Origin of the sequence: Kaistia soli DSM 19436, assembly GCF_900129325.1 — a bacterium.
Taxonomy (GTDB): domain Bacteria; phylum Pseudomonadota; class Alphaproteobacteria; order Rhizobiales; family Kaistiaceae; genus Kaistia; species Kaistia soli.
Genome location: NZ_FQUP01000006.1, coordinates 115,344 through 171,006, shown reverse-complemented (window position 1 = coordinate 171,006; position 55,663 = coordinate 115,344). Strand labels below are relative to the sequence as shown.

Below are 55,663 nucleotides of genomic sequence, written 5' to 3'. Positions count from 1 at the left end.
GATGGTCCTGTACGCGAGGCGGGCTTGCCAGCCCGTTCGTCCTTGCCCTAAGCCGCGCTTCGTCGCGATGCGTCGAACCGTAAGCGTTACCGTCAATCAACGCGCTCAAAGACCCACGCCGTGGGTCGTGTCGGCTTGCCGACGGGCGCACGGCGCAACCTTACGGACCTGATCATGACGATCCAATCTCCCCGCGCCCCGGCCGCAGAGTGCCTGCCCGCTACGGTGCTCTCGTTTTTCCCTTGATCCTGTCGATCTTCATGTGCGGAACGGTTTCGGCCGTTTCGACGCTGAAGGGGCTGGGCCTCACGCCGGACTTCCCGCTTCGCTGGGCGGTCGCCTGGGGCCTGTCCTGGCTGATCGCCTTCCCCGTCCTGCTCATCATCCTGCCCTTCGTGCGCCGGATCGTCGGGCTGATCGTGGAGCCGGCGGCGCGCTGACACCCTAAGCAGGGCGCTCGATGCGTCCCGCTCAGCCTTCGGGCTGTTCATGCTGCATTTTCGAGCATTCGTAGATTGGAATTGCTCGAATCCACGCCTTGACGGCCGTTCTGGAATTTGTCCAAATGATCAAGAGTTTTCCGGCCGGCGCGACGTCACAGTAAGAGGGCGCGCAGCTGACCGGGCCAGGGATCGGCCGAGGGGCCGCGAGGGAGAGTGATCATGGCGACCAGAGCGCCGGACATCGCTACGGGCCGTTTGTCGCCCGAGCAATATGCCGCCAACTTCAGCGACATCCATCCTCCGCTGGGCCGCCATGAGGCGTTGGTCGAGGCGGATCGCTGCTATTTCTGCTATGATGCACCCTGCGTGAAGGCGTGTCCGACCACCATCGATATTCCGCTCTTCATCCGCCAGATCCTGACCGACAATCCGATCGGCTCGGCGGAGACGATCCTGTCGCAGAACATCCTCGGCGGCATGTGCGCCCGCGTCTGCCCGACCGAGACGCTGTGCGAAGAGGCCTGTGTCCGCGAAGCAGCAGAAGGTAAGCCGGTCAAGATCGGCCTCCTGCAGCGCTATGCCACCGATACGCTGATGGACGAGGAGGGCGAGCAACCCTTCGAACGCGCGGCGCCGACCGGCAAGCGCGTCGCCGTCGTCGGCGGCGGCCCGGCCGGCCTCGCCGCGGCGCACCGTCTCGCCATGCATGGCCACGATGTCGTCATTTATGATGCGCGCCAGAAGGCCGGCGGCCTCAATGAATATGGCATCGCTGCTTACAAGGTGCCGGATGACTTCGCGCAGGACGAGGTCGAATTCATCCTCTCCATCGGCGGCATAACCGTCGAGCATGGCAAGGCGCTTGGCCGCGACGTCCAACTCGCCGATCTTCGGAGCGCCTATGACGCCGTGTTCCTCGGCATGGGCCTTGCCGGCGTCAACGCGCTGGTGCTCGAAGGTGAAACCCTGCCCGGAGTCGCGGATGCCGTCGATTATATCGCCGATCTCCGCCAGGCCGAGGATCTCGGCACGCTGCCGGTCGGTGGCCGTGTGGTGGTGATCGGCGGCGGCATGACGGCGGTAGATGTCGCCGTGCAGTCGAAACGCCTCGGGGCCAAGGAAGTGACGATGGTCTACCGGCGCGGGTCCGACAAGATGGGCGCCTCGCTCTATGAGCAGGAGCTCGCCGCCACCAGCGGCGTCGTGATCCGCACCAACGCCAAGCCGCTGCGCCTCGTCGTCGAGGACGGCCGCGTTGCCGGCATGGTATTCGAGGAGACGGCCGAACTAGACGGACGTCTCGTTGGCACCGGCGCGACCTTCGAGCTGCCCGCCGACATGGTGTTCAAGGCAATCGGCCAGACGCTGGTGCCGGCTGTGCTGAATGGCTCGGCGGAGACGATCGCGCTCGACGGCGGCAAGATCCGCGTCGATGACGAGCGGCGCACGACGCTCGCGGGCGTCTGGGCCGGCGGTGACTGTGCCGCGACCGGCGAGGACCTCACAGTCGCCGCCGTCGCCGATGGTCGCATCGCCGCGGAATCCATTCATCGCGCTTTGAGCGCGGGCTGAGGGAAGGCATCGCCATGGCCAATCTCGCGTCCAACTTCATCGGCATCAAATCGCCGAACCCGTTCTGGCTCGCTTCGGCCCCGCCGACCGACAAGGCTTACAACGTCGTCCGCGCGTTCAAGGATGGCTGGGGCGGCGTTGTCTGGAAGACGCTCGGTACCGATCCGCCTGTCGTCAATGTGTCTGGCCCGCGCTATGGCGCGATCCATTCCAACGACCGTCGCCTGATCGGCCTCAACAATATCGAGCTGATCACCGACCGGCCGCTCGAGATCAATCTGCGCGAGATCAAGGAAGTGAAGCGCGACTGGCCCGATCGCGCGCTGGTCGTCTCGCTGATGGTGCCGTGCGAGGAGCACTACTGGAAAGACATCCTTGCCAAGGTCGAGGAGACCGGCTGCGACGGCATCGAGCTCAATTTCGGCTGTCCGCATGGCATGTCCGAGCGTGGCATGGGCTCATCCGTCGGACAGGTGCCGGAATATGTCGAGATGGTCACGCGCTGGTGCAAGCAGCACAGCCGCATGCCCGTCATCGTCAAGCTGACGCCGAACATCTCCGACATCCGCCAGCCGGCGCGCGCCGCCAAGCGCGGCGGCGCCGATGCCGTCTCGCTGATCAATACGATCTCGTCGATCATCGGCGTCGATATCGACACCTTCTCGCCGCTGCCCTCGATCGATGGCAAGGGCAGCCATGGTGGCTATTGCGGCCCGGCCGTGAAGCCCATCGCGCTCAACATGACCGCCGAGATCGCCCGCGACGCCGAGACCCGCGGCCTGCCGATCTCCGGCATCGGCGGCGTCACGACCTGGCGCGACGCGGTCGAATTCATGGCGCTCGGTGCGGGCAATGTGCAGGTCTGCACCGCGGCCATGACCTATGGCTTCCGCATCGTGCAGGAGATGATCACCGGCCTCTCGGAATATATGGACAGCCACGGCTTCACGTCGGTCGACGAGATCACCGGCCGGGCCGTCGGAAATGTCACCGACTGGCAGTATCTCAACCTCAACTATGTCGCCAAGGCGAGGATCGACCAGGATCTCTGCATCAAGTGCGGCCGCTGCCACATCGCCTGCGAGGACACCTCGCACCAGGCGATCACCTCGATGGTCGACGGCATCCGCCATTTCGAGGTCATCGACGCCGAGTGTGTCGGCTGCAATCTCTGCGTCAATGTCTGCCCGGTTCAGGATTGCATCACGATGGAAGAGATGGTGGCGGGCACAGATCCGCGCACCGGCTTCCCGGTCACCGGCGAATATGCCAACTGGACGACGCATCCGAACAACCCGATGGCCAAGCCCGCCGTGGTGGTAGAGCCGGCAGAATAGCGGCTGGATGGCCCGGGCTTTCTGCGCCGTCAGTCGGCGCAGGACAAGCGCTCGGGTCAGCCTGCGCATTGTCGCGGCGGGACACCGAAATGTCGGCGGAAGGCATGCCCGAAGGCGCTCTCCGACAGGTAGCCGACATCCGCCGCGACGCTTTTGACGCTCTCATGACGTGATGACAGGGCGATACGGGCGCGAGTCATCCGCCAGTTCCGGACATAGGCAAGCGGTGGCAGGCCGACCTGACAGGTGAAGGCTGCCGAGAACGCCGCGCGCGACATCCCCGCCTCAGCTGCGAGATCGGCAACGGTCCAGGACCGTGCGATGTCGCCGTGAAAGCATCGGAGCGCCCGACCGAGGCGTGGGTCTGCCAGTGCTCCGAACCAGCCGCCGATCAGCTCGGGCGCCGAGGTTAATGCCCGGATGGCCTGAACCATCAGAACCTCGGCGAGCCTTGCCGTGACGACTGCGTGGCCCATCGCGGCCGTTGATGTTTCACTATCCAGGAGTGCCAGGACGGCGGCGATCGCTTTTGACTCCGGGGCGGAGCCGGAGATGTGCATCACCGGGGGGAGCAGGTCGAGCAGGAAGCCGCCTGCGCCGGGCGCAAATGAGATCCCTCCGCCAAGCGCAACCGTCTCGTCGCCGCCGAGATGAACCATGTCGTTCCCGTTCGCATAGAGCGGCGCCCCTTCGATCGGCGGCACGGTGGGATCGCTTGCGATCGTGTAGGCGCTGCGGCCGATCAGGCAGCAATCCCCCGCCACGATCCGCAGCGGAGAGAGGCCGGGCAGGATCAGCCAGCCCGTTCCGCGGAGTTGCGCGACGAACTTCAGCCGCTTGAGGGCCGGAAAGGACAATGCCCATTCGCCGGCCCCCTCGAAACGCGTCGTTCGGGTCGGACGCGCCTCAAGCACAGAGAGGACATCTGAAAGAGGGTCCGCGATTCGAGACGATTGCGAGAGATTCATGGCGTTCTGAGCATAGATCGTCTGATGCCGAGTGACTACCTTTGCTGAAAGGAGATCAATATGGGCATCAGCGGTAAGGTTGTGATCATCACCGGGGCGAGCAGCGGTATCGGCCGTGCGACGGCCCTGCATCTGGCGGAGGCTGGGGCGACGGTGGTTCTCGGGGCCCGACGCGAGGACGCGCTGGCCGAAATCGCCGGCGGCATCATCGCGGCAGGAGGACGCGCATTCTATAAGGCGACGGATGTGCGCGTCCGTGCCGACCTGGAGGCGCTCGTGCAGCATGCGGTCGACCACGCGGGCCGCCTCGATGTCATCGTCAACAATGCTGGCATCAGTCCGATCTCGCGCTTTGACGCCCTGCGGGTCGAGGATTGGGACGCGATGATCGACGTCAATCTCCGAGGCACGCTCCATGGTATCGCCGCAGCGCTGCCGATCTTTGAACGCCAGCGAAGCGGCCATGTCGTCAACGTCGTCTCGACGGCCGGTATCAAGATCGTGCCGACCATGGGCGTCTACGCTGCCACCAAGAATGCCGTACGCACCATCAGCGAGGCCCTGAGGCAGGAGTCAGGCCCGCATCTGCGGGTTACGGAAGTGTCACCGGGCATGATCGCAACCAATCTGGGCGACTCGGTTTCGGACACGGCGGTTAGGGGGGCGCTGGCAGCCCGTCTCGGGGCGATGGCCATATCGCCAACCGCGATCGCCAGGGGGATCGCATTTGCGATTGATCAGCCTGACGATGTCGAGGTTGGCAGTATCGTCATCAGACCCACGGCCCAGGACTGAGACGGCCGAAGTGGAGCAATCTGCGGTCGAGCCGATGGCCGCCGGTGGGTGCTATCGCCGGAAGATTCCGCCGAGTATCACGTCTTCGAGGGCGCGCGTCGCGGCCTCGAAGTGGCGGTCGTCCGTCGCCTTGTCGCCGAGCACAGAGCGAATCTGGACCTCGAAGTCGGCATAATGCTGCGTCGTCGCCCAGACCATGAAGATGAGGTGATAGGGATCGACAGGCGCCATGCGGCCTTCGGCGATCCAGCGCTGCATCAGGGCAGCCTTCTCGTCGACAAGCGATTTGAGGCGCGTGCCGAGGATGAGCCCGAGCACCGGTGCGCCCTGCAGCATCTCCATGGCATAGAGGCGGGAAGCCTTCGGATTGTCGCGCGACATTTCGAGCTTGCGGTCGATATAGACGCGCAACTCTCCGCGCGGATCATCACCCGCACCGAGCGCCTCAAGCGGCTGCAGCCAGGCCTCGAGCGTGCGCTTCAGCACCGACAGGTAAATGTCGTCCTTGCGGCGAAAATAATAGAGGAGGTTCGGCTTGGTCATGCCGGCACCGGCCGCGATCTGGTCGATCGTCGAGCCGCGCAGGCCATAGCTCGAAAAGACCTCGAGCGCCGCATCGAGGATGCGCTGCTCGTTCGCTTCCTGGATGCGCGTGCGCTTCTTGGTATGGTGGGCGCGCGCCGGCTCGGCGGGATTCATCACGGGCGACGGCGCCTTCCCTCTGACCATGGGTCGACAGTTTCGCCGATTTCGCGCCACGATCAAGCGGCCGGCCGTGGGCATTGTTCCTCCGGCCGCGAGGCCGCCGGAGGAACGGAATCAAAGGCGGCTCAGGCGCCGACCATCACCTTGCGCTCGCGCCTGCGGTCATGGACCGGCTGGTAGGCGATGCGCGAGTGATATTCGCAGTAGGGAATGCCGCTGCCCGAACGCTGGCCGCAGAAATGGAAGTCCTCGGTGCTCGGATCGCCGATCGGCCATTTGCAGGTCTGCTCGGTGAGCGTCAGGATCGTCGCATGCAGGCTGATCGGCACCACGACGGAGTCCGAGGCCTCGGCGCGCATCGCGCGGCGCGGTTCGGGCGCGGTCTGCACCAGCGGTTTCAACGCGGTGTTGCCGGCGACCAGCGGCCGGGCCGTCGGCGCTACGCCCCGCGGGGCGATGCCGGTGCGACCAGTCGCTACGGCGGGCTTCCGGGCGCGGGCGGTCGGCGCGGAGGCCGGTTTTGCCCTTCCGGACAGGCTCAGCCGGTGCACCTTGCCGATCACGGCATTGCGCGTTACCCCGCCGAGCTCGGTTGCGATCTGACTGGCACTTAGCCCGTCGATCCAGAGCTTCTTCAGCAACTCAACCCGTTCGTCCGTCCAAGTCATAGCAAATCCTTGTCCGTCGGAGAGACAGCCCGAATCCCTGATGAACGCCGTCCTGGACTGCGGACGACGACAGACTCGACACATTGTTCAGGGAGGACTGTCGCTCGATATTTCGTATCTTAACGAGCGTTAAGCTACTATATGGCGTGACTCTCTGACAAGAGTCGGGGGGAATCGCGGCGACTGTTCTTGCTGTTTTCCCCAGCTAAGGCCTGCCGAGCGGAAGTTTGAGTCGCGTCAATCGCTTAGCCGCCTGCGCGGCTGTGGATGGCTGCCCTCCATTGACAGAAAACGTCACGACCGTGATATAAGGGCAACGCAAAAAGGTGCTGCCCGGCGCGACGGCCTCGGGTGGCACCTTTGGTTTTTTAGCATCCGGCAATCTGCGGCCAGACCCGAGGAGGGCAAATGAGCGCCCCCGCATCCAGCGTACCCACGGCTTCCAACGCCCTGTTCGACACATTCGCGCGCGCCCCGCTCGCATTCGAACGAGGCGAGGGCGCATGGCTCTTCACGCCCGAGGGCGAGGCCTATCTCGATTTCTCCGCCGGCATTGCGGTCAATTCGCTTGGACACGCCAACCCGACGCTCGTCGCTGCCTTGACCGAGCAGGCCGGCAAGCTGTGGCATACCTCGAACCTGTTCCGCATTCCGGGCCAGGAGCGTCTTGCCGAGCGGCTGGTGGATGCGAGCTTCGCCGACCGGGTGTTCTTCGCCAATTCGGGCGCGGAAGCCAATGAGTGCGCGATCAAGACGGCGCGGCGCTACCACTATGTGAGCGGCCGTCCCGAGCGCTACCATATCGTCACGGTCGAAGGCGCCTTCCATGGCCGGACGCTCGCGACCCTCGCGGCAGGCGGTCAGCAGAAATATCTCGACGGCTTCGGTCCGAAGGCCGACGGCTTCGACCAGGTCGCATTTGGCGACATTTCGCTCGTCAAGGCTGCTGTGACGCCTGAGACGGCTGCGATCATGATCGAGCCGATCCAGGGCGAGGGCGGCGTGCGCGCCTTCTCCAACGGCTTCCTGCGCGAATTGCGCACTCTTTGCGACGCCGAGGGCCTGCTGCTGATCATGGACGAGGTTCAGACCGGGGTTGGACGCACCGGCAAGCTGTTCGCTTATGAGTGGACCGGCATCACGCCGGATATCCTCACTCTGGCGAAGGGCATCGGCGGCGGCTTTCCGCTCGGCGCCTGCCTTGCGACCAACGAGGCCGCCAAGGGCATGACGCCGGGCACGCATGGCACGACCTTCGGCGGCAATCCGCTGGCCATGGCCGTCGGCAATGCAGTGCTCGACGTGGTTCTGGCGGATGGTTTCCTGGATCACGTGCGCGAGACCGGCATTTATCTGAAGCAGCGCCTTGCGGCGCTGGTCGACCAGCATCCGGATGTTTTCGATGGCGTCCGCGGCGAGGGACTGCTTGTCGGCCTGCATGGCGTCAAGCCGGCGCCGGAGATCGTCGCTGCGCTGCGCGCGCAGCATATGCTGGTTGCGGGTGCCGGCGACAATGTCGTGCGCCTGCTGCCGCCGCTCACCGTCGGCCGCGAGGAGGTCGATGCCGCGGTCGCGAAGCTCGAAGCGGCGGCAGCGGCCCTGACGCCGGCGCGGCTCGAAGCCTGATCGGACCATCATGACCAGGCATTTTCTCGATCTCGCCGATTTCGATTCAGCGACTCTGAACGGCATTCTCGACCGCGCGCGGACGCTGCGCGCGGCGCGCGATGGCGCGCGTGACGGTGTCGGGCCGCTGGCCGGCAAGGTGCTGGCGCTCGTCTTCGAACAGCCCTCGACCCGCACCCGCGTTTCGTTCGATGTCGGCATGCGCGAACTCGGCGGCCAGACCTTGATGCTGACTGGCGCCGAGATGCAACTTGGCCGCGGCGAGACCATCGCCGACACCGCGCGCGTCATGTCGCGCTATGTCGACGGCATCATGATCCGGATCCTCGACCAGGATGCGCTGGCCGAGCTCGCGGCCAACGCCACGGTTCCGGTGATCAACGGGCTCACCCGCCGGTCCCATCCCTGCCAGGTGATGGCCGACATTCTGACCTTCGAGGACCATCGTGGTCCGATCAAGGGCCGCACGGTGGCCTGGGTCGGCGACAGCAACAATGTGCTTGCCTCCTGGGTCCATGCTGCCGCACGTTTCGACTTCAGCCTGAAGATCGCGACGCCCCCCGAACTTGCGCCCTCGCGCCGCCTGCTCGATTGGGCACGCACGGCCAATGCGGCCGTTGTCGCCGGCGAGGAAGCCGAATGGGCCGCCGCCGATGCGGACTGCATCGTCACGGACACCTGGGTTTCGATGGGCGACAGCGAGGCCGAGCGGCGTCACAACCTGCTGAAGCCCTATCAGGTCAATGCGCGGTTGATGGGGCGCGCCCGCCAGGATGCGATCTTTATGCATTGCCTGCCCGCCCATCGCGGCGAGGAGGTGACGGCTGAGGTCATGGACGGTCCGCAATCGGTCGTGTTTGACGAAGCCGAAAACCGCCTGCACGCGCAGAAGGGCATTCTTGCCTGGGCGATGGGCGGCGAGACGGAGTAGCCTAATGTCGGAAATCGGAAATCTCGGGCCCCGCTCGGTCCAGCCGGCGGGCGATGATGCCGTGCTGCCCTTCGAGGTCGAAGGCCTCGACGTGCGCGGCCGCGTCATTCAGATGGGGCCGGCCCTTTCGTCTATGCTAGCCCGGCATGATTATCCGCCGCCGGTTTCCAAGCTGCTTGGCGAGGCGATCGTGCTTGGCGTTCTGCTCGGCTCGTCGCTGAAATTCGAGGGGCAGTTCCTGCTGCAGACACAGACTGACGGGCCGGTCGACATGCTCGTCGTCGACTTTCGCACGCCTGGTAATCTCAGGGCCTATGCCCGTTTCGATGCCGAGCGGGTGGCGGAGATGGAGGCCGAGGGCACGCTCGAGCCGGCTGCTCTGCTCGGCAACGGCATCCTCGCCATGACGATCGACCAGGGCGTTCACACCAGCCGCTATCAGGGCATCGTCTCTCTCGACGGTTCCAGCCTCGAGGATGTGGCGCACACTTATTTCGCGCAGTCGGAGCAGATTCCGACGGCCGTCCGCCTCGCGGTCGCCGAGATGATGACCCGCGAGGACGGCAAGGTGGCACATAGCTGGCGTGCCGGCGGCCTGCTGGTTCAGTTCTTGCCGCAATCCGAGGATCGCATGCGGCAGCGCGATTTGCCCGGTGGCGATGCGCCCGGCGGTCTCGACGATGAAGACGAAGATGACGACGACGCCTGGGTCGAGGCGAAGTCGCTGGTCAGCACGACGGAAGATCACGAACTGATCGATCCGGAAGTGCCGGCCGAGCGGCTGCTCTATCGTCTCTTCCATGAGCGTGGCGTGCGCGTCTTCGATCCGACGGCTGTGCGCGACCAGTGTTCCTGCTCGCGCGAGCGCATCGTCGGCGTGCTCCGCTCATTCTCCGCCGAGGAGATCACGGAATCGATCGAGGACGGCGCGATCACCGTGACCTGCGAATTCTGCGGCCTCAAATACAACTTCGACCCGGCCGAATTCCTGTCCTAGAGCATCGGACCGAAGAGTGGAATCCGGGTTTCGGGAGAATCCGATGCGAAAGCAAAGAGCTAGATCGCCGCTTGAGCGTCCGCCAGGACGTCTGGCGATCTAGCCCGCCGGGGGTCAGTGGACGATCCGGACCTGGTTGGGGAGGTCGAGAGAAAAGGCCGGGATCTCGACCACGAACATCTCGCCGCCGTCTGTCTGCATCTGATAGGTGCCCACCATGATGCCGGATGGCGTGGTGAGCGGACAACCGCTGGTATATTCGAAGCTCTCGCCGGGCTTCAGCGTCGGTTCCTTGCCGACCACGCCGCGCCCGCGCACTTCCTCGGTACGGCCGGCTGCATCGGTGATGCGCCAGAAGCGCGAGCGGAGTTGCACGCTTTCGAGCCCGAGATTGACGATTTCGATATGGTAGGCCCAGACATAGCGGCCATCGCCGGGTGAGGATTCGTCCTCGATGAAACTAGGCTCGACCGTGACCTGGATCGATCGCGTGACGGCACGGTACATCGGCGGCGCTCCTGCTGGAGAGCGGCTCATAATCGAAATCGGATCGCGCCGTCAACATTGCGCAATCAGGACGCTGTGATGTCGCTTCCTTGTCACCGCTGCACGCTCCGCTAGAGTTACGGATCGAGCGGCGCGAAACCCGGATTCGCCGAAAAAAGAAGGGCAACGGAAATGCTGAAGGAATTTCGAGAATTCGCCTTGCGCGGCAACATGGTCGATCTCGCGATCGGTATCATCATCGGTGCCGCCTTCAGCGGGCTGGTCCAGTCGATCGTCAATGACATCATTATGCCGATCATCGGGCGGATCACCGGTGGCATCGACTTCACCAACAAATACATACAGCTCGCCGGCGATCCGCAGCCGACGCTCGATGCGGCCCGCAAGGCCGGCGCGACCATCGCCTATGGCAACTTCCTGACGCTGGTGATCAACTTCATCATCATCGCCTGGATCCTGTTCATGATCGTCAAGGGCATGAACACGATGAAGCGCCAGCAGAAGGCCGATCCCGCCCCCGCAGCCACCCCAGAAGACGTGGCCCTGCTCCGGGAAATCCGCGACCTCCTCGCTACCCGCAAATAGTCACGTTCGGCTGTTTTCGGCTTTGGATTGATCGGGGCCAGCGGCGGACGCCTGTGATGCTGGTTACAGCGTCAGCCGACCGTTCTTGCTCAACTAGACCGCTTTCGGCTGTGAATGCGGCCGCTGCACTGTCTGTCGGGATCGGAACCGCTGTTGAAGAGAATGACCGCCAAGGACCGGCTTCGGCCGGAGGCTCACGGTGCCCCGGAAAGCGGGATCGTCGAGGTCTTCAATTATGGCCGCGGCCGTGAGGGACTGATCCCGCTCTGGGTCGGTGAGGGTGACCTCGCGACGCCGGACTTCATTGCCGATGCCGCGCGGGCCGGGCTCGATGACGGCGAGACGTTCTACACCCATCAGCGCGGTATCCCCGAACTGCGCGAGGCCATTGCCCGCTATCACGAGCGTCTCTATGAACGCCCGTTCGATTCCGAGCGCTTTTTCGTCACCTCGGGCGGCATGCCGGCGATACAGCTTGCCCTCCGCATGGTGGCTGGACAGGGTGACGAGGTTGTCATTCCGACGCCGGCCTGGCCGAATTTCGGTGCGGCGACCGAAGTCGGCGGCGCGCGCGCCGTGCCGGTGCCGATGCAGTTCGGCAATGCCGGCTGGATGCTCGACCTTGATCGCTATTTCGACGCGGTGACGGACCGGACCACGGCGCTGTTCCTGAATTCGCCCTGCAATCCGACCGGCTGGACCGCGACGCGCGAGGAATTGGTGGCGATCCGCGATTTCGCGCGCGAGAGGGGACTTTGGATCATCGCCGACGAAGTCTACACGCGCTTCGTCTATCAGGGCGACCGGGCGCCGTCCTTCTACGATGTCACCGAGCCGGACGAACCGGTCCTCTATGTGAACACGCTTTCCAAGAACTGGGCGATGACGGGCTGGCGCGTCGGCTGGCTCGCGGCGCCGCCGCGCTACGGACAAACCATCGAGAATCTCATCCAGTATTCGAGCTCGGGCACGCCGAAATTCCTGCAGCGCGGCGCGGTCGCGGCGCTCGATCGCGGCGACCACTTCATAGAATTTCAGCGCGACCGCGCCATGGCGGCGCGCGAAATCGTCTGTCTCGGTCTGGAGGCGACTGGCCGCGTGCGCTTCACTTGGCCGAAGGGCGCCTTCTACCTGTTCTTTTCGGTGGACGGCGAGGCGGATACGCGGAAGCTCGGCCTGCGGCTCGTCGATGAGGCGAATGTCGGCCTCGCACCCGGCGATGCGTTTGGAGCCGCCGGCGCCGGTTTCATGCGCATGTGCTTCCTGCGCAATCCGGATCAGGTCGCGGCGGCGACGGATCTCCTGGCCGACTGGCTGGTCGACCGGGACTAGGCGGACGGGCCTCGCTCGTCCTGCCTTTCGGCGTTGCGACGCGTTTAGCCGCCGGAGGCCGAGACCGCCAGGCGCTCGACGCCTTCCATCGCGCGCTGCGGGATCGCCGGCGTGCGGCCGAGCGGTAGCCACAGGCGACGCCAGACATCGACCAGCGCATCGCGCAGACCGAGGATCAGCGCCTCGTCGTGACAGGGCGTCGGCGTGATGCGCAGCCGCTCCGTGCCGCGCGGCACGGTCGGGTAATTGATCGGCTGGATATAGATGCCATGCTCTTCCAGCAGCATGTCCGAAGCCTTCTTGCAAAGGTCCGGATTGCCGACGAACAGCGGCACGATATGCGTTTCCGACGGCATTACCGGCAGGCCGGCGTGGATCAGCACCGATTTGGTGCGCTGGGCATAATGCTGCTGCAGGGCGCGCTCGGTCTGCGACGCCTTGAGGTGGCGGATCGATGCAGTCGCGGCAGCGGCGATCGCCGGCGGCAGCGCGGTGGTGAAGATGAAGCCGGGCGCGTAGGATCGCACCGCGTCGACGATGGCGCGGCTCGCGGTGATATAACCGCCGAGCGCCCCGAACGCCTTGGCGAGTGTGCCCTCGATCACGTCGATCCGGTGCATGACGCCGTCGCGCTCGGCAATGCCGGCGCCGCGCGGGCCATACATGCCGACAGCGTGCACTTCGTCGATATAGGTCATCGCGCCGTATTTCTCGGCGAGATCGCAGATCCCAGCGATCGGCGCGACGTCGCCGTCCATCGAATAGACGCTCTCGAACACGATCAGCTTGGCGCGGCCGGGCGCCGTCTCGGCCAGAAGTTCCTCGAGATGATCGAGATCGTTATGGCGGAAGATCTTTTTCTGCGCACCGGAGCGACGCACGCCCTCGATCATCGAGGCGTGGTTGAGCTCGTCCGAGAAGATGACGCAATCGGGCAGCAGGCGGGCGAGGGTCGAGATGGCCGCTTCGTTGGAAACGAAGCCCGAGGTGAAGACGAGGCCGGCTTCCTTGCCGTGCAGGTCGGCGAGCTCATGCTCCAGCTCGACCAGCGGATGGGTCGTGCCCGAGATGTTGCGCGTTCCGCCGGCACCGGCGCCCATGCCCTGTGCCGCGGCAACCATCGCGCCGACGACATCGGGATGTTGGCCCATGCCAAGATAGTCATTCGAGCACCAGACGGTGATTTCACGCGCGCCGCGCTCGGAGCGCCAGACCGCATGCGGGAAGCGGCCTACGATCCGTTCGAGATCGGCGAAGACACGGTACCGCTTCTCGCTGTGAAGCGCCTCGATCGCATCGATGAAGAACGACTGGTAGTCCATGAAATCGGCCTGCTGATTGGAAGAGCTGCAAACTAGCGGAGGGCGTCGAACCTGTCCAATGGAGGCAGCGAGCGTCGGCATTCACTTATCCGTCACTAGCCCCGCCGGACCGTCGGTGCCATGGCGCAAATTAGCGCATCCATCGAGCGCCGGTTTGATCGAAATCACAAGGGGCGCGTGGCAGGCCCCGGAAACAGCGATGCCGGCGCAAGGCCGGCATCGCAAGGATCAGTCGGTCAGGGGGTGGATCAGAACGAGTATTTGACCGCGGCAGTCAGGTTGATCTTGTCGCCATAATAGCCATCGCCAGTGTTCTTCCAGGAATAGCCGGCATTCAGGTTGAGCTTGGCGGCGTCGCTGAAGGCATAAGTGAGGCCCGTCGAGACCTTCGGCGTCTGCCACTGATAGTCGAACGCATCGCGCCAGCGGGCGTTGAAGATGTTCCAGGTCCACTGCTTGTTCAGCTTGAGATCGCCGGCGAGATAGAGCGCGTAATAGGCGGCTGTCGAGGTGCCGTCGTCGCCGAGGCCCGTCGCGTCCCAGGTGACGCCGAGGGCGGCCTGCGGCGACAGCGAGAAGTCGCCGAACTTGAACTTATAGGCGACGCCAGCTTCGCCGTAATACTGCTCGGTGCTGTTGTTCTTCAGCGTCGCCTGCAGCGAGGTGTTCAGCGTCCAGTTGTCGTAGAACAGATAGCCGAGGCTGGCCTTGATGGCCGTGTCGGCATAGTCGCCGGCCTTGTTGGAGCCCTTGCTGACCGCGTAGAATTCCGGGCTGACCTCGAGGCCGGCCGTCCAGTTCAGCGTCGGGTTGGGCGACTTGACCGGCCCGAGATCGGCGGCGGCAGTCAGGTCGGCGGCGATGGCCGGGGAAGCCAGCATCAGGGCCGGCAGCACGAGCGCCAGCTTCGAAAAAGCCTTCATGGGATCAACCCTTGTTCCATGTTCCGCTCGCCGGCGTTGGGGGGAGGAGCGCGCCGGGAGACGTGATCAGGAACTTAACTGCGAGTGAAGCCAGGGCGTTATCGCACCGAAGCCACAGTGCGCTGTCACAACGTGGTCACGGTTCCGTCATATTAGCTCAAATGCGATCATTCCGCCACTCGCTTGATCGAATGGCGACGATGCATTCCTGCGTCGCGGCTGGGCGCGCGGCCGTTCAGGCCTTGTCGAGGGCGAGGCTGATGTCCTCGATCAGGTCATCGGGGTCCTCGAGGCCGATCGAGAGGCGCAGCATGCCCTGCGTGATGCCGAAGCCGAGCCGCGCTTCCTCGCTCAGACGTTGATGCGTCGTCGTCGAGGGATGGGTGATGAGGCTCTTCGCATCGCCGAGATTGTTGGAGATCTTGATGATCTCCAGCGCGCTGGCGACGCGGAAGGCCGCTTCCTTGCCGCCATCGACCTCGAAGGCGATCAGCGTCGAGCCGCCCTTCATCTGCCGCGCGATGACCGCGGCCTGCGGATGATCGGCACGGCCGGGATAGATGAGCTTCGAGACCTTCGGATGCGCCGCGATAACGTCCGCGACGCGAGCGGCGGTGGCTGTCTGCCGCTGCACGCGGATCTCCAGCGTCTCAAGACCCTTGAGCAACACCCAGGCATTGAACGGCGACAGGCTCGGACCGGTCTGGCGCAGGAAATTGTGCAGGTGGTCGGTGACATAGGCCTCGTCGGCCGAGAGGATGATGCCGCCGAGAACGCGGCCCTGGCCGTCGATATGCTTGGTCGCCGAATAGACGACGACATCGGCGCCGAGTTCGATCGGCGACTGCAGGATGGCGGTCGCGAAGACATTGTCGACGACAAGCCGCGCGCCGGCCGCATGCGCGATGTCGGCGACGGCGGCGATGTCGATCACTTCGAGCGTCGGATTGGTCGGGCTCTCGAGGAAGAAAGCCTTGGTGTTCGGACGCACGGCGTCGCGCCACTGGTCGAGATCGGTGCCGTCGACAAGCGTCGAGGCGACGCCAAAGCGCGGCAGCAGGTCCTCGACGACATAGAGACATGACGAGAACAGTGCCTTGGCGGCGACGACATGATCGCCCGCCTTCAGCATGCACAACAGCGAGGCGGTGACGGCGGCCATTCCGCTCGCCGTCGCGCGTGCTGCGGCTGCGCCTTCGAGGAGGCGCATCCGCTCCTCGAACATGAACACGGTCGGATTGGAAAAGCGCGAATATATGAAGCCGGGGGATTCGCCCTTGAAGCGCGCCTCGGCGGCTTCCGCGTCGTCATAGGCAAAGCCCTGCGTCAGGAACAGCGCCTCGGACATCTCGCCGAACTGCGAGCGGAGCGTGCCGCCATGGACGAGTTCGGTTGCGGGGCGGCGGCGGCGAGGCGGAGGCGTGTCGGCCATTGCATGTTTCCCGATACAAAAATCCCGACCATCGGCCGGGAGCAAAAGATCGGGATACGGGTTCGCCGCAACCGACCTTTTAGCGACCTTGTTTAACGTGGCGGCAAGCCGGTCGGCTCAAAGGACCACGAACTGACAGTTCTGATATTCTCGTTGCCGCCCGTCGTCAATCGCCTGATCGGCACAGGTTCTGGCGCTTGGCTGGCTGCGGGACTTCCTTTAAGCAAGGGCGCGCCCTTTCAAGGGGCAGAGCACTGCGGGGACGGGCGCGCATGGCCGGCACGATTAATATGGGCATCCTTTCTGACCGGCAGATCCGGACCGGTTTCGTGGACGGCTGGATCGCCTCTGAAAAGGCGCTGGACGCCGACCAGATCCAGCCGGCGAGCCTTGATCTGCGCCTCGGCGCGGTCGCCTACCGCGTCCGTGCATCGTTCCTTCCGGGCCCCACCGTCACCGTCGCCGACCGCATCCAGCAATTGCGCCTGCACGAGATCGATCTCACGCGTGGCGCCGTGCTGGAAACCGGCTGCGTCTATATCGTGCCGCTGCTCGAAAGCCTCGCTTTGCCGCCGGAGATCGAAGCCTCGGCCAATCCAAAATCCTCCACCGGCCGGCTCGATATCTTCACCCGCGTGATCACTGACCGCGCGCAGGCCTTCGACACGATCCCGCCCGGATATGTCGGCCCGCTCTATCTCGAGGTCAGCCCGCGCACCTTCCCGATCCTCGCGCGCACCGGCTCGCGCCTGTCGCAGATCCGCTTCCGCCGCGGCGATACGCGCCTGTCCGACGCGGCGCTGAACGCGCTGCACCTCGCATCGCCGATCACCGACCGCAAGCCAATGATCGCCAATGGCCTTTGCCTTTCGATCGACCTCGAGGGCAGCGGGGCGATCGTCGGCTACCGCGCCAAGCGCCACACCGATGTCGTCGATGTCGACCAGCGCGCCGCGCTCGACATGCTGGATTTCTGGGAGCCGATCAGCCGGCGTGGCCGCGCCGAGCTGATCCTCGATCCTGACCAGTTCTACATCCTCGTCTCGCGCGAGGCCGTGCATGTCCCGCCGGAACACGCTGCCGAGATGGTTGCGTTCGATCCGCTGGTCGGGGAGTTCCGCGTGCATTATGCCGGCTTCTTCGATCCCGGCTTTGGCAACAGCGCCGCCGGTGGCGCCGGCAGCCGCGCCGTCCTGGAAGTCCGCAGCCATGAAGTGCCGTTCATCCTCGAACACGGCCAGACGGTTGGCCGCCTCGTTTATGAGACGATGTCCGAGCGCCCGGCCGTGCTCTATGGCGCCGGCGCCGGCTCGAACTACCAGGCGCAGGGCCTGAAGCTCTCCAAGCATTTCCGCCTGCCTTAGGGTTCCGCCGCCAGCGACACCGCGCCGAGGCCGTCGATCTCGATGCGCGTGGTATCGCCCGCATCGAGCCACCGCGTCTCGACGAGGCTTCCGGTGAGAACAATCTCCCCGGCCTCGAGCCGCCGGTCCTGCGCGGCGAGACAATCCGCAAGCCAGGCGACGGCGGCATAAGGGTGGCCGAGCACATCGGCACCGACGCCGCGGCCGCGATCTTCGCCATTGATGATCGTGACGCCGCGAACGCTCGCAAGGTCGGGCAGCGCATCACGTGGCACGGGCCTACCCAGCACGCAGCCGGCGGCGAAGAAATCGTCGGCGACGAGCGTCGGAGCGCCGAGCGTTCGCCAGTCCTGATAGCGATCGTCGACGATCTCGATCGCCGCCATTGCGACCTCGATCGCCGCTGCCACTGTGCCGAGGCTCGGCGTGCCGTCGCGCCCGTCGAGCCGGTGGCCGAGCCGGACGGCGATCTCGCATTCGATGCCGACGCGCCGATAGTCGCGCGCGCTGATCCGCGCCGCGTCGTCATGGCGGGTCCCTGCGAAAAGGCCTGCGGCACAGGGCGCGTCGATGCTGAGATAAGTCTGCATCACCCTGGTCGTGCAGCCGATCTTCCAGCCGATGCGGCGGCCAAAACGCGTTCCGGCCAGCCGCTCATGAACCTGCTGCTGGATCCGATAGGCAGCGGGGAGGTCGAGGGGGCGGCCGTCCCCCGGCAGTGGCGTGACGGCGCCGCCATCACGGCGGCGTTCGGCGAGGATCCCGGCTGCCGCTTCGGCTGACATCGTATTCCTTCTCAAGTGGGCAGGCGACCGTCTCTCGACGTCGCTTTGGCTTGCTCTTGCCGGATGCGGTGGTCCATGTTGAGAAAGGGGCGGGAAGAGCATTTGGGAGGCGATCTTCATGTATGTCGGCGTCGAGGGAAAGGTGCTGCTGGTGACGGGCGGCACGCAGGGCGTCGGAAGGGCGATCGCCATTGAGGCGGCCCGATCGGGTGCCGAGGGCGTGATGATCACCGGACGCAACCTCCGCCGCGGCGCGGCCGTTGCCGAGGAACTGGAGGCGCTTGGCGTCGAGGCTGGCTTCGTCGACGCCGCGCTCGATGATCCGGATGCCCCCGCGGCGATCTTCCAGGCGACGCTCGACCGCTTCGGCCGCATCGATGCGCTGGCCAATGCCGCTGCGCTCACAGAGCGCGGCTCAGTCGCCGAAGCGGATGTCGATTTCTTCGACCGCATGTTCGCAGTGAATACGCGGGCCCCGATGTTCCTGATGCAGGAGCTGATCCGCCATCTGCGCGAGCGGCGCGCGCATGGTGCGATCGTCAACATCCTCTCCGTCAATGCCCATGGCGGCACGGCGGAGCTCGGTATCTATGCCGGCAGCAAGGCAGCGCTGACGGTCCTCACCAAGAATGCCGCCTATGCGCATCGCTTCGATCGCATCCGCATCAACGGCATTCTGCTCGGCTGGGCGGACACGCCGGGCGAACGCGAGATGCAGTCGTCGCGGCTCGGCAAGGGTGAGGGCTGGCTGGCGCAGGCCGAGGCCGCGCAGCCCTGGGGCCGGCTGATCAAGTCCGAGGACGTCGCGCGCCTCGCGCTGTTCCTGCTGTCCGATATGTCGATTCCGATGACGGGATCGATGGTCGACCAGGAGCAGAGCTACGTTCTCGGCGTCAGGGACTGAGCCGTCTTCGCCATCGCGCTATCGGATCTCCCATGCCGCATCACCGAGACCTGACCGACCAGGCGATCTTGCTCGCCCTTTTCGAGGCGGCGCTCTCTGCCGCTCTGCCCGACGGCCGGTTTGAGGCGGCTTTGCCCGATCCGCCCCAGGGCCGGGTCATCGTGCTTGGGGCAGGCAAGGGCGCGGCGCGGATGGCGGCGGCCTTCGAGGCGGCGTGGACCGGTGCCGGTCACGCCCCGCCGGAGGGGCTCGTCGTCACGCGCTACGGCCATCGCGAGCCGACCCGCTTCATCGAGGTCGTCGAGGCGGCGCATCCCGTTCCCGACGCGGCCGGATTGCTCGCCTCGGAACGCATTCTGGCCAAGGCGCGCGAGGCCGGTCCCGACGATCTTGTCGTCTTCCTCATGTCGGGCGGCGCCTCGGCGCTGATGGCGCTGCCGGCCGCCGGACTGACGCTTGAAGACAAGCAGCGGTTGAACAAGGCGCTGCTGAAAAGCGGAGCTCCGATCGGCGCGATGAACCGTGTGCGCAAGTCGCTCTCGGCCATCAAAGGTGGCCGACTGGCTGCTGCCGCCGCACCCGCGAAGATGATCACCTATCTGATCTCGGATGTGCCGGGAGATGATCCCGGCGCGATCGGCTCCGGTCCGACGATCCCCGAGGCCTCGGATGCGGAGGGTGCTCTCGCGATCCTCGCCGAATATGGCATCGCCGTCGACGACCGGGTCGCGGCAGCGATGCGGGCCAATGTCGTCGCCGCGGGGGCGGGCGGTCCGCTGGTCATGCTGGCGACGCCCAAGATGGCGCTCGACGCGGCGGCTGAGAAGGCGCGCGAGATGGACCTCCGACCGCTGGTGCTCGGCGACGCGCTGGAAGGTGAGGCGCGCGACGTCGCCCGCGTCCTTGGCGCCATCGCGGCCTATGCCAAGGCGCATGGCGAGCCGGTCGCGGCCCCGGCCGTGATCCTCTCCGGCGGGGAGACGACCGTCACGGTGCGCGGCAACGGGCGCGGCGGACGTAACGCCGAGTTTCTCCTCGCGCTGGCCCTGGCGCTCGGCAGCCAGGAGGGAATCGCGGCGATTGCCTGCGACACCGATGGCATCGACGGTTCGGAGGACAATACAGGAGCCTGGTTCGAGCCAAGCCTGTTGGCCTCTGCGCGTGCCATCGGTCTCGATGCTGCCGCATATCTCGCCAACAACGACGGCTATGGATTCTTCGCGACGCTGGATCGCCTCGTCATCACCGGCCCGACACGCACCAACGTCAATGACTTCCGTGCCATTCTGGTGCGTTGACGACCGATCGCGCTGCCTGCCCTTGGCGGCGAGGGCGGCGGGTCGTAAGAGACTCGGATCGCGCCGGAACGCGGGATGATGACGGATCAGGTGACCCAACCGAGCGGCTTTGGTCGCAGCTACAAGCATGTCGCGCGCCGCATCGTGGCCTCGCGCCGCGACGGCATGGCTGACAACCAGCTCGGCTTGGTGCTGACCTTCGTTGCCGGCGCCGTCAATGCCGGTGGCTTCTTTTATGTCGGCCAGTACACCTCGCATATGTCGGGCATCGTGGCGGCGATTGCCGATCATGTCGTGCTCGGGCTCGGGGATCTCGTTGTCGCCGGCCTGATCGCCTTCGGCGCCTTCATGCTCGGTGCCGCAACGTCCGCCATCCTGATCAATTGGGGCCGGCGCCATTATGTCAGCACGCAATATGTGCTGCCGATCTCGCTCGAATGCGTGCTGCTGCTGGTCTTTGGCGCCTTGGTCGGGCCTACTTTGCCGGCCTCGCTGGTGCAGCCGCTCGGTATTCCGCTGCTCTGTTTCATCATGGGGCTACAGAACGCTACGGTGACCAAGATCTCGAGCGCGCGCATTCGCACCACTCATATCACGGGCATGGTGACCGATCTCGGCATCGAGATCGGCAAGTTTGGCTACGAAATGGTCGGCCGTTTCCGTCCGACCGACGCCCGTGCGCCGGTCACTGCCGATCGACCAAAATTCGTTCTTCTGTCCTCGCTGCTCGCCGCGTTTGTTTGCGGCGGCATCATCGGGGCGCTCGGCTTCAGTCGCATCGGGCCGGCTTTCGCGACTTTGCTCGCGCTGGTGCTCGCCGCCCTCGTCGCGCCCTCGCTTGGCGAAATCCTGCGCCATCGCCGCCGCGCCCGGCGGCGGCGCCAGCGAAGCCGGACCTAGCGGTCGATCTCGTCTTCGTCCTCATCGAGCCCTTCCGTCTCGACGACAGCCTCAGCCTCCGAGTTGGGGCGCCCGTCGGTGTCGAAGATCGTATCGAGAAAGGCCTCGTTGGCCCGCTCGTCGATCGGCGGCACGGTCGGATAACGCGGCTTGGTCGGATCCTTAGGTTCGCTCATCATGTCCTCCTCGCTCTAGACCCGGTCAACGCGCGCTGTGCCGGCGCCGTTCCCGTCCGCCTTCCGAGGAATTGACGTGGAGTGCCTTCGCCGGTTCAGATGATCCGAGCGGGGGAGCATCAGAGATGACGTGCATCGGACGACTGGGCGGATGGATCTTGGCGTCGCTGCTGCTGACGCCTCTTGGTGTTGCGCGTGCCGCACCGCCCGATTTCGATCACGCGCTTCTGGGCGCGCTTTCGAGCGATACCCGCGACGGGATCACCGTGCGCGTTGCGGTGCCCGGCGCCAAGGCGGTTGATACGATCCTTGGCATGCCGGCGATCGAGAAGGGCATCCAGCCCGTCTATGTCGAGATCGAGAACGGCAGCGGCGCGCCGCTCTGGTATATGCCGATCACCATGGACGAGACCTATTTCTCGCCGGCCGAGCTTGCCTATCGGTTCCACGATTCCCTGCATCCCGAGCGCAGCATCGACAATGCGAAGCGCGCCGAGCGGCTGTCCATGCCGATGGCGATCGCAGCCGGCGCGACGGCATCCGGCTTCGTCTACACGCATCTCGAAACCGGTCTGAAATTCGTCACGGTCGGCATGCTGAAGGACGGCAACGAGATCGACGTCCGCTTCATCATTCCCGTCGCCGGCCCGGCCTATGCCACGCCGCAGCTCGGGCCGAACCATATGCCGGTGACATCCACCGTCGAGGATGTCGATCTGCCGACGCTGAAGGCGCGCATCGAGGCGATGCCCTGCTGCACAACCAACGCCGCCGGCGACCGCAACGGCGATCCGCTCAACCTCGTCGTCATCGGCAATGGCATCGACACGCTGTTTCCCTTTGTCGGGCGTGGCTGGCACCTGACCGAGCCGCTCGACCTGCATAGCGCGATCGACACGGCGAAATCCTTCGTGATCGGGACGGAATATGCGACGTCGCCGGTCAGCCCGCTCTACGCCTTCGGCCGCCACCAGGACATCGCGCTGGAAAAGGCACGGGGCTCCATCAACGAGCGCAACCATATGCGCTTCTGGCTGACGCCGCTGCGCTATGAGGGGCAGAATGTCTGGATCGGCCAGATCAGCCGCGATATCGGCGTCGAGCTCACCGACAAGTCCTGGTATCTGACGACGCACAAGATCGGCCCGGAAGTCGATTTCGACCGCGACTACCTGCTGCAGGACATGCTGAAAAGCGGCGCGATCGCCCATTTCGGCTATGCGGCCGGCGTCGGCGTTTCGCGCCTCCCCGATCCGCATGTGAACCTCACCGGCGATCCCTATGTCACCGACGGGCTACGCTTGGTGGTCATGCTCGACGTTGACGGCGGCCTCGTCCGTGGCGCCGAGGCGCTCGAATGGGCAAAGCTGCCGCTGCCGGGTCAGTAGCGGCGCTGGCAGCCGGCATCGCCCTGCTCAACCCGGCGGCGGTTCTCCAGCCTCTCCCGGCTCCGTCTGCGTGATCAGCCGTGAGGCGCGCTGGTTGCGGAGATAGATCCACAGCCAGCTCATCGCGACGGCAAGCCGGTGGCGGACGCCGATCAGGAAGAAGACATGCGCGATGCCCCAGATCCACCAGGCAAGCGCGCCGGAGAGGCGGATCCAGCCGAAGTCGATCACGGCGCGGCGTTTGCCGATCGTCGCGAGGCTGCCATCGTGATGATAGCGGAAGGGCGCCGGGGTTTCGCCCGCCAGCCGGGCACGAACGGCCTTCGCTGCATGCCGCCCGGCCTGCTTGGCGGCCGGCGCGATGCCGGGGACAGGCTTGCCGCCCGGAGCTGCGATCGAGACGGTGTCGCCGATGGCGAAGATCTCCGGATGGCCAGGCACGGAGAGATCGGGCTCGACGGTGATGCGCCCGGCACGGTCGGCCGGAACGCCGAGCCATTCGGCGGCCGGTGAAGCCTGCACGCCGGCCGCCCAGATCACCGTCGCGGCCGCGATACGCTCATCGCCCCTGACGATGCCGTTGGCATCGCAAAGGGTCACGGCCTCGCCAAGCGCCACCTCGACGCCGAGCCGCTCAAGCGCCGCCTTGGCGAAGGCGGATTGCTCCGGCACGAAGGCCGGCAGCAGGCGCGGCCCTGCCTCGACCAGGACGATGCGGGTTTCGCGCGTGTCGATGTGGCGGAAATCGCGCTTCAGCGTGTCGCGCGCCAGTTCGGCGATCGCGCCGGCAAGTTCGACGCCGGTCGGCCCGCCGCCGACGATCGCGAAGGTCAGCAGCATCTCCTGCCGCGCCGGATCATGCTCGGCTTCGGCCTGCTCGAACGCCGTCAGGACGCGGCGCCGGATCGTCGTCGCATCCTCCAGCGTCTTCAGCGCTGGCGCGAATTGCTCCCAGTCGTCATGGCCGAAATAGGAATGGCGCGCCCCGGTAGCGATGATCAGCATGTCATAGGCGACGGGATCGAGACCCTTCAGCATCACCAGGCGGCGCGCCGTGTCGATCCCCGTCGCCGTCGCCATCAGCACGGAAACCTCGGGCCGCCCGCGAAACAGGAAGCGGATCGGCCAGGCGATGTCGGAGGGTGTCAGCGAGGCGGTCGCGACCTGGTAAAGCAGCGGCTGGAAAAGGTGGTGGTTGCGGCTGTCGATGATCGTGATGTCGACCGCAGCGCCCGCGAGGCCGCGAACCGCTTCGATCCCGCCGAATCCGGCTCCAATCACCACGACGCGGGTTCGTGGGGACTGGACCATGCTCATGGCGCTCTCCTGCTGTGCAATCGGTGTTCGTTTTCGGGCCGCAGTCTTTCACGCGGCGGCCGTTTCGACGAGCCCTCGAAATTCAATGCTCACGACGCTCGCAGATGCGGAATAATCAGTCTCGCGGTCGCCGTCTGAGTGGCATATTCAGAATGACACGATCTGGATCCCAGACCCGACGTCACGTGTACGAGAAGATCGCGATGCTCGCCAATTCCGCTCCCCCCGCCGTCGCGCTTGCCGATGTGAGCAAGAGCTATGGTGGGCGCAGCGTGGTGAACGACGTGACGCTCGAGGTCAGGAAGGGTGAGTTTCTCGCCATTCTCGGCCCGTCCGGCAGTGGCAAGACGACCATCATGCGGCTGATCGGCGGCTTTGAGGCGCCGGATCGTGGCCGCATCTTCATTGCGGGCGAGGATGTGACGGCGGTGCCGGCGGAGCGACGCCGCGTCAACACCGTCTTCCAGAGCTATGCGCTTTTCCCTCACCTCTCCGTCCTCGACAATGTCGCCTATGGCCCGCGCATGCAGGGGCTCGGCCGTGCGGCGCGGCGCGACAAGGCGATGGAGATGCTGGCGCTGGTCCGCCTTGATGAAGCGGCCGGCCGCAGGCCGCACCAGCTTTCGGGCGGCATGCAGCAGCGCGTCGCTCTCGCTCGCGCGCTCGCCAATGATCCGGCCGTGCTGCTGCTCGACGAGCCGCTCGGTGCACTCGACCGCAAGTTGCGCGACGAGATGCAGCGCGAGTTGCGCCGCGTCCAGGCCGAGCTCGGCGCCACCTTCATCTATGTGACGCATGATCAGGACGAGGCCTTTGGCATGGCCGATCGGCTCGCCGTCATGCGCGAGGGCCGTTTCGTACAGATCGGTCCACCGGCCGAGGTCTATGACCGTCCCGCGAATGCCTGGGTCTCGCGCTTTGTTGGCAGCGCCAATGCGTTGCCGGCGCGGGTCGAGACGCCGGGCGCGCGGCCGGCGCTGCGCTCGGATCTTGGGCCGCTCGAAACCGGGTTTCTCGCCGAGGGTCTTGTGCCCGGCGATGCCGCGCTGGTGCTGGTCCGACCCGAGGCGACGCGCTTCGTTCCGACCGGCGGGCCCCCCGGCGCCAACCGCATTGCCGCGCGTCTCGTCGACAGCGTCGCCATCGGCCCCGCGCTGCGCCTGCGCGCCGTAACGGACGGTGGCCTGGCCTTCGAGTCGATTGAGGCCCGGCCGCTTGGACACGCCCATGGCGCGGCCCTGGCGCCGGGCGATCCCGTTCTCGTCACGTTCGACGCTGATGCCGCCCGCGCCTATCGCGACGAGATGACTGCCTGAACTCACCTCGAAAGGAACCAAGCAATGACAGTGGACTTTCGCCGCAGCGGCCTCCTGAGCCGCCGCTCCATTCTCGGCCTGCTCGGCGCCGCTCCGGCGACAGCAGCCCTATCCGCGGCCTTCCCAGGCTCCTTCCGAGCCGAGGCGGCAGGTTCGGGTCAGCTCAATGTCTATTCGTGGCCGGATTACTTCTCGACCGGCAATCTCGAAGCCTATGCCAAGAAGTCCGGCGTCACGCCCAACATTACGACCTATGATTCCAACGAGACGCTGTTCGCCAAGCTGAACAGTCCGGCCGGCGCCGGCTTCGACATCGTCATTCCATCGTCGAGCTGGATCAAGCAGCTTGCCGACAAGGGCCTGCTGCAGGAAATCGACCACAGCAAGCTGAACCTCGCCTCGCTCGACCAGGACTTGCTCAACCGCGACTACGATCCCGGCAACAAATATTCGATCCCGAAGGACTGGGGCCTGCTTGGCGTCGTCTACGATCCCGAGGCCGTCGGCGGCGAGATCGAGACCTGGGAAGATTTCTTCAAGGCGGGTGAGAAGCCCGGCGTTTCCGGCAAGGTGCGGCTGTCCGATTCCGGCTGGGAGACGATCGGGCCGGAGCTGTGGCTGCAGGGCAAGGATTGGAACACCGCGACGCCGGACGAGATCAAGGCGGCCGGCGAGCGGCTGAAGGCCTTCGCCAAGCATGTGAAGTCCTTCTCGGGTCTCGATCCCAACCAGGTCGCCAATGGCTCGATCGTGCTGGCCCAGACCAATAACGGTACCGCGCGCGCCGCCATCGGCCTCAATCCCAAGCTCAAATGGGTCGTGCCGGGACCCTTCAGCGAGCTTTGGGTCGACAATTACGCGATCGTCAAGAACGCGCCGAATGTCGACCAGGCCTATGACTTCCTGGCCTATCAGCTCCAGCCGGAGGTGCAGCTCGAGGAGACGCAGTATATCGGCTTCCCGGCCGCGCTCGCCGGACTGAAGGAGAAGCTGCCGGCCGACACCAAGAATGTCGACATCATCTTCGGTGGCAAGGATCTCGACTTCAAGAAGCTGACCTCCTTCGTCGTCAATCCGGAAACGATCGGCACCTATCTGCAGGTCCAGGCTGAAATCCAGGCTGCGGCCGGCGGCTGAGCGTGGTCGCTGTCGAAACCATCGTCGGTTCGAGAAGCTCCGGCGGCGCGTCCGCCGGGGCTGTCGCTCCGCGCACTGCGGATCATCTCATCGCGTCCATCCCAACGCTGTGGCTCGCGATCTTCTTCCTGACGCCGCTCGCTTTCACGGTGATCTTCTCGTTTGGCCGCTCGACCTTTGGCGGCGTCGAGCTTGGCTTCACGCTCGACAACTACGCCACGGCGCTCTCGGGCTTCTATGGCGCGACATTCGTTCGGACCGTGATCTTCGCCGCCTCCGCCTCGGCGCTTTGCCTCGCCGCCGCCTATCCGGTGGCCTATTTCATCGCCCGCCACACGACGCGTCGCCGCACGCTGGCGATCCTCCTGATCCTCATTCCCTATTTCTCGAGTTTCCTGATCCGCGTGATGGCGCTGCACATGCTGATGTCGCGCGGCGGCGCCAGCGAGATCGTGCTCAACGCGCTGCATCTTCACGCGGGACCGCTCGACATTCTCGATACGCAGACCGCGGTCTTCATCGGCATGGTCTATGCCTATCTGCCGATCGCCATCGTGCCTCTCTTCGTGGTGCTCGACCGCATTCCGCGCCCGTTGATCGAGGCCAGCCGCGATCTCGGGGCCTCGCCGTTCAAGACCTTCCTGTTCGTGACGCTGCCGCTGTCGCGTCCGGGCATCGCGACGGCCGTGCTGCTCACCGCCGTGCCGATGCTGGGCGAGATGGTGATCCCGAAACTGCTCGGCGGCAGCCGCGGCGTGCTGATGGGCCAGGCGATCGCCTCGCAATATCTGCAGTCGCAGAACTATCCGCTCGGCTCGGCCATGGCGGTGCTGGTCCTCATCGCGGTCGCCGTCATCGTGCTGGCGCTCGCCCGCCTCACCAAGGGCTTCGACGAGGTCACGGCGTGAGCACGGAGGGGGCCAGGATCGGCGATTGGCGCAGCCGCATTCCCGATGCGGCGCTGTTCGTCTGGTACGCCGTCGCCGTCTTCTTCCTGTTCGCGCCGATCGTGGCGGCGATCATCTATTCGTTCAACATGGGCGTCGTGAACAAGCAGACCGCCACCTGGACCGGCTGGACGCTGCATTGGTATCCGGCAGCCTGGTACGATCTCTCGCTGCGCCGTTCGGTCGAGCAGAGCTTCGTCGTCGCGTTCTGGACCGCGCTGGTCTCGGTCGGCGTCGGCGCGGCGCTCGGCTATGCCATGGTCCGCCATCCCGCCGCCGCCGTCCGCCGCCTGCTGGCCGGGCTCACTTATGTGCTGCTCATCGTGCCGGAATCGGTCATCGGCGTGTCGCTGCTGCTGTTCTATGCGGTGACGCGAATCCCGCTCTCGACCGCGACTTTGGTTGCCGGCATCACGCCGCTCACCATCGCCGTGGTGGCCCTCATCATGCGGGCCCGCGTGCTGACGCTCGACCGGCGCATCGAGGAAGCCGCCGCCGATCTCGGATCATCGCGGCTGACGACGATCCGGCTGATCATCCTGCCCCAGGTGGCGCCCGCGCTGCTCGCCGGCGCCGTGATGGCCTATACCTTCGCCTTCGACAACCTCGTCGTCTCGGCCTTCCTGACCACGCCGCAGGTCAACACGCTGCCGGTCTATCTCTATGGCAGCCTGCAATATGGTCCCTCGCCGGCGGTCTATGCCGCGGCTTCGGCCGTGTTCGTCTTCACCCTCGTCATGCTCGGCATTGCCGGGCTCATCTACCGTTCCAGCCGGCGTCCCCCCGCCGCCGCCGATGCCTGAGGATCGATCCCTTGTCCGCCCATGATTTCAATCCGCTGCTCGACATACCCGTCTTTCCCGCGTCCGGTTTCGCGCCGTTGGCGGACCGACTGAAGCGGATCTTCGCCACCGGAAACGATCTCCTCTTCATCCAGGCCGAGGCGCTGCTGGCGCTCGAAGCTGCCGCGAGCAGCCTCGGCCGGCCCGGTCTTGTCGCGGTCAATGTGGTGACCAGCCCCTATGGCACCTATTTCGGCGCCTGGCTGCGCCGGGCCGGCGCTGACGTCGTCGATGTCGTCGCGCCATCCGGCCAGCCTGTAGCCACTGAGGCTGTCGCGCAGGCGATCGAAATGCTCGGCCATGTCGATCTCGTCGCCATTGTGCATGCCGAGGCCGCGAACGGCGCTCTCAATCCGCTGGAAGAGGTGGCCGCATTGGCCCGGGCGGCGGGCGCGCTGCTCGTCGTCGATGCCGTCGCCTCGGCGGGCGGCCACGCGGTCGATATCGAAGGGCTCGGCATCGATATCGCCGTGCTAGGCCCGCAGAAGGCGCTTGGCGGCCCCGTCGGACTGTCGCTCGTGACGGTCAGCGACCGCGCCTGGGCTGCGATGCAGTCCGTACCGCGTTTCTCGCCCTCGCTGCTCTCCCTGCTCGACATTAAGGAAGCCTGGCTCGACCGTGGCCGTGGCGCGCTGCCGGGAACGCCGCCGCCGCTCGAATTTCACGCGCTCGCCGCTGCCGTCGATCGACTGGAGGCTGAGGGGCTCGCCGCCCGCATCACCCGCCATCAGCGCGCGGCCAAGGCGAGCCGCGCCGGCCTTCGCGCCCTCGGCGTCGAGCCGTGGGTCGCCGATGACGACCGGGCCTCCGCGCTGGTGACCGCCGCGCCCGTGCCGGATGGCGTCGACGCCTCTGCGCTGATCGACGCCGCCGCCGCTTTCGGCGTCGCGCTCGGCCGCGGCTTCGGCGACATCGAACATCGCCTCGTCCGTCTCGATCATACGGGCGGCCGTGCCGCCTTCGGCCCGGTATTGGCCAATGTCACCGCCTATGGCGCGGCGCTGGCGGCGCTCGGGCAGGTGGTCGACATCGGCGCCGGCGCCGCCGCGGTCACCGCCGTCTATGGCGAGGCGTGAGCCGCATGGCTGAACGCCTCATCCATCTGAACGCGTTCGAGAACGCCTCGCCGGTCAACATTTCCTCCGGGCTCTGGCGCCACCCGGACGACCAGTCGCATCGCTATAAGGATATCCGCTACTGGACAGAACTGGCGCAGATGCTGGAGGCCGGCGGCTTCGATTCGATCTTCATGGCCGATGTGCTCGGCATGCTGGACGTCTATCAGGGCCGGCCGGATGCCGCGCTCAGAACCGCGACGCAGGTGCCGATCAACGATCCGGTGACGCTCGTGTCCGCCATGGCGGCGGCCACGCAGCACATTGGTTTCGCCGTCACGGTATCGCTGACCTATGAGCAGCCCTATGCCTTCGCGCGCACCATGACCAGCCTCGATCATGCCAGCGATGGGCGCGTCGGCTGGAACATCGTCACCTCCTATCTCGACAGCGCCGCCCGCAATCTCGGCCGCGGCGAGCAGCTCTCGCATGACGAGCGCTATGATCGCGGCGACGAGTTCATGGAGGTCGCCTACAAGCTCTGGGAAGGCTCGTGGGAGGACGGCGCAGTCGTGATCGACAAGGCGCGCGGCGTCTATGTCGATCCGGCCAAAGTCCATGCGATCGGCCATCATGGCCGTTATTTCCAGGTGCCGGACGCCTTCATCGCGGAGCCGTCCGTCCAGCGAACGCCGGTCCTGTTCCAGGCGGGCTCATCGAAGCGCGGCCAGACCTTTGCCGCTACCCATGCCGAGGGCGTGTTCGTGCATGCAACACGGCCTGAAATCCTGGCGCCCATCGTGGCCGGCGTCAGGGCCAGCGCCGCGGCGCTCGGTCGTGATCCCCGCAGCATCAAGGCCTTCGCGGTCGCCACGATCGTCACCGGAGCGACCGATGCCGAGGCCGAGGCGAAGCATCGCGATCTCCTCGCCTATGCCGATTACGAGGGAGCCATGGTGCAGTTCGCCGGCCCGCTCGGCCTCGACGTCTCGAAGTTCGATCCCGACCAGCCGCTGACCGACATCAACCGGAACGCCGCGCATTTCACGCGCCAGCTCTTCGCGGATGCCGATCCGGACCGCGTCTGGACGCTGCGCGACATCGCTGAATATATGGGCGTCGGCGGCATGGGGCCGGTCTTTGTCGGCTCGGGCGCGACCGTTGCCGATGAGATGCAGCGCTGGATCGATGTTGCCGATCTCGACGGCTTCAACCTCACTTACGCCATCCGTCCCGGCACCTTCGCTGACATCGTGCGCCATGTCGTGCCGGAACTGCGCCGCCGCGGCCTGATGCGCGCCGCCTATGACGGCACCACCTTGCGCGAAAATCTCTATGGCGCCGGACAGAAGCGGCTGCGCGACGATCACCCCGGCAAGCGTTACGGACGAGGTTAGGCGACATGTTCTCTCTCCCCGACGCGCAGGCCTTCATGGCGGTCGACGGCATCGATGCCTGGCTGCTGCATGACTATCGCGGCTCCAACTTGCTCTTCTGGCAGGTACTTGGCGTGCAGCGGGCACCGACCCGGCGGGCGATGCTGATCGTGCCGCGCGAGGGACCGCCGACGCTCCTGATTCACACCGTCGACCAGTTCTTCTTCCACGATATCGACCTGCCGAAGCGCATCTATCGCGGTTGGGAGGAGATGCATGCGATCCTCCGCGAACGTCTTTCGGATGCGCGGCGGCTCGCGATCGAATATTCGCATGAGGGCAGCGTACCGACGGTCTCCTTCGTCGATGCCGGCACGGTGGAGCTCCTACGCGACTGGGGGTTCGAGATCGTCTCTTCGGCCGATCTCTTCCAGGTCTCCGCTGCTGCCTGGGATGACTTCGCGATTCTGAGCCACAAGCGTGCCTGCGTCGTCGTCGCCGGCATCAAGGATGCCGCCTTCGATCGCGTGCGGACGGCGATCCGCGCCGGTCGCAGCGTCACGGAATACGAGCTGCAGCAGTTCATCGTCTCGGAGTTCGAGCGGCTCGGGCTTGAAACCGAGGGCCAGCCTGTCGTGCAGGCCAACGGTCATTCGGGCATCGTAAGTTATGAGCCGAAACCGGAAGGATCCGCACCGATTGGAGCGGGCGACTGGCTGCTGATCGACTTCTGGGCGCGCACTCCCGGCGAGCGCAATGTCTATTCCGACATTGCCTGGGGCGCCTTCGCCGGCATCGAGATCCCCCCAAAGATCCAGCATGTGTTCGACATCGTCCGCCGCGCCCGCGACGGCGCTCTCGAAGCGATCGAGACGGCCTGGCGCGAGGGCCGAACGCTGCAGGGTTGGCAAGTAGACGACGTCGCGCGCGGCATCATTGCCTCCGCCGGCTTCCGCGACAATTTCCATCATCGCACCGGCCACAGCATGGGGCCGGGCAAGCGGCTGCACGCGCTTGGCGTCAATCTCGACAATCTCGAGACGCATGACACGCGCGCGATCCTGCCGCGCACCGGCTTCTCGATCGAGCCGGCGATCTACCTGCCCGAATTCGGCGTTCGCCTCGAGATCAACGTCTTCCTCGATCCGGAGGCGGGGCCGACCGTCACGACCCCGATCCAGGAGGCCATCGTCCGCCTCGTCTAGCGCAGGACATGGTTAGCGGACCGTTTCGTTAACGCGCTGCTAACCATCCCTTGGGCAAGCTGGCAGAGGAAATGCCTCCGATCGGGAGCGGCAGATGCTCAGGAAGATCTATTTGACCTCGGCGCTCGAACAGCTCATGGCGCAGGGGCGCATCCATCGCCCCTCGCGTGCTCATGCGATCCTGCGCGCTGTGATCAATGACGGCGCGGCAGCGCTCTCCGATGCCGATCGCCAGTTCTATGATCTCGAACTGGTTCCGATGATCGAGCGCGCCGCCGCCTATTGAGTCCGCGCAACAATCCGGTCGGTCGCCATGCCGGGCTCGTCAGGCCATAGTTCCCTCTGAACTGACGTCGCCAGCGCACTCCTGCCCCGACCGTCAGTCGTTCAGTTCGTCGGCAGCGGCGATCACCTCGCGAATGATCTCGTCGACGTCCTGTGGCGTCGTCCGGTGATTGACGAAGCAGGCGCGCAACGCGAAGTGGCCGTTGATCATTGCATTGGAAAGATAGACCCGCCCGCGAGCGATCACGCGCCTCAGGATTGCCTCGTTATTCTTCGTGCGATGGCGGAAGCACACGGCGCTCAGCGGCACCGGCGCAAGCAATTCCAGTTGCGGATGTGATTGGACGGACTCGGCAAGCAACTCTGCGTGTCGAAGGTCCCTGCCGATGGCCTCGCGATAGGCGTCCCGTCCATGATACTGCAACGACATCCAGAGCTTCAGCGCACGAAAACGTCGCGTGAGCTCGATTGATTCGTCGAAGAACGCGAAGGTTTCTTCCGGATCCTGGTTGAAGATCCTGACATAGTCTCCGCTGTACGAAAAGGCGCGGCGCGGCGCATCGCGATTTCGGTAGAGCAGGCAGCTGCAATCGATCGGCTGATAGAGCCACTTGTGGGCATCGAGCGAGATCGAATCGGCCAGGGACAGGCCGTCGAACTTCTCCGGCACGGCAAGCGCAGCCATCACGCCGAACGCGCCGTCGACATGCAGCCAGAGCCCTTCCGTCTCGGCGATCTGGGCCAGGTCATGCAGCGGATCGATCGCGCCGGTGGCAACCGTCCCGACACTGGCCACGATCGCCAGGGGCGTCTTCCCCGCGCGGCGGTCTTGAGCGATGGCGTCCCGCACAGCGTCCGCGCGCAATCGAAGACTCGCATCGACAGGAAGCAGGCGAAGGTTGTTTCGACCAAGGCCCAACAGCGAGACGGCCTTGGCGATCGACATATGCGCCTGTTCGGACGCATAGACGACGCCGGGGCGAGCGCCGTCGTCATTGGCTGGCAGCAGGCTTTCGCGGGCCATCGCCAGGCCCATCAGATTGGCCGTAGAGCCGCCCCCGCACAGACTTCCAGCAAAGCCGGCGCATCCGACCGCCTCCGCCAGCCAGCCAACGACGACGCGCTCGATAGAGACCGCAGCAGGGGCAGAGCGCCAGGATGTGCAGTTCTGGTTGAGGACCGAAGCAAGGAAATCCCCGATCGCCCCGACCGGTTCGCCTGAACCGGCGACATAGCCGAAGAAACGGCCTGTGCAAGGTCGGACATGCTGGGCTATGGCCGAGAAATCGTCGAGTACAGCGCGGCCGCGTCCTTCATTCGCCCAAGGCCGATCGAAGAGGCGCGAGGTTTCCGTTCCGCTCGTCGATGGATAGGCCGGCCGCGATGGAAGAGAGGCCCAATAATCAGCGGCGATCCTTGCCGCCTCCGAGGCAAGGTCCGACAAATCGCGATCGGATAGTTCAAGCGCGCGCATGTTATTGCTCCACAGAGCCCGGGACTGAGCGTGTCGAGCAAAAATAGCGTAATGGAACCGCCCGATCATCTATGGAGATCGAGCGCGCCGCCGCCTATTGATCAGCCCTTCTGAAGGGCGTCCCGCTTGGCCGTCAGCCGGTCGAGTTCGGCCTGCTGTTGCGCGATCCGCTTGGCGCCCAGGTCTTCGTCGCCGGCGCCGGAAAAGGCCGCCGCCTGCTCCGTCAGCTCGATGAGATTGGCGCGGACATCCGCGATCTGCTGTTCAAGCGCCGCGATCTCGCTCTTGTCTGTCATGGTTGTCTCCTTGTGTCGGGCGGCGAGGAGAGCATGAAGCGCGCCGCCCGTCCATTTCGTCATTGCGCTGGCGCGGGAGCCGGCACTGATCTGAGTGAAGATAAGCGAGCTGGCGAACGCCAAGTGCGATCAAAGCAGCCTTGGCCGCGTGATTTTCGAGCAGGACGCGTTTTTTTGCGGCAAGGGAGGACGGCGCGAAATCGGCTAGTCTGCCGGCGAATAGCTGCCGGAGCTCCGATGTCCTTCGATCTCGTCCTCGACCACGCCCTTGTACCGACTCTGTCCGAAAAGCCCGTCTCGATCGCGGTTCAGGACGGTCTGATCGCGGCGATCGGCATCGATGTCGGGCCGGCGCGCATGCGCGAGGATGCCGGTTTCAGTCTGGTCTTGCCCGGCTTCGTTGATAGCCATATCCATCTCGACAAGGCCTGCATCCTCGACCGTTGCCGCGCGGAAGGTTCGCTCGCCGAGGCGATCGGCGAAGTGGCGCGCCTCAAGGCCGATTTCAGCGAGTCCGATATCCATGCCCGCGCCGAGGCGACGCTCAGGATGGCGATCCTGCAGGGCACGACGCGGATACGAACCCATGCCGAGATCGATACGCGCATCGGGCTGCGCGGCTTTCACGCGCTGCAGCGACTGAAGCGCGATTATGCCTTCGCCGTCGATCTGGAAATCTGCGTCTTCCCGCAGGAGGGGTTGACCAATGATCCGGGCGCCGAAGCTCTTCTGGTCAAGGCATGCGAAGAAGGCGCCGATCTCGTCGGCGGCTGCCCCTATACCGACACCGATCCCGAGGAACAGATCGCGCGCATCTTCGCGATTGCCCGCCGCTTCGATCTCGATGTCGACTTTCATCTCGATTTCGACCTCGATCCTTCCTGGAGCCATCTCGATGTCGTCATGGCGGCGACAGAGCTGAATGGATGGCAGGGCCGCGTCGCGGTCGGCCATGTCACAAAGCTCTCGGCCATGCCGCGTGAGCAGGTTGCGGCCTATGCCGCTCGGCTCGCGCGCGTCGGCGTCGCGGTGACTGTGCTGCCGGCTACCGATCTGTTTCTGATGGGCCGCGGTCGCGATCACAGCGTGCCGCGCGGTGTCGCGCCGGCTCATCTGCTCGCTGAGGCGGGCGTCACCTGCTCGATCGCCACCAACAATGTCATGAACCCGTTCACGCCTTTCGGCGATTGCTCGCTGAACCGTATGGCCAATCTCTACGCCAATATCGCCCAGCTCAGTCGGAAGGCCGACATGGCGCTTTGTCTCGATATGGTGACCCACCAGCCGGCGCGGCTGATGCGCTGCGAGGGCTATGGAATCGCGGTCGGCAACCCAGCCGACATGGTCGTGGTCGACGCTAAGGGCGAGGCGGAGGCCGTTGCGCGGATTGCCCCGGTCCTGATGGGATTCAAGCGCGGCGTGAAGACATTCGAGCGGCCGCGCGCGCGGCTTCTCCAGCCCTCCGGCGTCTGAAAACGCTGCCCACTTCGTTGACAACGCGGGCGGTGTCCTGTCCGATCCGGCAAGCATCGGGACCATGAGGCGGACGTGGCAGCGGAACGAGGCAATCTGAACGGCGCGGTCTTCGCGCTGGTCCTCGTCGCTGTCGGCATCACTGCGGCGATCGATCGGTTCGGCACGCCGCTGCCGCTTCCTAATTTCCTGGCCGCGGTTCCGCTGGCTGCCGGCCTCGCATCGGCGATTGGCGCCCGCAGTCTCGTCCATGGCGACGTCGTCGGCACGCGGCCGCTCGCAGCAGGCAGCGCGCCCTGCGCAATCCTGATCTCGGCACTCGCTTTCGTCGCGGCGCCGATCGCCATCGGGCTCGGCGGCGTCGCGGGCCTCGTGCTGGTCGCGTGCTTTCTCGCGGGCGGCGCCATCGCGCTTTTCGGCGTTGCGCCCGCGCTGGGGCGAACAGGCGCGGCGACGATTGCCGGCGCCGTCCGGTCGCGGTTCGGTCCTGCTGCAGGCCTTCTCGCTGCACTTGCCTGTCTTGCTGCGTTGCTACCGCTCCTGGCGGCCGAGGCTGGGCTTGTGCCGGTCATCCTCAGCGAAACGCTCGGGCTTACTATTCCCGCCGCCAGTCATGTTGTCATCGGCGCGGCGGTATTGGCGGCGCTTGCCGGCGGGCGGCGCTCGGCCATGGCGATGGCCGCCGGGTTGCTACCGGTGCTCGCTTTGGCCTTTCTGGTTCCGGTAGCGGTTGCTGAACAGGAAGCGGTTGGATGGCCGCTGCCATGGCTCGCGATGTTCGATGGCCGCGCTTTTGCCGCACCGACCGCGATGCCGGCTTCCGCATCGATTGTCCTGGCGCTGCTGCTGATCGTCGGAATCGCCGTGCTACCGACGCTTGCGACGCCAGTGGGCGCGCGCGCGGGCGGACGTCGCTGGACTTTTGTCCTCGCGGCCGCGGTGTTGCTGGCCGCCCCGGCCTATGCCCTCTATGGCCGGCTTGCCGGCATCGATCCGGCGACCGATCCGGCCGGGCTGGTGCTGAATTTCGCCGCTTATACGGGCCTCGGTGCCGCGCCAGCCCTGCTTCTGGCCAGCGGCCTCGTCGCCGCTGCGGCGGTCGCGCTGGCACTTGGCCTTGCGACGTTCGGCGCGATTTTCGCCGAGGATGTCTATGCTCGCCATGGCGAGCCATCGGCGCCGCCAGGCCGGCGCGCCTTCATCGCCCGGCTGGCAATTCTTGCCGCTGGGATCGCTGCAGCGCGGATCGGCCATAGCGGTGCCGGCATCGCGACGCTGGCGGCTCTCGGGCTTTCCTTCGCCGCGGCCGGGCTCGGCCCCTTGTTGCTGGCAGGCTGGAACATCCCGACGACCCGGAGCGCCGCGGCGACGGCCACCATCTCCGCGGGCCTTGCGTTCGTGGCGTTGAACGGCGCGCTGGCAGCGTTCGCGCCAGGCCTTGGCGCGTACCTCGGCATGGGCCGTATCGCACAGACGGTGCTCGGCCCGACGGGATGGCTCGGGCTTCCGCTCGGCGCCTCCGGTTCCATCGGTGCCGTGATCGGCCTCGCCGTGCTTTTGACGATGACCTTCGCGCGCCGAGGGGCTCCTCCAGCTGTTAATGACCAGGCTGGTGCGCCCGATACTCTATCCGCGCTGGCGCCGACGCCGGCCACGCATTCGCCCCCCATCTCCGCGAGCCCATCCGCGCCCCAACCGTCTTCCAACCCTGGAGTTCTCCACCCGTGACTGCCGATGCCCCTGACCCCCGCCAGCCGCTCTTTCCGGCAATCGAGCCCTATGCCGTTCATCGGCTGAAGGTCTCCGATCTGCACGAGATCTATGTCGAGGAGTGCGGCAATCCGCTCGGCAAGCCGGTGATCATGATCCACGGTGGGCCGGGTGCCGGCTGCACCCCGATGATGCGCCGCTGTCACGATCCCGACAGCTACCGGATCATCCTTGTCGACCAGCGCGGCTGTGGGCGCTCGACGCCGTATTCCGAGCTGCGGGAGAATACCACCTGGGATCTGGTTGCCGACATGGAGAGCATCCGCGCTCATCTCGGCATTGTGACCTGGCAGCTCTTCGGCGGCTCCTGGGGCTCGACGCTGGCGCTGGCCTATGCCGAAACCCATCCGGAGCGGGTAAGCGAACTGATTCTGCGCGGTATCTTCATGCTGCGCCGAAGCGAATTGCTCTGGTTTTATCAGGAGGGCGCGTCCTGGCTGCTGCCGGAGGCGTTCGAGCCCTTCCGCAACGAGATTGCCGAGACGGAGCGCCACGACCTCATCGCGGCCTATCACCGCCGGCTGACCGGGACCGACGAGGCCCGGCAGCTCTCGGCGGCGCGGCAATGGAGCATGTGGGAGGGTGGCGCGCTATCGCTGCTGCCGGACCCCGGCCGCGTCGAAGCCTTCGGCGATCCCCATTATGCGATCGCCTTCGCGCGCATCGAGGCCCATTATTTCGTCAATGGCGGCTTCTTCGATCGCGACGACCAACTGCTTGCCAATGCCCATCGTCTGCGCGGCCTGCCCGGCGTGATCGTGCATGGCCGCTATGACCTCTGTACACCTGTTGCCAATGCCATCGACCTGCACAAGGCCTGGCCGGAGGCGGAACTGGTGATCGTGCCCGATGGCGGTCATGCGATGTCGGAGCCTGGCATCCTCGCTGCCCTGGTGGCCGCCGCCGAACGCTTCAAGGCCTGACGGCTTCAGGGCTTGGCGGGATCGGCTTTGGCGGGAGCGGGGGCTCGCCGCTTTTCATCTCGTGCATCAGGCCGAAGAAGCGGCGCATCAGCTCGGTGCTGAAGCCGAGCGCGCGATCGAGTTCCGGATCGTCGGTCGGCGATGCTGCCGCGCCGGCGCTCGGGCCACCGTCGATGGCGTCCAGCCGGCCGCGCAGGCGCTCGACCTCGGCCGAAAGCGCCTCGACGCGCGCCGTCAGCGCCTCGACCCGTCCCGGTTCGCCGAGCACCGCCTCGGGAATCGCGGCGCAGCGCCAGGGCGAGTCGATCGCCTCGGACTCGCGCCGGCAATGCGAGACGGTCCCCGTCTCCGTATCGAGGCGGACAAAACCGCCATCGGCCGGCACCATGGTGTAGCGGCCGATCCGCGGGGCATCGAGAGCGGCATCGGGTGCCGCGGGCGGCGCGGTGTCGGCGGCGCGGGCCTCGGCCGCGAAGACGGCGAGCATTGCGGCGAACGTGAGCACGGACAGGCGCTGCATGAACCCTCCTTGAAGAGACGGGCGTCAGCTGCCGCTCGTCTCTTTCTGCCGGATCAGACCATTGACGACGCTGACCGTGCGCCGCAATTCCTCGACCGCCCGTTCGATGTCGATCTTCTGCCGCTCGAGGATGGCGATCTGCTCGTTGAACTTGCCAAGCGCCAGGCGCATCTGCGGCACCTGACCGTCCTTGAGATCGTAGAGATCGAGCATCGCCTTGATCTCGGTCAGCGAGAAACCGACCTTCTTGCCCATCAATACCAGCTTGAGCCGTCCGCGGTCGCGGCGCGAATAGATCCGATTCGGGCCCTCGCGCCGTGGGCTGAGCAGTCCCTTGTCCTCATAGAAGCGGAGCGTCCTGAGCGTGACATCGAACTCGCGCGCAAGATCGCCGATCGTGAAGCTGGTCTGCCGGTTCCCGTCGGGGATCCCGGTTCCGTCCACATCGTCGCGTGCTATATCAGCCAACCGCGTCACGCTCATCGAATCCCTTTTTCCTGCCGTCACGCCGGACCAACTCTGCTTCCCAATCTCATCATCGCACGGCATCGTGGCAAGCCTGGGATGAACGCAATGCGCGTGGAATGCATGATCAGGCGCGCGGCAGCTGCCGAAGCCTGAACCGTCGTTAAGGGACCTTACTCGTCCCTCAAGACAGCGTCGGTCGATTAACGCGTTGTTTACCATGATTTGCCAATGCTCGGGCGAAGGCGATCGACCGCATCGTCGCCGCGTCGGCTCCCGGTTTCGCTGCCCGGGCCGAGGCGCGCCGACCAGATGACGAGGCGCGCGCCGCAGAGGCAGGCTCGGGGGTCGGGTGGCAATGATGACAGGTACGAGATCCGATTTCGGACCAGCGCGTTCGGCTGCGCAACCCGCTTATGCGGCGGGCGATGCAGGCGGCGCGCGCCGTGGTCCGAGTTCGGAGCGCATCGCGGCGCTTTCGGCGCTGGTTGAGAGCATTACCGAGCAGATCGATGCGATCGAGGGGGCCGCCCGTCGCGGTGCCAGCCAGCGAGCCGCCCCGCCTGTTCAGCCGCAGCGCCAGAGCTTCGCGCAGCTGCAGCCGGCCGAAGACTTCGTTCGACCGGAACCGTTGCGGGAGCTGCCTCCCCGCCAGGAGCTTCCGCGCCAGGAGCAGCCGCCGGTCGAGACGCCGCGCCCCGAGGGCGATCGTCTGGGCGAGATCGAAGCGCGACTTGCGGCGATCGCCGGCCAGATGGCCGCCGCGCAGGCTATTCCCGCTCCGAGCCCGGCACCACGCGTTGAACCTGTTCGCCCTGAACCGCCCCGCGCCGAAGCGCCCCCGGTGTTCCGCTCCGCCATCGCCGAGATCGCGGCCCGCCAGCAGGCCATCGACGGCGAGTCCGGGCGCCTTGCCGCCGTCGATTCGATTGCGATCGAAGATGCGATCACGGCGCTCCGCAGCGACATCGCGACGCTCGGCCGCCGGATCGGCACCGAGGCGCAGCGCAGCGAAGAGATGGACAAGGCGCTGCGCGCCGATTTCGCCGCGAGGCTCGAGACCATGCCGCGGGAAGGCGCCGGTCTCTTCGATGAATTGCGCCAGCATCTCGCCGATATCCGCCAGGCGATCGACGCCTCGGCGCGCGAGACGACCCTCGCCTCGATCGAGTTGGGTTATGGCCACGTCATCGAGCGACTAGACGACATCGTCCGCCGCGTACCGGAGCGCGGCCGCGTCGAGCAGCTTGCCGACGAGGTCGGCCGCCTCGGCGGCCTGATCGATCGCGCCCAGCCCTTCCGCTCCATGGAAGGCGAACTTGAGGACATCCGTAACGCGATTGCCTCGCTGGCCGCCACCCGCGTCGATACCGCTGCCGATCGCCAGATCGCGGAGCTTCGCCAGACGATCGAGCGGCTCGCTTCGATCCCGCATGGCACGGTCGATCTTGCACCGATCGAGCGGGAGCTTGCCGCCATCCGGCGTGAGGTCGACGGTTTCGCCAAGGGTACAGATCCGGTCCTGATGATCCGCCTTGAAAAGCAGGTCGCGGCGATCCACGGCATGCTCGAGGCCGTCGCATCGCGCGGGGCCATCGGCGGGGAGGCGGCGCTCAGCCGCCTGGAAGAACGCATCGATGCGCTTTCCGGCCGATTCGATGCGATCGTCGAGCTGCCGAGCCTGCAGCCCGCGGCCGCCACGTCGGCTGCGGCCATCGCCGCGATCGACGGCCTTCGCGGCGAGATCTCGGGTTTGCGTGAGCATATCGTCGAACGCGAGCCGGTTCGCTTCGACGCGATCGACCAGCAGATGCATGCGCTGATGCAGCGGCTCGACGCCGCGACCCGGCGCGACGACAACCAGACGCTTGCCCAGCTCGAGGCGCAAGTTGCCTCGCTCGCCGAGAAATTCTCCGGATCCGCCCCCGGCGCCGACGCGCTCTCCAAGGTCGAGGAAAATCTCGACCGCATGCAGTCGATCCTCGGCGACACGCGCCGCGAGACCATCGAGGCGGCCCGCGATGCTGCACGCTCGACGCTCAGCGAATTCGCCGGTCAGCTGTCGAGCTATCCAGATGAGGCGCTGATCCGCGCGCTGCGCGAGGATCTGCGCAACCTTCAGACGGCAGCGCTGCATTCCGACCGGCAGAACCACGACACGCTGGAAGCCGTGCACGACACGCTGGCGAAGGTCGTCGAGCGCATCACGCAGCTCGAAGCCGACGAGCATGGCCTGCAGCTTGAGCCTGCGCCGCGCCGCTATGCCGAGCTGCCGGAGGACCATCGCCCGCTCGCGCCGGGGTCGGGCAAGCCCGATCTCAGCCTGCGCTCCGAGTTCTTTCCCGCCGAAGAGCCGCGCTCTGACGCATCGGCCCGCCCGGGTGACCGGAAGGCGGATTTTATTGCCGCGGCCCGGCGCGCCGCGCAGGCCGCGCAGGCCGAAACCGCAAAGGTCGGCAAGGCCGAGCGCAAGGCCGCGCTGGAGGAAAGCGCCGAGGCCGAGTCGCGGCCGGGGCCGCTCGCGCGCATTGGCCAGGTGTTCCGCTCACGCCGGCGCCCGATCATGCTGGCGATCGCCGCTGTCGTGCTCGCGCTTGGCGCAGTCCAGTACGGCCCTTCCGTCGGCGAGCGCATCGCCAGACTGACCGGCGATGCCGCCATAGACCCGATGCCGACGGCATCCGTGCCGGTCAAGCCAGCGCGTCCTGCTGTTGCCTCGGTGCCCACCGCCGCGCCCGCTGCCGCCGCCCCCACGCAGACCGTGGATCCCTCGGCGCTCGCCGCCAAGCCCAACCTCGTGGCACCAGCCTCCGACGCAGCGCTCGCCTTCGAGCCCGCCAGCGCTATGGCAAGCCCGATGAGCGCCGTGCCGGCTGTCGCCGTCGCGCCGGCGCCCGAGCCGGTTCCGGCGCTCAACGTTGCGTTGGTCAAGCGGGATGCGAATGCCGGTGACGTGGTCGCCGCCTTCGAACTCGGCAAGCAGTATGCTGAGGGCCTCGGCGTTCGCCAGGATGTTCAGCTTGCGGCGCAATGGTATGCCCGCGCGGCGAAGGGCGGCCTCGCCATCGCCCAGTATCGTCTGGGCAGCCTCTATGAACGCGGCGAGGGCGTGAAGCGCGATCCCGCCGAGGCCGAGGCCTGGTATCGCAAGGCGAGCGCGCAGGGCAATGCGCGCGCCGTGCACAATCTGGGTGTCATGATCAGCGAAGGCGCCACGGGCGCGCCCGACTACACGGCTGCGGCGCAGCTCTTCGTCGAAGCCGCCAATCTCGGCGTCGCCGACAGCCAGTATAATCTCGGCGTGCTCTATGCCCGCGGACTTGGCCTCGGCGTCGACCTGATGCAGTCCTACAAATGGTTTGCTCTCGCAGCCGCGCAGGGGGACACCGATGCCGGCAAGCGCCGTGACGAGGTTGCCAACGCGCTGAAGCCTGCCGAGCTTGCCAGCGCGCGCGCCGCCGTGCAGGCCTTCACGCCGCGGCCGCAAAACGCTGCAGCCAATGCTGAGCCGGTGCCGAAGGCGGAATGGATGCAGACGGCTTCAACGGCTGCACCGCTTGCCGGGGCGAACCTGACCGACGGCAAGGGCTGAGCACGACGAAAGTTGGCTGCGGGCGCGTTGCGCCGGCGGCCTCGGCAAGACGTTACATCGGAGGGCCTTTCCCGCGGCGCGTTCGCGTTGACAGGCGGCGGGTCAGCTTGTTTATCGGGCGGAGCGGCGGTCCCGCCCTGAGAGGCCTCTCCCGGGCTTCCAAGACCGCCAGCGGTCAGGCGTCGTGCAGATCTATCTCCCCATCGCCGAACTGCCGGTCAACATGTTCCTCATCTTCGGCATGGGGGCAGCCGTCGGCTTTCTGTCGGGGTTGTTCGGGGTCGGCGGTGGCTTCCTGCTCACTCCTCTGCTGATCTTCTCGGGCATCTCGCCGGCGGTGGCGGTGGCGAGCACGACCGCGCAGGTCGTCGCCTCGTCCTTCTCGGCCTCGCTTACTTATTGGCGGCGCAAGCTGATCGACTTTAAGCTGGCCGGCGTTCTGGTCGTTGCCGGTATCGTCGGCTCGACGATCGGCGTCGCCATCTTCACGCTGCTGCGCCGGACCGGCCAGCTCGATCTCATCATCTCCATCTGCTACGTGACCTTTCTTGGCCTCGTCGGCGGACTGATGCTGTGGGAATCTGTCCGCTCGATCATCAACACGCGGCGCGGCCGCCCGGCGCCGCTCCGCCGGCCGGGCCAGCATGGCTGGATGCACGGCCTGCCGTTCAAGATGCGCTTCAAGCGCTCCAAGCTCTATGTCAGCATCATCCCGATCCTCGCCATCGGCGTCGGGATCGGCATTCTCGGCTCGATGCTCGGCATCGGTGGCGGCTTTATCCTCGTGCCGGCCCTGATCTATATCCTGCGCGTCCCGACCAGCATTGTGGTCGGCACATCGCTGATCCAGATGATCGGCACGATGGCGGTGGCAACGCTGCTCCAGTCCGGCAACAACCATTCCGTCGATGGCGTGCTGGCACTCATCCTGATGGTCGGCGGCGTCATCGGCGCGCAATTCGGCGCCCGGCTCGGCGCTCGTGTCGGCGGCGAGCAGCTTCGTGCCATGCTGGCGCTGCTGGTGCTGGCGGTCGGCATCCGCTTTCTCGTCAATCTCGTGTCGACACCGGACGAGCTGTTTTCGCTGGCAACCCTCGCCGGGGATGCCAGGTGAACGCGGCGTTCCGCCTCGCTCTGCTCGCCGGCATGCTGGTGCTTGCGCTTCGGCAGTCGTCCGCGGAGCAACTGGTCGTCGCGCTCTCGACCGACCATGTGAAGATCTCGTCGAGCTTCACCGGCACCGGCGTCACGGTCTTCGGAGCAATCGAGCGCGATGCCGGGACCATATCGCGTGGCGGCGTCTATGACATCGTCGTCGTGGTGCGAGGCCCGGACGAAACCCTCGTCACCCGCCGCAAGGAACGCGTCGCCGGCATCTGGCTCAACCGGGCCGCGCGCACCTTCCTCGACATGCCGTCCTTCTATGCGGTGCATTCCTCGCGGCCGCTCAACGACATCGCGCCCGCCGAAACGCTGACGCGCTACCAGATCGGCTTCGACTATCTCGCCTTCCGCGCGAGGGAAGGTCGCCCCGAGCCGGGCGACGAAGCCTTTCGCGATGCCTTCGTCCGGCTGAAGCGAGAGGCGGGGCTTTATAGAGACGCGCCCTATGGCGTGACGTTTCCCGGTTCAGCGGTCTTCCAGACCACGGTCGACGTGCCGGCCAATGTGCCGGTCGGCACCTATCGCGTCTCGGTCTTCCTGTTCCGCGACAGTGCCATGCTGGCAGCCAACAGCGCCGCCTTCGGCATCGCCAAGACCGGCTTCGAGCAGTTCACCTTCGATCTCGCCCGTCGCAACGGCTATTTCTACGGCCTGATCTGCATCGCACTGGCGCTTCTGACCGGCTGGCTGGCCGGCGTTCTCTTCCGTCGCGACTGAAGCCGAAAACCAACGCTCTCCTGCGCGCTTCGCCCCAAGATCTGGCCTCGGGCCATCCAGATTTCGCCGACACATCTTGTGCTCCGAAGTTGAACGGAGGGAGAGTGGGACGTGTCCGGGCGCGGAAGGAAAACGCGGGCGGGGCGCGACAATCATGGAAGGTGAAAACGCACGCGATGTGGAAACGGGTCGAAACACTCATGACGACGATGGCGCTGACGCTGGCCCTCGTGGCAGTCGCGGCTGCCACGGGCAAATTTGCGACCAAGGCGGAATTCCTCGGCGCAGTGGCCGGCAAGTCGCTGACGACGACGACCAAATCGGGCAAGCCCTTCAACGCCGTCTATGAGGCAGGTGGCTCGGGCATCTTCACTCTCGGCAGCAACAAGGCGGCCGCGTTCAAGTGGACGTTCAAGGGCGACACGCTCTGCTCGGTGTTCAAGACGATGAATTTCACCGAATGTAACAAAGTCGAGATCGCCGGGCCTACCGTGGTCCGGTTCATCGATGCGAAGAGCGGCCGGCTCAACAACACCTATTCCGTCCACTGACGATGTTCGGAGGAGGGACGTCAGGCGAAATCGATCTGTCGGCGGCCTTCCTCGACAAGCGCGGATCGCCGCTCCGACCCGGCCTCAGCTTTTGCCGCGGCCGAGGTTGAGCAGGCGGATGACGATCCAGACGGGTATGACGATCACGGCGCCCAGCAGGAAGTAATTCCAGATCCAGCCGATGGCGCCGAACCCCATGTTCCAGATCCGCCGCACGAAGGCTTCGAGCCGGGCGAGGATGTCATAGGGCGAGATGCCGAGCGCCGACAGGACGATGCCGACGACGAGCGACAGGACAATGAGGCGGAGCAGCACCTGTGCCGGCGAACCACCCATGAAGCGTTGCAGCCCGTTCATCACTTTCTCCGCTGGCCCGAATCGCTCCCGATCATAGCGTGAGCTGGTAGAACTTGCTGTCGACGGCGAGGCGCGGGAACGAGCCGGGCAGGTCCTTGGGAACGATCTCGGCAAAGCCGTTCTTCTCATAGAAGCGATGCGCCGCGAGGAAGCGATCCGTTGTGCCGAGAATGATCCGGCGAAGGCGGTGCTCCTGAGCATGCGCGACCAAATGGCCGAGCAACCGACGCGCCGTGCCGTCGCCGCGATGAGCGGGCGAGACGAACATCTTGCGGAGGGCCGCATCGCCCTCGCCGATATCGTAGAGGCCGATCGTGCCGACGACACCGCCTGGCGCGATCGCGACCCAGAAGCCGCCGGTGCCGCGCTGATAGAAGGCTGGAATGTCGCGCAGGTCGCCCTGTTCCTCATAGGTGATCGCTATGCCGAATTCCTCCTGCTGGATCGGCACGATGAGGCGGGCGACACCGTCGGTGTCGCCGGGCGCGAAGGGGCGGATGGCGGGAGGGCTGTCGGCGGTGGAGATCATCGCGGTCTTGGTGCGCCCGGCTCCATACCTTGTCAATCGGCAGCAGAAAGCAGCGCCTCCAGCGTCTCGATGCGGTCCGCCTCGCGTGGCGGCTTGTCCCAGCGGAGCCGCGCGACGCGGGGAAAGCGCATCGCGACCCCGGACTTGTGCCGCGTCGAGCGGTTGAGACCCTCGAAGGCGACTTCCAGCACCAGCCCGCGATCGGCTTCGTGGACGACTTCGCGCACCGGGCCGAACCGGTTGGTGGTGTTGCGGCGCACGAAGCGGTCAATCTCGGCCAATTCGTCGTCGGTGAAGCCGAAATAGGCCTTGCCGACCGGGACCAGCTCCGTCCCTTCGGCACCCGATTTCCAGACCCCGAACGTATAGTCGGAATAAAAGGACGAGCGCTTGCCATGGCCGCGCTGCGCATACATCAGCACGGCGTCCACTGTGTAGGGATCGCGCTTCCATTTGAACCACGGCCCCTTCGGACGGCCGGGCTCATAGACCGAATCCCAGCGCTTCAGCATCAGCCCCTCGATGATCGCGGCCGGCGGCGCGCTCCGCTTCTCCATCAGCGCCTCGGCGTCGTCATAGGGAATGAGCGGCGAGAGATCGATGCGCTTGGCAAGCGACGTCGCCACGAGACGTTCGAGCCGCTCACGCCGCGTCCGGAAGGGAAGGGCACGGATATCTTCGCCCTGGTCGACGAGGCAGTCATAGGCGCGGATGAAGGCGGGATGGCTGATGACGAGCTTGCCGGAGACACTCTTGCGGTTCAGCCGCTGCTGCAGCTCCGAGAAGCTCCCGGCATTGATGATCTCGCCGTCGAGCCGGCCGACCAGCAGCTCGCCATCGATAGCCCCCTCGATATCGAGCCCGTCGAGGACATCGGGAAACGCGTCCCCGATATCCTCGCCCGTTCGCGTGTAGAGGCGCTTGACGCCGTGATCCGAGACGGCCTGCACCCGGATACCGTCCCATTTCCATTCCGCCGCATAGGCATCCGGCGTGATCCGTGGAAGGTCGCCCTCGTCGAGTGGCTGCGCCAGCATCACCGGGCGGAAAGGCGCCCGCGCCGAGGAGATCGGCTTCTCCGCTTTTCCGTCGAGCCAGGCGAACAGTTCCAGATAAGGTGGGCGCAACCCGTGCCAGAGTTCCTCGATCTCGTTGACCTCATGGCCGCCAAGATCGGCGAGGGACTGCTTGGTGAGCCGCGCCGAGACGCCGATCCGCAAGCCCCCGGTGACCAACTTCAGCAAGGCCCAGCGTCCCGTGGCATCGAGCATGTCGAGAAAGCCGGCCACCCGCCGGGGACCTTCGCTGCGCGAGGATGCAGCGATCGTTTCGACGATCGCTGACAACGAGGGCGGCGCTGGCCTGGGGCCGGTTGCCGGCGATGCCGTCACGCCCCAGACCAGCGCGATCGTCTCGGCGAGATCGCCGACATAGTCATAGGAATAGGCGAAGAGCACCGGGTCGATCCGCTCAGCGACCAGCGCGCGCAGCATGGCCGGCTTCACCGCCGGAAGGTCAAGCTCGCCCGTCAGCGCCGCGAGCGCGAAGCCGCGATCGGGATCCGGCGTCGCGCGGAAATAGTCGGTCAGGAGCTTGAGCTTCGCATTGCGCGAAGGCGTCAGGATCAAGCGATCAAGCAGGGCGGCGAAGTCTTCCATGCTGCATTAGGTATGGTTTTGCGCGCCGCTGAAAAGGCGGAGCATCGACGTTCTTGCGGTCAGCGTCCGCAGAAACTAAGTCTTGGCTGTCCGATCGATGATCGGACCTCGTTCTCAGGGCGGGGTGAAATTCCCCACCGGCGGTAGGCAGGCATCGTCTGCAAGCCCGCGAGCGCCCTCCCGTCAGGGGAGGGGTCAGCAGATTCGGTCCAATTCCGAAGCCGACGGTATAGTCCGGATGGAAGAGAACAAGCGCCATGCATGCGATCCTGCCTTGCGGCCGGGGCGTGCGCGTTCGCTTTTGCCCTGATTTCGTGTTGTCCAACATTTCGAGGATCAACATGAGTCAGACCACACTCACAGCTTCTCCCGCTCTTCCCGCGCCTGTCGCGGGTGCGGCTTTCATGGTCGCCGCCGGCGTCGCCTTCGCCGGCGTCAACACGCTGGAGCAGATTGCGACGACACGGCTCGGCATTCCGGCGCCGACCGCCGCCTTCCTGCAATATGCCGTGGCGCTTCTCGCCGTCTTGCCTTGGGCCGTGCGGCGTGGCCTGCCATCGCTCTCGACGCGCCGGCCCTGGCTGCAGGCGTTGCGCGTCCTGCTCGCGGCGCTCGGCGTCCAGGCCTGGGTGGCCGGCCTTGCCCATGGCGTGCCAATCGGACAGGCCGTCGCGCTCGTCATGACATCGCCCTTCGTCGTGACGCTCGGTGCGGCATTGCTGCTCGGCGAGCGTGTCTCGATCGAGCGCTGGCTGGCGGTCACGATCGGCTTCGCCGGCGGGCTCATCATCCTCGATCCGTTCGCGGAAACCTTCACGGCGGCGAGCCTCTATCCGCTCGCCGCATCCGTGCTCTGGGCCGGCGTCTCGCTGGTGCAGAAGCGGCTGCTCGTCGAAGACAGCCCGGAAGCTGTCGCAGCGTGGTTGTTGCTGCTGCTGGCGCCGGTCAACCTGGTGCTAGCACTGCCGTCCGGCCTCGTGCTGCCGACCGCCGATGGCTGGATTGCGATCATCGCCGTCGGTGTGCTGACGGCAGCGGCGCAGGCGTTTCTTGCCCTCGCTTATTCAAGGGCCGACGCCGCCTATGTCCAGCCTTTCGATCACGTGAAGCTGCCGCTCAACATCATCGCCGGCTGGCTGGTGTTCGGCTGGCTGCCGACCGCGCAGCTCTGGATCGGCGCCGCGCTGATCATCGGGGCGTCACTGTTCCTGCTCTGGCGCGAGAGCCGGGCGCCGGAAGCCGGCCGCGCAACGGGTCAGTCGCCTTCGTCCTCGTAGCCGACAAGGTGCAGCGGGCGGGCGCGGATGCCCGCCAGCTCGCACCAGCGCACCAGCGCCTCTTCACGGCCATGCGTCACCCAGACCTCGCCGGGTTCGATCTCGGCGATGGTTGCCGTCAGTTCGTCCCAGTCGCAGTGATCGGAAATGATCAACGGCAGCTCGACCCCGCGCTGCTTGGCGCGCTGTCGGATCATCATCCATCCCGAGGCGAAGCAGGGAACCGGATCCGGGAACCGCCGCGCCCAGCGGTCGGCGAAGGCCGAGGGCGGGCCGACGACGACCGCGCCGGCAAAAGCCGCGCTTTCGCCGCGCCGCGCGCTTTCGAGCGTTGCCGGGGCCAGCGGGCCGAGATCGATCCCTTCGGACTCGTAGAGCGTGCAAAGCCGCTCCAATGCGCCATGGATATAGATCGTCTCGCCATAGCCTTCCTCGCGCAGGCGCTTGATGACCCGCTGCGCCTTCCCGAGCGCATAGGCGCCGACAAGATGGGCACGCTCCGGAAACGCTGCCAGCGAGGCGAGCAGCTTGCCGATTTCTTCGCCGTCGTCAGGATGGCGGAACACCGGAAGTCCGAACGTCGCCTCGGTGATGAAGACGTCGCACGCGACGGGTTCGAACGGCGCGCAGGTCGGGTCGCGCCGCCGCTTGTAATCACCCGACACCACAATGCGGCAGCCTTGCGCCTCGACGGCGATCTGCGCTGACCCGAGCACATGGCCGGCCGGATGAAACGAGACTGTGACGTCGCCGATTTTCATCCGCTCACCGGGGACCGCCACCTGCTGCTGGCCAGCGAAGTCCTCGCCATAGCGCACGGCCATGATCGCAAGCGTCTCGCGGGTCGCGAGCACGGCGCCATGGCCGGAACGAGCATGGTCGGCATGACCATGCGTGATCAGCGCCCGCGCCACCGGCCGGATCGGATCGACATGAAATCCGCCGAGCGGACACCACAGCCCGTCCGGTCCGGGCGCGAGAAGGTCTTCGGGGCGGATCATGCGGGATAGATAGGGTCTCGACGGGTTGTGGAAAGGAGGCAGCTGCGGGCGTCGCGGCGGATTCATTCCATGGCCGTGAAATTGCATAAAGATCTTCGGCTCTCGATACTTGCTGAAAAGCGGACACGTTGTAGAAGTGGGCCCAATCAAAACGGCGCGTGCCGTTGCCTGCTGCACTTTGCAACCCATGCCCAAGGAGCCAGCCGCAGCCGATGAACACAGCGGAGTGGGCAACGCGGCAGGCCGGCGCCCTAAAGGCCGAAGGCGAGGCGGAGAAGGCGTCCTCCGAGATCGACTGCTTCTATGACACGCTCTGCCATATGGCGCGGCGACTGTTCGGCGTAGGCGCCGTCGCTGTGCGGCCCGGGGTGGAAGACAGCTGCCGGGTTGGCCTTGCTGAGCACATTGATGCGGCTGCGGCGGCGCCTGCAATCCGGTCGGCGATGGCCCTTCTGTCAGCGGCGGACGAGGCGGTAGAGCCATCGAACTCCAGAGAAGCCGGCAGCCTCTCGCTGATCGCGAGCAGCACCTTCGGTGACGACGGGCGTCTGGCGCTGTTCGATGCCGCACGCGGGCGCCTCGACATCGAGGAACGTCAGCATTTGCAGGATCTCGCCCGCCTCGCCGAGGGGCTGTGGCGCCTTGAGAGGCGAGCACGCGAGGCTGCGCTCCAAGGGGAGCACTTCCGCCTCCTGGCCGACACATCGACCGATACCATCATCCGCGGCAATCTCGATGGCATTCGGCTCTATGTGTCGCCGGCGATCCGGGAATTGCTGGGTTATGAGCCGGAGGAACTGGTCGGCCGGCGCGCGATCGATATCACCCATGCCGACGATGTCCCGACCTTTGGCCGATTGATGGGAAAGGTGCGCGCCGGCGATCTCGACGTCGGCCGGGTCGAACAGCGCATGCTGCATAAGGATGGTTCATGGTGCTGGATCGAGGCTCATATCCGGTTGACGCAGGACAAGCGAACCGGTGAGCCTGACGGCTATGTCGTGTCTGTTCGTGGGATCGACGAGCGGAAGGCGATCGAGGCGCGCCTTGAGCTGCTCGCGAACCGTGATGAGCTGACCGGTCTGCCCAACCGCAAACTCTTTCGCGAAAGACTGCTTGCCGGCCTCTCAAAGGTGGGTTCTGGAGAGCGACGCTTCGCGCTCTGGTGGATCGATATCGACCGCTTCAAGGACATTAACGACAGTCTCGGCCATCAGGCGGGCGATGCGGTCCTGCGGGAGGCCGCCTTGCGCTTCGAGGCCGTGGCGCGGCCTGGCGATATCGTGGCGCGTCTCGGAGGAGACGAATTCGCCCTGATCGGCGCGGTCGGGCCGGACGATGCCGAAGCGGCAGCACTCGCAGAGCAACTGATCGAGGCTATGCGGGTGCCAGTCGCCGCGGGTGACCACACGATCGAGGTCGGGCTAAGCATCGGCATCGCTTGTGCACCGGATTGCGGGCTCGATCCCGACGAGCTTCTCGCGGCTGCTGACAAGGCGCTTTATCAGGCAAAGTCGGCGGGACGGCGTACCTATCGCTTCTGCCAGAAGCTCGCGGCGCGCTGACTGGAGCTTTCACTCGCCGCGGCTCGACTTCGTGGGGGATCGGCCCTACCTCTTGCCGGTGAGCACAGCCGCCGATCTTCTCCCGAAGCCGTTCATGGAGTGGTTTGCGCAGCGCGGCTGGTCCCCGCGGCCGCATCAGATCGCGCTGCTCGAAAAGGCGGAACAGGGGCGTTCGGCTCTGCTGATCGCGCCGACCGGCGCCGGCAAGACCCTGGCGGGGTTCCTGCCGAGCCTCGTCGATCTCGCCCGACGTCCGAAGACGACGCGCCGCCCCGGCATCAACACCCTCTATATCTCGCCACTGAAGGCTCTGGCCGTCGACATCGCCCGCAATCTCGAGACGCCAGTAGCCGGGCTGCGGCTCGATATTTCAGTCGAAACGCGCACCGGTGACACGCCGGCCCACAAACGCCAGCGTCAGAAGCTGGCCCCACCCGACATCCTGCTGACAACGCCAGAGCAACTCGCGCTGCTGCTCTCCAATCCCGATGCCGGCCGCTTCTTCGATACGCTTGAGACCGTCGTTCTGGACGAATTGCATTCGCTGGTGACGGCCAAGCGCGGGGATCTGCTATCGCTCGGCCTCGCCCGGCTCAGGCAATTGCGCCCGGGCCTGCGTGTCGTCGGGCTTTCGGCAACCGTGGCCGAACCCGACGATCTCAGGCGCTGGCTGATGCCGCAATCGGTGGGCGCGCCGCCGAACCTTGCCGATCTCGTTATCGTCAAGGGCGGCGCCAAGCCCGACGTCACCATCCTGCCGACCGAGAACCGCATCCCCTGGGCCGGCCATTCCGCCGTTCATTCGATGGACGCCATCTACGAAGCCATCAAGGCGAGCCGCATGGTGCTGGTCTTCGTCAATACACGCAGCCAAGCCGAGCGCATCTTCCAGGAACTCTGGCGGATCAACGAAGATGCGCTGCCGATCGCGCTGCATCACGGCTCCCTCGATGTCGGCCAGCGCCGGCGCGTCGAGGCGGCGATGGCGGCGTCGAGCCTGCGCTGCGTCGTCTGCACCTCGACGCTCGATCTCGGGATCGACTGGGGCGATGTCGATCTCGTCGTGAATGTCGGCGCGCCCAAGGGCGCAAGCCGGCTCGCCCAGCGCATCGGCCGCGCCAATCACCGGATGGACGAGCCCTCCCGCGCCGTCCTCGTGCCTGCCAATCGTTTCGAGGTCATGGAATGCACCGTGGCGTTGGAGGCGAGCCTGACGGGCGCGCAGGACACGCCGCGGCTCCGGACCGGCGCGCTCGACGTGCTGGCGCAGCATGTGCTTGGCATGGCCTGCTCGGCGCCCTTCTCGGCCGAGGCGCTGTTCGCTGAAGTGACCTCCGCTGCGCCCTATGCGGGCCTCGATCGCGAAAGCTTCGACCGCGTCGTCGATTTCGTGGCGACAGGGGGCTATGCGCTCAAGAGCTATGAGCGTTTTGCGAAAATCCGGGCGGGCAAGGACGGGCTCTGGCGGATCACCCATCCCGCCATCGCGCAGCAATATCGCCTGAATGTCGGCACCATCGTCGAGGCGCCCTTGATGAAGGTTCGCCTTGCCTCACGCAAAAACGGCGGCCCCGTCGGCATGGGCGGCCGCGTTCTCGGCGAGGTCGAGGAATATTTTGCCGAGCAACTCGCGCCGGGCGACACCTTCCTGTTCGCCGGCCTCGTGGTGAAGCTCGAAGGCATTCGCGACAATGTCGTCGTCGTCTCGCGCACGCATGATGAGGCGCCGAAAGTTCCCTCCTATAACGGCGGCAAGTTTCCGCTCTCGACCTATCTTGCCGATGGCGTCCGCCGCCTGCTGGCCGATGAAAGCAGTTGGACGCGCTTGCCGGATCAGGTATCCGACTGGCTGCGGATCCAGAAGGAAGCTTCGGTCCTGCCGGGCGCCAATCAATTGCTGGTCGAGACGTTTCCGCGGGGCAATCGCTTCTACATGGTCGCCTATCCCTTCGAAGGGCGGCTGGCGCATCAGACGCTTGGCATGCTGCTGACGCGGAGGCTGGAGCGCGCGAAGCTGAGGCCGCTCGGCTTCGTCGCCTCCGACTATGCGCTCGCCATCTGGAGCCTCGGCGACATGGGCGCGGCGTTCGCCAGAAAGAAGCCGGCGCTCGGCGATCTTTTCGCGCCGGACATGCTGGGCGACGATCTCGATGCGTGGCTGGCCGAGAGCTACCTCCTGAAGCGCAGCTTCCGCGCCTGCGCACTGATCTCGGGCCTGATCGAGCGGCGGCATCCCGGCAAGGAGAAGTCCGGACGTCAGGTCACGATTTCGACCGATCTCATCTACGACGTCCTGCGCAGCCACGAGCCAGATCACATCCTGCTGCGTGCAACCTGGGCAGACGCTGCGACCGGGCTTCTGGACGTCGCCCGGCTCTCCGACATGCTCATGCGCGTCGAGGGCTCCATCCTGCACCAGCGCCTGGAGCACATTTCGCCACTCGCGGTGCCCGTCATGCTCGACATCGGCAAGGAAAGCGTCGCCGGGTCTGCCGCCGAGGAGATCATCCGCGAGAACGTAGATGACCTCGTTCGCGAGGCGATGGGCGACGCATTTGCCGATGCCAGCGGCATGGGGGGCTTGCCGACGGGAATCCCGCGCCCCTAGGATGGGACGAGAACGAAACACGAATCGGCGCATGATCTTCAACCAGCACGCCCTGAAAGTGCCCGCGGCCGAGCCCCGGCCGGCCGAGTGGACGATTGCCGGCACGCGCCTGACGCTGACGGTCGAGGGCGGATTGCATCTGGCCGAAGCGTCGACGCTGGTGGTGGCGGATCTCCATCTCGAAAAGGCGTCGGCCTTTGCGGCGCGCGGGCAGATGCTGCCGCCCTATGACACGGCCGCGACGCTGAAGCGGCTCGCTGCGCTCATCCACCGCCTGAGGCCGGCGCGGGTCATCGCGCTCGGCGACAGCTTTCACGATCGCGGCGCGGGCGCGCGCCTCGCAGAGGGCGACCGCGCCACGCTGACGGCGCTCACCGCGCTGACGGAATGGATCTGGATCGCCGGCAATCACGATCCGGAGCCGCCAAACGGCCTCGGCGGCTGGGCGACGAGCGAGCTTTCGATCGGTTCGCTGACCTTTCGCCATGAGCCCCGCCCGGGCCGCGCGGTCGGAGAGGTCGCCGGCCATCTGCACCCCTCCGCCCGGGTCGTCGGGCGTGGGCGCTCCGTGCGGCGGCGCTGCTTTGCGGCCAATGGCGAGCGGTTGATCATGCCGGCCTTCGGCGCGTTGGCCGGCGGGCTCAACGTGCTCGACAGGGCCTTCCATCCGCTTTTCGAGGGCCGCGCCTTTCACGCCTTCATGCTGGGTGTCGACGTGCATCCCGTCGCCGGCCAGAGGCTGGTCGGCGAGGAACGGACGGCCTAGAGCGGCTCGGGGACGCCGCGCCTGATCAGCTCTCGATCATGACGTTGAACCCGCCATAGATCATCCGCTTGCCGTCGAAGGGCATGTTCTCCATGAGTGCCTTGACGCGTTCGTCAGCCATGACTTTGGCATTGACGGCGTCGCGATGAGCGCGGTCGCGATAAGTAATCCATGAGAAGACGACGATTTCATCTTCCTTCGCCTGCACGGCACGGGGAAACGATGTCAGTTCCCCCATGGGCACGTCGTCGCCGAGGCATTCGACGTAGCTGAGGGCGCCGTGCTCCCTCCAGACCTCATTGGCGGTTGATGCCATCTTCTTGTACGCTTCGAGATGTGCCTTCGGCACAGCGATAACAAAGCCGTCGACATAGGTCATTTGATCCTCCTGGTTCTTCGGTCTCCTCCAAGGACGGACGACACGCGGATATTCCGACAAAGGCGATGCGCTTTTGCGCGACCGCTCAAGCCGCCGCGCGGGTACGCCGCTTTTCGCGGCCGACATGCCGCGTCTTCGCC

At 65.9% G+C, this 55,663-nt stretch carries 54 protein-coding genes and 2 riboswitches (2 of these 56 only partly in view); of the genes, 34 read left to right on the top strand and 20 right to left on the bottom strand.

Annotation, left to right across the window (positions count from 1 at the left end; genetic code table 11):
• The 4 genes from BUB39_RS21390 to preA form a co-directional block, all read left to right on the top strand.
• Positions 1–51, top strand: the 3' end of a protein-coding gene (locus BUB39_RS21390) for a GntR family transcriptional regulator (protein WP_073057932.1). Its footprint begins 687 nt before the window's first position; only the last 51 of its 738 coding nucleotides appear in the window; the start codon falls outside the window, past its left edge; the stop codon is at positions 49–51.
• A gap of 158 nt (positions 52–209) precedes the next feature.
• On the top strand, positions 210–440 hold the full coding sequence (locus BUB39_RS21385; protein ID WP_244540338.1) for a DUF2798 domain-containing protein: 231 nt from the start codon (positions 210–212) through the stop codon (positions 438–440).
• A 222-nt stretch (positions 441–662) separates the two neighbouring features.
• Entirely contained in the window at positions 663–2,015 is a 1,353-nt protein-coding gene (locus BUB39_RS21380) for an NAD(P)-dependent oxidoreductase (protein ID WP_073057851.1), read from the top strand.
• 14 nt (positions 2,016–2,029) lie between these two features.
• The gene (gene preA, locus BUB39_RS21375) at positions 2,030–3,352 is read left to right on the top strand and encodes an NAD-dependent dihydropyrimidine dehydrogenase subunit PreA (protein WP_073057849.1); all 1,323 of its coding nucleotides are present in this window, start codon (positions 2,030–2,032) and stop codon (positions 3,350–3,352) included.
• Positions 3,353–3,408: 56 nt separating this feature from the next.
• On the opposite strand, the gene BUB39_RS21370 is transcribed toward preA, so the two are convergent.
• The gene (locus BUB39_RS21370; RefSeq protein WP_073057847.1) at positions 3,409–4,320 is read right to left on the bottom strand and encodes an AraC family transcriptional regulator; all 912 of its coding nucleotides are present in this window, start codon (positions 4,318–4,320) and stop codon (positions 3,409–3,411) included.
• A 60-nt stretch (positions 4,321–4,380) separates the two neighbouring features.
• Here BUB39_RS21370 and BUB39_RS21365 point away from each other — a divergent pair, with 60 nt between their 5' ends.
• A complete protein-coding gene (locus tag BUB39_RS21365; RefSeq protein WP_073057845.1) occupies positions 4,381–5,115 on the top strand; it encodes an SDR family oxidoreductase in 735 nt (244 codons plus the stop codon).
• Positions 5,116–5,166: 51 nt separating this feature from the next.
• Here the strand turns inward: BUB39_RS21365 and BUB39_RS21360 are convergent, their stop codons facing one another.
• Both BUB39_RS21360 and BUB39_RS21355 read right to left on the bottom strand, forming a co-directional pair.
• On the bottom strand, positions 5,167–5,814 hold the full coding sequence (locus BUB39_RS21360) for a TetR family transcriptional regulator C-terminal domain-containing protein (protein ID WP_073057843.1): 648 nt from the start codon (positions 5,812–5,814) through the stop codon (positions 5,167–5,169).
• Between the two features lie 131 nt (positions 5,815–5,945).
• Positions 5,946–6,488 (bottom strand): GcrA family cell cycle regulator, encoded by a 543-nt coding sequence (locus tag BUB39_RS21355; RefSeq protein ID WP_073057841.1) that lies wholly within the window; start codon positions 6,486–6,488, stop codon positions 5,946–5,948.
• Positions 6,489–6,896: 408 nt separating this feature from the next.
• Here BUB39_RS21355 and BUB39_RS21350 point away from each other — a divergent pair, with 408 nt between their 5' ends.
• From BUB39_RS21350 to BUB39_RS21340, 3 genes are read left to right on the top strand one after another with little or no spacing between them, the layout of a single operon-like run.
• The gene (locus tag BUB39_RS21350; RefSeq protein ID WP_073057839.1) at positions 6,897–8,114 is read left to right on the top strand and encodes an aspartate aminotransferase family protein; all 1,218 of its coding nucleotides are present in this window, start codon (positions 6,897–6,899) and stop codon (positions 8,112–8,114) included.
• 10 nt (positions 8,115–8,124) lie between these two features.
• Complete coding sequence (argF, locus tag BUB39_RS21345) at positions 8,125–9,045, top strand: ornithine carbamoyltransferase (protein ID WP_073057836.1); 921 nt, start codon at positions 8,125–8,127, stop codon at positions 9,043–9,045.
• Positions 9,046–9,049: 4 nt separating this feature from the next.
• Positions 9,050–10,042, top strand: a complete 993-nt coding sequence (locus BUB39_RS21340; RefSeq protein WP_073057835.1) for an Hsp33 family molecular chaperone — start codon at positions 9,050–9,052, stop codon at positions 10,040–10,042.
• 114 nt (positions 10,043–10,156) lie between these two features.
• On the opposite strand, the gene apaG is transcribed toward BUB39_RS21340, so the two are convergent.
• Positions 10,157–10,549 (bottom strand): Co2+/Mg2+ efflux protein ApaG, encoded by a 393-nt coding sequence (apaG, locus tag BUB39_RS21335; RefSeq protein ID WP_073057833.1) that lies wholly within the window; start codon positions 10,547–10,549, stop codon positions 10,157–10,159.
• Between the two features lie 171 nt (positions 10,550–10,720).
• On the opposite strand from apaG, the gene mscL reads away from it, so the two are divergent.
• Together mscL and BUB39_RS21325 are read left to right on the top strand one after the other, a co-directional pair.
• The gene (mscL, locus tag BUB39_RS21330) at positions 10,721–11,134 is read left to right on the top strand and encodes a large conductance mechanosensitive channel protein MscL (RefSeq protein WP_073057831.1); all 414 of its coding nucleotides are present in this window, start codon (positions 10,721–10,723) and stop codon (positions 11,132–11,134) included.
• 162 nt (positions 11,135–11,296) lie between these two features.
• Entirely contained in the window at positions 11,297–12,466 is a 1,170-nt protein-coding gene (locus BUB39_RS21325; RefSeq protein WP_073057829.1) for a pyridoxal phosphate-dependent aminotransferase, read from the top strand.
• A gap of 44 nt (positions 12,467–12,510) precedes the next feature.
• On the opposite strand, the gene hemA is transcribed toward BUB39_RS21325, so the two are convergent.
• The 3 genes from hemA to BUB39_RS21310 form a co-directional block, all read right to left on the bottom strand.
• The gene (hemA, locus tag BUB39_RS21320) at positions 12,511–13,788 is read right to left on the bottom strand and encodes a 5-aminolevulinate synthase (RefSeq protein ID WP_073057931.1); all 1,278 of its coding nucleotides are present in this window, start codon (positions 13,786–13,788) and stop codon (positions 12,511–12,513) included.
• 248 nt (positions 13,789–14,036) lie between these two features.
• Positions 14,037–14,711 (bottom strand): hypothetical protein, encoded by a 675-nt coding sequence (locus tag BUB39_RS21315; protein WP_073057827.1) that lies wholly within the window; start codon positions 14,709–14,711, stop codon positions 14,037–14,039.
• A gap of 235 nt (positions 14,712–14,946) precedes the next feature.
• On the bottom strand, positions 14,947–16,143 hold the full coding sequence (locus BUB39_RS21310; RefSeq protein WP_073057825.1) for an O-succinylhomoserine sulfhydrylase: 1,197 nt from the start codon (positions 16,141–16,143) through the stop codon (positions 14,947–14,949).
• Positions 16,144–16,202: 59 nt separating this feature from the next.
• A riboswitch (SAM riboswitch) is annotated at positions 16,203–16,282 on the bottom strand.
• Between the two features lie 133 nt (positions 16,283–16,415).
• Here BUB39_RS21310 and BUB39_RS21305 point away from each other — a divergent pair.
• Complete coding sequence (locus BUB39_RS21305) at positions 16,416–17,507, top strand: 2'-deoxycytidine 5'-triphosphate deaminase (protein WP_073057823.1); 1,092 nt, start codon at positions 16,416–16,418, stop codon at positions 17,505–17,507.
• Here the strand turns inward: BUB39_RS21305 and BUB39_RS21300 are convergent.
• Positions 17,504–18,292: a 2-keto-4-pentenoate hydratase gene (locus BUB39_RS21300; RefSeq protein WP_073057821.1), complete on the bottom strand. Its 789-nt coding sequence runs from the start codon at positions 18,290–18,292 to the stop codon at positions 17,504–17,506. The genes BUB39_RS21305 and BUB39_RS21300 overlap by 4 nt on opposite strands.
• 118 nt (positions 18,293–18,410) lie before the next feature.
• Here BUB39_RS21300 and BUB39_RS21295 point away from each other — a divergent pair, with 118 nt between their 5' ends.
• From BUB39_RS21295 to BUB39_RS21285, 3 genes are all read left to right on the top strand, one after another.
• On the top strand, positions 18,411–19,196 hold the full coding sequence (locus BUB39_RS21295; protein ID WP_073057820.1) for an SDR family oxidoreductase: 786 nt from the start codon (positions 18,411–18,413) through the stop codon (positions 19,194–19,196).
• Positions 19,197–19,228: 32 nt separating this feature from the next.
• A complete protein-coding gene (locus BUB39_RS21290) occupies positions 19,229–20,494 on the top strand; it encodes a glycerate kinase type-2 family protein (RefSeq protein ID WP_073057819.1) in 1,266 nt (421 codons plus the stop codon).
• A 75-nt stretch (positions 20,495–20,569) separates the two neighbouring features.
• Positions 20,570–21,394 carry a YoaK family protein gene (locus tag BUB39_RS21285; protein WP_139251573.1) on the top strand — a complete coding sequence of 275 codons (825 nt, stop codon included), beginning with the start codon at positions 20,570–20,572 and terminating at the stop codon, positions 21,392–21,394.
• On the opposite strand, the gene BUB39_RS21280 is transcribed toward BUB39_RS21285, so the two are convergent.
• The gene (locus BUB39_RS21280; RefSeq protein ID WP_073057816.1) at positions 21,391–21,573 is read right to left on the bottom strand and encodes a hypothetical protein; all 183 of its coding nucleotides are present in this window, start codon (positions 21,571–21,573) and stop codon (positions 21,391–21,393) included. The genes BUB39_RS21285 and BUB39_RS21280 overlap by 4 nt on opposite strands.
• A 155-nt stretch (positions 21,574–21,728) precedes the next feature.
• Between BUB39_RS21280 and BUB39_RS21275 the strand changes: the two genes are divergently transcribed.
• Positions 21,729–22,958 (top strand): LssY C-terminal domain-containing protein, encoded by a 1,230-nt coding sequence (locus BUB39_RS21275; RefSeq protein WP_175561922.1) that lies wholly within the window; start codon positions 21,729–21,731, stop codon positions 22,956–22,958.
• A gap of 27 nt (positions 22,959–22,985) precedes the next feature.
• Here the strand turns inward: BUB39_RS21275 and BUB39_RS21270 are convergent, their stop codons facing one another.
• Entirely contained in the window at positions 22,986–24,269 is a 1,284-nt protein-coding gene (locus BUB39_RS21270; RefSeq protein WP_073057929.1) for an NAD(P)/FAD-dependent oxidoreductase, read from the bottom strand.
• A gap of 209 nt (positions 24,270–24,478) precedes the next feature.
• Between BUB39_RS21270 and BUB39_RS21265 the strand changes: the two genes are divergently transcribed.
• The 8 genes from BUB39_RS21265 (at position 24,479) to BUB39_RS21230 (ending at position 32,439) form a co-directional block, all read left to right on the top strand.
• Entirely contained in the window at positions 24,479–25,591 is a 1,113-nt protein-coding gene (locus BUB39_RS21265; protein WP_073057928.1) for an ABC transporter ATP-binding protein, read from the top strand.
• Between the two features lie 24 nt (positions 25,592–25,615).
• Positions 25,616–26,728 (top strand): ABC transporter substrate-binding protein, encoded by a 1,113-nt coding sequence (locus BUB39_RS21260; protein ID WP_073057812.1) that lies wholly within the window; start codon positions 25,616–25,618, stop codon positions 26,726–26,728.
• 2 nt (positions 26,729–26,730) lie between these two features.
• Positions 26,731–27,636, top strand: a complete 906-nt coding sequence (locus tag BUB39_RS21255) for an ABC transporter permease (RefSeq protein WP_175561921.1) — start codon at positions 26,731–26,733, stop codon at positions 27,634–27,636.
• Positions 27,633–28,478, top strand: coding sequence for an ABC transporter permease (locus BUB39_RS21250; RefSeq protein ID WP_073057811.1), 846 nt, complete (start codon positions 27,633–27,635; stop codon positions 28,476–28,478). Before BUB39_RS21255 ends, BUB39_RS21250 begins: the two co-directional genes overlap by 4 nt.
• An 11-nt stretch (positions 28,479–28,489) precedes the next feature.
• Complete coding sequence (locus BUB39_RS21245; RefSeq protein ID WP_073057809.1) at positions 28,490–29,593, top strand: aminotransferase class V-fold PLP-dependent enzyme; 1,104 nt, start codon at positions 28,490–28,492, stop codon at positions 29,591–29,593.
• Positions 29,594–29,598: 5 nt separating this feature from the next.
• On the top strand, positions 29,599–30,969 hold the full coding sequence (locus BUB39_RS21240; protein ID WP_073057808.1) for an LLM class flavin-dependent oxidoreductase: 1,371 nt from the start codon (positions 29,599–29,601) through the stop codon (positions 30,967–30,969).
• A 5-nt stretch (positions 30,970–30,974) separates the two neighbouring features.
• Positions 30,975–32,153 carry a M24 family metallopeptidase gene (locus BUB39_RS21235; protein WP_073057806.1) on the top strand — a complete coding sequence of 393 codons (1,179 nt, stop codon included), beginning with the start codon at positions 30,975–30,977 and terminating at the stop codon, positions 32,151–32,153.
• A 94-nt stretch (positions 32,154–32,247) separates the two neighbouring features.
• Entirely contained in the window at positions 32,248–32,439 is a 192-nt protein-coding gene (locus BUB39_RS21230) for a hypothetical protein (RefSeq protein ID WP_073057804.1), read from the top strand.
• A 93-nt stretch (positions 32,440–32,532) separates the two neighbouring features.
• On the opposite strand, the gene BUB39_RS21225 is transcribed toward BUB39_RS21230, so the two are convergent.
• Both BUB39_RS21225 and BUB39_RS21220 read right to left on the bottom strand, forming a co-directional pair.
• The gene (locus tag BUB39_RS21225; RefSeq protein ID WP_073057802.1) at positions 32,533–33,912 is read right to left on the bottom strand and encodes a pyridoxal phosphate-dependent decarboxylase family protein; all 1,380 of its coding nucleotides are present in this window, start codon (positions 33,910–33,912) and stop codon (positions 32,533–32,535) included.
• Between the two features lie 101 nt (positions 33,913–34,013).
• Positions 34,014–34,208, bottom strand: a complete 195-nt coding sequence (locus BUB39_RS21220; protein WP_073057926.1) for a hypothetical protein — start codon at positions 34,206–34,208, stop codon at positions 34,014–34,016.
• 237 nt (positions 34,209–34,445) lie between these two features.
• Here BUB39_RS21220 and BUB39_RS21215 point away from each other — a divergent pair, with 237 nt between their 5' ends.
• The 3 genes from BUB39_RS21215 (at position 34,446) to pip (ending at position 38,374) form a co-directional block, all read left to right on the top strand.
• On the top strand, positions 34,446–35,681 hold the full coding sequence (locus BUB39_RS21215; RefSeq protein WP_073057800.1) for an amidohydrolase family protein: 1,236 nt from the start codon (positions 34,446–34,448) through the stop codon (positions 35,679–35,681).
• 75 nt (positions 35,682–35,756) lie between these two features.
• On the top strand, positions 35,757–37,409 hold the full coding sequence (locus BUB39_RS21210) for a hypothetical protein (protein WP_073057798.1): 1,653 nt from the start codon (positions 35,757–35,759) through the stop codon (positions 37,407–37,409).
• Positions 37,406–38,374 carry a prolyl aminopeptidase gene (gene pip / locus BUB39_RS21205; protein ID WP_073057796.1) on the top strand — a complete coding sequence of 323 codons (969 nt, stop codon included), beginning with the start codon at positions 37,406–37,408 and terminating at the stop codon, positions 38,372–38,374. Before BUB39_RS21210 ends, pip begins: the two co-directional genes overlap by 4 nt.
• On the opposite strand, the gene BUB39_RS21200 is transcribed toward pip, so the two are convergent.
• Entirely contained in the window at positions 38,364–38,894 is a 531-nt protein-coding gene (locus BUB39_RS21200; RefSeq protein ID WP_073057794.1) for a hypothetical protein, read from the bottom strand. The genes pip and BUB39_RS21200 overlap by 11 nt on opposite strands.
• A gap of 24 nt (positions 38,895–38,918) precedes the next feature.
• Complete coding sequence (locus BUB39_RS21195) at positions 38,919–39,377, bottom strand: MerR family transcriptional regulator (protein ID WP_073057793.1); 459 nt, start codon at positions 39,375–39,377, stop codon at positions 38,919–38,921.
• A 343-nt stretch (positions 39,378–39,720) separates the two neighbouring features.
• Here BUB39_RS21195 and BUB39_RS21190 point away from each other — a divergent pair, with 343 nt between their 5' ends.
• The 4 genes from BUB39_RS21190 to BUB39_RS21175 all read left to right on the top strand — a co-directional run bounded on the left by BUB39_RS21190 (position 39,721) and on the right by BUB39_RS21175 (position 45,383).
• Positions 39,721–42,951 (top strand): SEL1-like repeat protein, encoded by a 3,231-nt coding sequence (locus BUB39_RS21190; protein ID WP_139251571.1) that lies wholly within the window; start codon positions 39,721–39,723, stop codon positions 42,949–42,951.
• Between the two features lie 184 nt (positions 42,952–43,135).
• A complete protein-coding gene (locus BUB39_RS21185) occupies positions 43,136–44,065 on the top strand; it encodes a sulfite exporter TauE/SafE family protein (RefSeq protein WP_073057790.1) in 930 nt (309 codons plus the stop codon).
• On the top strand, positions 44,062–44,832 hold the full coding sequence (locus BUB39_RS21180; protein ID WP_084527819.1) for a TIGR02186 family protein: 771 nt from the start codon (positions 44,062–44,064) through the stop codon (positions 44,830–44,832). Before BUB39_RS21185 ends, BUB39_RS21180 begins: the two co-directional genes overlap by 4 nt.
• Positions 44,833–45,032: 200 nt before the next feature.
• Positions 45,033–45,383: a hypothetical protein gene (locus BUB39_RS21175; RefSeq protein ID WP_073057788.1), complete on the top strand. Its 351-nt coding sequence runs from the start codon at positions 45,033–45,035 to the stop codon at positions 45,381–45,383.
• An 84-nt stretch (positions 45,384–45,467) separates the two neighbouring features.
• On the opposite strand, the gene BUB39_RS21170 is transcribed toward BUB39_RS21175, so the two are convergent.
• The 3 genes from BUB39_RS21170 to BUB39_RS21160 are packed head-to-tail and all read right to left on the bottom strand — an operon-like array spanning position 45,468 to position 47,927.
• Complete coding sequence (locus BUB39_RS21170) at positions 45,468–45,740, bottom strand: DUF6460 domain-containing protein (protein ID WP_073057786.1); 273 nt, start codon at positions 45,738–45,740, stop codon at positions 45,468–45,470.
• Between the two features lie 31 nt (positions 45,741–45,771).
• Entirely contained in the window at positions 45,772–46,269 is a 498-nt protein-coding gene (locus BUB39_RS21165) for a GNAT family N-acetyltransferase (RefSeq protein WP_073057785.1), read from the bottom strand.
• A gap of 32 nt (positions 46,270–46,301) precedes the next feature.
• Complete coding sequence (locus BUB39_RS21160; protein WP_073057784.1) at positions 46,302–47,927, bottom strand: cisplatin damage response ATP-dependent DNA ligase; 1,626 nt, start codon at positions 47,925–47,927, stop codon at positions 46,302–46,304.
• Between the two features lie 106 nt (positions 47,928–48,033).
• Positions 48,034–48,181, top strand: a riboswitch (FMN riboswitch).
• 87 nt (positions 48,182–48,268) lie between these two features.
• On the opposite strand from BUB39_RS21160, the gene BUB39_RS21155 reads away from it, so the two are divergent.
• Positions 48,269–49,204 (top strand): DMT family transporter, encoded by a 936-nt coding sequence (locus tag BUB39_RS21155; RefSeq protein WP_073057924.1) that lies wholly within the window; start codon positions 48,269–48,271, stop codon positions 49,202–49,204.
• Here the strand turns inward: BUB39_RS21155 and BUB39_RS21150 are convergent.
• Positions 49,183–50,202 carry a ligase-associated DNA damage response exonuclease gene (locus tag BUB39_RS21150; RefSeq protein WP_073057923.1) on the bottom strand — a complete coding sequence of 340 codons (1,020 nt, stop codon included), beginning with the start codon at positions 50,200–50,202 and terminating at the stop codon, positions 49,183–49,185. The genes BUB39_RS21155 and BUB39_RS21150 overlap by 22 nt on opposite strands.
• A gap of 215 nt (positions 50,203–50,417) precedes the next feature.
• On the opposite strand from BUB39_RS21150, the gene BUB39_RS21145 reads away from it, so the two are divergent.
• The 3 genes from BUB39_RS21145 (at position 50,418) to pdeM (ending at position 55,144) form a co-directional block, all read left to right on the top strand.
• On the top strand, positions 50,418–51,770 hold the full coding sequence (locus BUB39_RS21145; protein WP_073057781.1) for a sensor domain-containing diguanylate cyclase: 1,353 nt from the start codon (positions 50,418–50,420) through the stop codon (positions 51,768–51,770).
• Positions 51,771–51,864: 94 nt separating this feature from the next.
• Positions 51,865–54,378: a ligase-associated DNA damage response DEXH box helicase gene (locus BUB39_RS21140; RefSeq protein ID WP_084527831.1), complete on the top strand. Its 2,514-nt coding sequence runs from the start codon at positions 51,865–51,867 to the stop codon at positions 54,376–54,378.
• Positions 54,379–54,409: 31 nt separating this feature from the next.
• Complete coding sequence (gene pdeM, locus BUB39_RS21135) at positions 54,410–55,144, top strand: ligase-associated DNA damage response endonuclease PdeM (protein WP_073057777.1); 735 nt, start codon at positions 54,410–54,412, stop codon at positions 55,142–55,144.
• Between the two features lie 25 nt (positions 55,145–55,169).
• Here the strand turns inward: pdeM and BUB39_RS21130 are convergent, their stop codons facing one another.
• On the bottom strand, positions 55,170–55,523 hold the full coding sequence (locus tag BUB39_RS21130; RefSeq protein WP_073057775.1) for a DUF1428 domain-containing protein: 354 nt from the start codon (positions 55,521–55,523) through the stop codon (positions 55,170–55,172).
• 85 nt (positions 55,524–55,608) lie between these two features.
• A protein-coding gene (locus BUB39_RS21125; protein ID WP_073057772.1) for an ABC transporter ATP-binding protein crosses the window boundary here: on the bottom strand, positions 55,609–55,663 show its end. Its footprint extends 392 nt past the window's final position; only the last 55 of its 447 coding nucleotides appear in the window; its start codon lies beyond the right edge, outside the window; its stop codon occupies positions 55,609–55,611.

Bases quoted from the DNA above. Each gene is read 5' to 3' on its own strand.
- BUB39_RS21380 (WP_073057851.1), top strand. From the start codon at position 663: ATGGCGACCAGAGCGCCGGACATCGCTACGGGCCGTTTGTCGCCCGAG.
- preA (WP_073057849.1), top strand. From the start codon at position 2,030: ATGGCCAATCTCGCGTCCAACTTCATCGGCATCAAATCGCCGAACCCG.
- BUB39_RS21370 (WP_073057847.1), bottom strand. From the start codon at position 4,320: ATGAATCTCTCGCAATCGTCTCGAATCGCGGACCCTCTTTCAGATGTC.
- BUB39_RS21365 (WP_073057845.1), top strand. From the start codon at position 4,381: ATGGGCATCAGCGGTAAGGTTGTGATCATCACCGGGGCGAGCAGCGGT.
- BUB39_RS21360 (WP_073057843.1), bottom strand. From the start codon at position 5,814: ATGAATCCCGCCGAGCCGGCGCGCGCCCACCATACCAAGAAGCGCACG.
- BUB39_RS21355 (WP_073057841.1), bottom strand. From the start codon at position 6,488: ATGACTTGGACGGACGAACGGGTTGAGTTGCTGAAGAAGCTCTGGATC.
- BUB39_RS21350 (WP_073057839.1), top strand. From the start codon at position 6,897: ATGAGCGCCCCCGCATCCAGCGTACCCACGGCTTCCAACGCCCTGTTC.
- argF (WP_073057836.1), top strand. From the start codon at position 8,125: ATGACCAGGCATTTTCTCGATCTCGCCGATTTCGATTCAGCGACTCTG.
- BUB39_RS21340 (WP_073057835.1), top strand. From the start codon at position 9,050: ATGTCGGAAATCGGAAATCTCGGGCCCCGCTCGGTCCAGCCGGCGGGC.
- apaG (WP_073057833.1), bottom strand. From the start codon at position 10,549: ATGTACCGTGCCGTCACGCGATCGATCCAGGTCACGGTCGAGCCTAGT.
- mscL (WP_073057831.1), top strand. From the start codon at position 10,721: ATGCTGAAGGAATTTCGAGAATTCGCCTTGCGCGGCAACATGGTCGAT.
- BUB39_RS21325 (WP_073057829.1), top strand. From the start codon at position 11,297: ATGACCGCCAAGGACCGGCTTCGGCCGGAGGCTCACGGTGCCCCGGAA.
- hemA (WP_073057931.1), bottom strand. From the start codon at position 13,788: ATGGACTACCAGTCGTTCTTCATCGATGCGATCGAGGCGCTTCACAGC.
- BUB39_RS21315 (WP_073057827.1), bottom strand. From the start codon at position 14,711: ATGAAGGCTTTTTCGAAGCTGGCGCTCGTGCTGCCGGCCCTGATGCTG.
- BUB39_RS21310 (WP_073057825.1), bottom strand. From the start codon at position 16,143: ATGGCCGACACGCCTCCGCCTCGCCGCCGCCGCCCCGCAACCGAACTC.
- BUB39_RS21305 (WP_073057823.1), top strand. From the start codon at position 16,416: ATGGCCGGCACGATTAATATGGGCATCCTTTCTGACCGGCAGATCCGG.
- BUB39_RS21300 (WP_073057821.1), bottom strand. From the start codon at position 18,292: ATGTCAGCCGAAGCGGCAGCCGGGATCCTCGCCGAACGCCGCCGTGAT.
- BUB39_RS21295 (WP_073057820.1), top strand. From the start codon at position 18,411: ATGTATGTCGGCGTCGAGGGAAAGGTGCTGCTGGTGACGGGCGGCACG.
- BUB39_RS21290 (WP_073057819.1), top strand. From the start codon at position 19,229: ATGCCGCATCACCGAGACCTGACCGACCAGGCGATCTTGCTCGCCCTT.
- BUB39_RS21285 (WP_139251573.1), top strand. From the start codon at position 20,570: ATGATGACGGATCAGGTGACCCAACCGAGCGGCTTTGGTCGCAGCTAC.
- BUB39_RS21280 (WP_073057816.1), bottom strand. From the start codon at position 21,573: ATGATGAGCGAACCTAAGGATCCGACCAAGCCGCGTTATCCGACCGTG.
- BUB39_RS21270 (WP_073057929.1), bottom strand. From the start codon at position 24,269: ATGGTCCAGTCCCCACGAACCCGCGTCGTGGTGATTGGAGCCGGATTC.
- BUB39_RS21265 (WP_073057928.1), top strand. From the start codon at position 24,479: ATGCTCGCCAATTCCGCTCCCCCCGCCGTCGCGCTTGCCGATGTGAGC.
- BUB39_RS21260 (WP_073057812.1), top strand. From the start codon at position 25,616: ATGACAGTGGACTTTCGCCGCAGCGGCCTCCTGAGCCGCCGCTCCATT.
- BUB39_RS21240 (WP_073057808.1), top strand. From the start codon at position 29,599: ATGGCTGAACGCCTCATCCATCTGAACGCGTTCGAGAACGCCTCGCCG.
- BUB39_RS21235 (WP_073057806.1), top strand. From the start codon at position 30,975: ATGTTCTCTCTCCCCGACGCGCAGGCCTTCATGGCGGTCGACGGCATC.
- BUB39_RS21230 (WP_073057804.1), top strand. From the start codon at position 32,248: ATGCTCAGGAAGATCTATTTGACCTCGGCGCTCGAACAGCTCATGGCG.
- BUB39_RS21225 (WP_073057802.1), bottom strand. From the start codon at position 33,912: ATGCGCGCGCTTGAACTATCCGATCGCGATTTGTCGGACCTTGCCTCG.
- BUB39_RS21220 (WP_073057926.1), bottom strand. From the start codon at position 34,208: ATGACAGACAAGAGCGAGATCGCGGCGCTTGAACAGCAGATCGCGGAT.
- BUB39_RS21215 (WP_073057800.1), top strand. From the start codon at position 34,446: ATGTCCTTCGATCTCGTCCTCGACCACGCCCTTGTACCGACTCTGTCC.
- BUB39_RS21200 (WP_073057794.1), bottom strand. From the start codon at position 38,894: ATGCAGCGCCTGTCCGTGCTCACGTTCGCCGCAATGCTCGCCGTCTTC.
- BUB39_RS21195 (WP_073057793.1), bottom strand. From the start codon at position 39,377: ATGAGCGTGACGCGGTTGGCTGATATAGCACGCGACGATGTGGACGGA.
- BUB39_RS21190 (WP_139251571.1), top strand. From the start codon at position 39,721: ATGACAGGTACGAGATCCGATTTCGGACCAGCGCGTTCGGCTGCGCAA.
- BUB39_RS21175 (WP_073057788.1), top strand. From the start codon at position 45,033: ATGACGACGATGGCGCTGACGCTGGCCCTCGTGGCAGTCGCGGCTGCC.
- BUB39_RS21170 (WP_073057786.1), bottom strand. From the start codon at position 45,740: ATGAACGGGCTGCAACGCTTCATGGGTGGTTCGCCGGCACAGGTGCTG.
- BUB39_RS21165 (WP_073057785.1), bottom strand. From the start codon at position 46,269: ATGATCTCCACCGCCGACAGCCCTCCCGCCATCCGCCCCTTCGCGCCC.
- BUB39_RS21160 (WP_073057784.1), bottom strand. From the start codon at position 47,927: ATGGAAGACTTCGCCGCCCTGCTTGATCGCTTGATCCTGACGCCTTCG.
- BUB39_RS21155 (WP_073057924.1), top strand. From the start codon at position 48,269: ATGAGTCAGACCACACTCACAGCTTCTCCCGCTCTTCCCGCGCCTGTC.
- BUB39_RS21145 (WP_073057781.1), top strand. From the start codon at position 50,418: ATGAACACAGCGGAGTGGGCAACGCGGCAGGCCGGCGCCCTAAAGGCC.
- BUB39_RS21140 (WP_084527831.1), top strand. From the start codon at position 51,865: ATGGAGTGGTTTGCGCAGCGCGGCTGGTCCCCGCGGCCGCATCAGATC.
- pdeM (WP_073057777.1), top strand. From the start codon at position 54,410: ATGATCTTCAACCAGCACGCCCTGAAAGTGCCCGCGGCCGAGCCCCGG.
- BUB39_RS21130 (WP_073057775.1), bottom strand. From the start codon at position 55,523: ATGACCTATGTCGACGGCTTTGTTATCGCTGTGCCGAAGGCACATCTC.